At 72.4% G+C, this 54890-nt stretch carries 47 protein-coding genes, 2 pseudogenes and 1 riboswitch; of the genes and pseudogenes, 9 read left to right on the forward strand and 40 right to left on the reverse strand.

The features are described 5' to 3' along the window. Positions 1-1616, reverse strand: a 1616-nt coding sequence (locus ABD329_RS38735) for a PucR family transcriptional regulator ligand-binding domain-containing protein (protein ID WP_344317607.1), incomplete at its 3' end; no start/stop codon positions are given. Between the two features lie 242 nt (positions 1617-1858). Here ABD329_RS38735 and ABD329_RS38740 point away from each other — a divergent pair. The 5 genes from ABD329_RS38740 (at position 1859) to ABD329_RS38760 (ending at position 8426) form a co-directional block, all read left to right on the forward strand. Continuing rightward, a complete protein-coding gene (locus tag ABD329_RS38740) occupies positions 1859-3334 on the forward strand; it encodes a sodium:solute symporter family protein (RefSeq protein WP_198277883.1) in 1476 nt (491 codons plus the stop codon). Between the two features lie 54 nt (positions 3335-3388). Further along, positions 3389-5089: a thiamine pyrophosphate-binding protein gene (locus ABD329_RS38745; protein ID WP_198277884.1), complete on the forward strand. Its 1701-nt coding sequence runs from the start codon at positions 3389-3391 to the stop codon at positions 5087-5089. Positions 5090-5259: 170 nt separating this feature from the next. Continuing rightward, the gene (locus ABD329_RS38750; RefSeq protein WP_198277885.1) at positions 5260-5985 is read left to right on the forward strand and encodes an ABC transporter ATP-binding protein; all 726 of its coding nucleotides are present in this window, start codon (positions 5260-5262) and stop codon (positions 5983-5985) included. Next, complete coding sequence (locus tag ABD329_RS38755) at positions 5967-7223, forward strand: hypothetical protein (protein WP_198277886.1); 1257 nt, start codon at positions 5967-5969, stop codon at positions 7221-7223. Before ABD329_RS38750 ends, ABD329_RS38755 begins: the two co-directional genes overlap by 19 nt. A 105-nt stretch (positions 7224-7328) precedes the next feature. Further along, positions 7329-8426, forward strand: a complete 1098-nt coding sequence (locus ABD329_RS38760; RefSeq protein ID WP_198277887.1) for an LOG family protein — start codon at positions 7329-7331, stop codon at positions 8424-8426. Between the two features lie 69 nt (positions 8427-8495). On the opposite strand, the gene ABD329_RS38765 is transcribed toward ABD329_RS38760, so the two are convergent. From ABD329_RS38765 to rpsB, 9 genes are all read right to left on the reverse strand, one after another. Beyond that, positions 8496-9533, reverse strand: coding sequence for an ABC transporter ATP-binding protein (locus ABD329_RS38765; protein ID WP_198277888.1), 1038 nt, complete (start codon positions 9531-9533; stop codon positions 8496-8498). Then, entirely contained in the window at positions 9534-11147 is a 1614-nt protein-coding gene (locus ABD329_RS38770) for an ABC transporter permease (protein WP_198277889.1), read from the reverse strand. Between the two features lie 95 nt (positions 11148-11242). Beyond that, a complete protein-coding gene (locus tag ABD329_RS38775; RefSeq protein WP_198277890.1) occupies positions 11243-12316 on the reverse strand; it encodes a thiamine ABC transporter substrate-binding protein in 1074 nt (357 codons plus the stop codon). After that, positions 12312-12416, reverse strand: a riboswitch (TPP riboswitch). It overlaps the preceding gene by 5 nt. Before the next feature lie 73 nt (positions 12417-12489). Continuing rightward, a complete protein-coding gene (gene rlmN / locus ABD329_RS38780) occupies positions 12490-13596 on the reverse strand; it encodes a dual-specificity RNA methyltransferase RlmN (protein WP_198277891.1) in 1107 nt (368 codons plus the stop codon). Positions 13597-13668: 72 nt separating this feature from the next. Continuing rightward, a complete protein-coding gene (locus tag ABD329_RS38785) occupies positions 13669-14835 on the reverse strand; it encodes a phosphatidate cytidylyltransferase (protein WP_198277892.1) in 1167 nt (388 codons plus the stop codon). Next, positions 14835-15392 (reverse strand): ribosome recycling factor, encoded by a 558-nt coding sequence (gene frr, locus ABD329_RS38790; RefSeq protein ID WP_044569540.1) that lies wholly within the window; start codon positions 15390-15392, stop codon positions 14835-14837. Before frr ends, ABD329_RS38785 begins: the two co-directional genes overlap by 1 nt. A 104-nt stretch (positions 15393-15496) precedes the next feature. Further along, a complete protein-coding gene (gene pyrH / locus ABD329_RS38795) occupies positions 15497-16279 on the reverse strand; it encodes a UMP kinase (RefSeq protein ID WP_020868133.1) in 783 nt (260 codons plus the stop codon). A 155-nt stretch (positions 16280-16434) separates the two neighbouring features. Then, entirely contained in the window at positions 16435-17271 is an 837-nt protein-coding gene (tsf, locus tag ABD329_RS38800) for a translation elongation factor Ts (RefSeq protein ID WP_138917305.1), read from the reverse strand. Between the two features lie 110 nt (positions 17272-17381). Then, positions 17382-18311, reverse strand: a complete 930-nt coding sequence (gene rpsB, locus ABD329_RS38805) for a 30S ribosomal protein S2 (protein ID WP_198277893.1) — start codon at positions 18309-18311, stop codon at positions 17382-17384. Positions 18312-18693: 382 nt separating this feature from the next. Between rpsB and ABD329_RS38810 the strand changes: the two are divergent. Continuing rightward, positions 18694-19215: pseudogene (locus tag ABD329_RS38810) on the forward strand (murein hydrolase activator EnvC family protein); the annotation flags it as partial. A gap of 383 nt (positions 19216-19598) precedes the next feature. Here ABD329_RS38810 and ABD329_RS38815 read toward each other — a convergent pair. The 18 genes and pseudogenes from ABD329_RS38815 to proS form a co-directional block, all read right to left on the reverse strand. Then, complete coding sequence (locus ABD329_RS38815) at positions 19599-20138, reverse strand: TetR/AcrR family transcriptional regulator (RefSeq protein ID WP_198281856.1); 540 nt, start codon at positions 20136-20138, stop codon at positions 19599-19601. A 93-nt stretch (positions 20139-20231) separates the two neighbouring features. After that, a complete protein-coding gene (gene whiG, locus ABD329_RS38820; RefSeq protein ID WP_020868137.1) occupies positions 20232-21065 on the reverse strand; it encodes an RNA polymerase sigma factor WhiG in 834 nt (277 codons plus the stop codon). 129 nt (positions 21066-21194) lie between these two features. Next, entirely contained in the window at positions 21195-22643 is a 1449-nt protein-coding gene (gene dprA / locus ABD329_RS38825) for a DNA-processing protein DprA (RefSeq protein WP_344317609.1), read from the reverse strand. After that, positions 22643-24265 (reverse strand): YifB family Mg chelatase-like AAA ATPase, encoded by a 1623-nt coding sequence (locus ABD329_RS38830; protein ID WP_198278298.1) that lies wholly within the window; start codon positions 24263-24265, stop codon positions 22643-22645. Before ABD329_RS38830 ends, dprA begins: the two co-directional genes overlap by 1 nt. Beyond that, complete coding sequence (locus ABD329_RS38835; protein ID WP_198278299.1) at positions 24265-24624, reverse strand: YraN family protein; 360 nt, start codon at positions 24622-24624, stop codon at positions 24265-24267. The genes ABD329_RS38830 and ABD329_RS38835 overlap by 1 nt, the downstream gene beginning before the upstream one ends. A gap of 177 nt (positions 24625-24801) precedes the next feature. Further along, complete coding sequence (locus ABD329_RS38840; RefSeq protein WP_004944840.1) at positions 24802-25110, reverse strand: DUF2469 domain-containing protein; 309 nt, start codon at positions 25108-25110, stop codon at positions 24802-24804. Positions 25111-25149: 39 nt separating this feature from the next. After that, a complete protein-coding gene (locus ABD329_RS38845) occupies positions 25150-25680 on the reverse strand; it encodes an NUDIX hydrolase (protein ID WP_198278300.1) in 531 nt (176 codons plus the stop codon). Next, the gene (gene lepB, locus ABD329_RS38850) at positions 25673-26443 is read right to left on the reverse strand and encodes a signal peptidase I (protein WP_198278301.1); all 771 of its coding nucleotides are present in this window, start codon (positions 26441-26443) and stop codon (positions 25673-25675) included. The genes ABD329_RS38845 and lepB (ABD329_RS38850) overlap by 8 nt, the downstream gene beginning before the upstream one ends. Before the next feature lie 96 nt (positions 26444-26539). Next, entirely contained in the window at positions 26540-27625 is a 1086-nt protein-coding gene (gene lepB / locus ABD329_RS38855; protein ID WP_425574433.1) for a signal peptidase I, read from the reverse strand. Next, positions 27573-28616, reverse strand: a pseudogene (lepB, locus tag ABD329_RS38860) (signal peptidase I); the annotation flags it as partial. The pseudogene lepB (ABD329_RS38860) and the gene lepB (ABD329_RS38855), both read right to left, overlap by 53 nt. Continuing rightward, complete coding sequence (gene lepB, locus ABD329_RS38865) at positions 28609-29460, reverse strand: signal peptidase I (RefSeq protein ID WP_198278304.1); 852 nt, start codon at positions 29458-29460, stop codon at positions 28609-28611. The gene lepB (ABD329_RS38865) and the pseudogene lepB (ABD329_RS38860), both read right to left, overlap by 8 nt. 83 nt (positions 29461-29543) lie before the next feature. Then, positions 29544-29894, reverse strand: a complete 351-nt coding sequence (rplS, locus tag ABD329_RS38870; RefSeq protein ID WP_020868146.1) for a 50S ribosomal protein L19 — start codon at positions 29892-29894, stop codon at positions 29544-29546. A gap of 132 nt (positions 29895-30026) precedes the next feature. Next, the gene (trmD, locus tag ABD329_RS38875; protein WP_198278305.1) at positions 30027-30869 is read right to left on the reverse strand and encodes a tRNA (guanosine(37)-N1)-methyltransferase TrmD; all 843 of its coding nucleotides are present in this window, start codon (positions 30867-30869) and stop codon (positions 30027-30029) included. After that, complete coding sequence (rimM, locus tag ABD329_RS38880; protein ID WP_198278306.1) at positions 30866-31435, reverse strand: ribosome maturation factor RimM; 570 nt, start codon at positions 31433-31435, stop codon at positions 30866-30868. The genes trmD and rimM overlap by 4 nt, the downstream gene beginning before the upstream one ends. Before the next feature lie 81 nt (positions 31436-31516). Beyond that, entirely contained in the window at positions 31517-31756 is a 240-nt protein-coding gene (locus ABD329_RS38885) for an RNA-binding protein (protein ID WP_005311361.1), read from the reverse strand. Positions 31757-31758: 2 nt separating this feature from the next. Beyond that, positions 31759-32202: a 30S ribosomal protein S16 gene (rpsP, locus tag ABD329_RS38890; protein ID WP_037948612.1), complete on the reverse strand. Its 444-nt coding sequence runs from the start codon at positions 32200-32202 to the stop codon at positions 31759-31761. A gap of 155 nt (positions 32203-32357) precedes the next feature. Beyond that, positions 32358-32951: a hypothetical protein gene (locus tag ABD329_RS38895; protein WP_030834213.1), complete on the reverse strand. Its 594-nt coding sequence runs from the start codon at positions 32949-32951 to the stop codon at positions 32358-32360. 159 nt (positions 32952-33110) lie between these two features. Continuing rightward, positions 33111-34526, reverse strand: a complete 1416-nt coding sequence (gene proS / locus ABD329_RS38900) for a proline--tRNA ligase (protein ID WP_198278307.1) — start codon at positions 34524-34526, stop codon at positions 33111-33113. Positions 34527-34861: 335 nt separating this feature from the next. Here proS and ABD329_RS38905 point away from each other — a divergent pair, with 335 nt between their 5' ends. Then, entirely contained in the window at positions 34862-35764 is a 903-nt protein-coding gene (locus ABD329_RS38905; RefSeq protein ID WP_198278308.1) for a methyltransferase domain-containing protein, read from the forward strand. Between the two features lie 146 nt (positions 35765-35910). On the opposite strand, the gene ffh is transcribed toward ABD329_RS38905, so the two are convergent. From ffh to nsdA, 5 genes are all read right to left on the reverse strand, one after another. Further along, positions 35911-37458: a signal recognition particle protein gene (gene ffh / locus ABD329_RS38910; RefSeq protein ID WP_198278309.1), complete on the reverse strand. Its 1548-nt coding sequence runs from the start codon at positions 37456-37458 to the stop codon at positions 35911-35913. 189 nt (positions 37459-37647) lie between these two features. Next, a complete protein-coding gene (locus ABD329_RS38915) occupies positions 37648-40293 on the reverse strand; it encodes a [protein-PII] uridylyltransferase (protein ID WP_198280743.1) in 2646 nt (881 codons plus the stop codon). 199 nt (positions 40294-40492) lie between these two features. After that, a complete protein-coding gene (locus tag ABD329_RS38920) occupies positions 40493-40831 on the reverse strand; it encodes a P-II family nitrogen regulator (protein WP_014055184.1) in 339 nt (112 codons plus the stop codon). Then, on the reverse strand, positions 40828-42120 hold the full coding sequence (locus ABD329_RS38925) for an ammonium transporter (protein WP_198280744.1): 1293 nt from the start codon (positions 42118-42120) through the stop codon (positions 40828-40830). The genes ABD329_RS38920 and ABD329_RS38925 overlap by 4 nt, the downstream gene beginning before the upstream one ends. A gap of 207 nt (positions 42121-42327) precedes the next feature. After that, the gene (nsdA, locus tag ABD329_RS38930) at positions 42328-43842 is read right to left on the reverse strand and encodes a transcriptional repressor NsdA (protein WP_198280745.1); all 1515 of its coding nucleotides are present in this window, start codon (positions 43840-43842) and stop codon (positions 42328-42330) included. Between the two features lie 450 nt (positions 43843-44292). Here nsdA and ABD329_RS38935 point away from each other — a divergent pair, with 450 nt between their 5' ends. Beyond that, complete coding sequence (locus tag ABD329_RS38935) at positions 44293-44964, forward strand: bifunctional DNA primase/polymerase (protein WP_344317612.1); 672 nt, start codon at positions 44293-44295, stop codon at positions 44962-44964. 94 nt (positions 44965-45058) lie between these two features. On the opposite strand, the gene ftsY is transcribed toward ABD329_RS38935, so the two are convergent. The 5 genes from ftsY to ABD329_RS38960 all read right to left on the reverse strand — a co-directional run bounded on the left by ftsY (position 45059) and on the right by ABD329_RS38960 (position 49992). After that, complete coding sequence (gene ftsY, locus ABD329_RS38940) at positions 45059-46270, reverse strand: signal recognition particle-docking protein FtsY (protein WP_037948599.1); 1212 nt, start codon at positions 46268-46270, stop codon at positions 45059-45061. A 35-nt stretch (positions 46271-46305) separates the two neighbouring features. Continuing rightward, the gene (locus tag ABD329_RS38945) at positions 46306-46974 is read right to left on the reverse strand and encodes a response regulator (protein ID WP_309142924.1); all 669 of its coding nucleotides are present in this window, start codon (positions 46972-46974) and stop codon (positions 46306-46308) included. After that, positions 46971-49127: a sensor histidine kinase gene (locus ABD329_RS38950; protein WP_214665644.1), complete on the reverse strand. Its 2157-nt coding sequence runs from the start codon at positions 49125-49127 to the stop codon at positions 46971-46973. The genes ABD329_RS38945 and ABD329_RS38950 overlap by 4 nt, the downstream gene beginning before the upstream one ends. A gap of 1 nt (position 49128) precedes the next feature. Then, positions 49129-49440 carry a hypothetical protein gene (locus ABD329_RS38955; protein WP_344317613.1) on the reverse strand — a complete coding sequence of 104 codons (312 nt, stop codon included), beginning with the start codon at positions 49438-49440 and terminating at the stop codon, positions 49129-49131. Between the two features lie 129 nt (positions 49441-49569). Beyond that, entirely contained in the window at positions 49570-49992 is a 423-nt protein-coding gene (locus tag ABD329_RS38960; RefSeq protein WP_198277446.1) for a hypothetical protein, read from the reverse strand. Between the two features lie 205 nt (positions 49993-50197). Here ABD329_RS38960 and ABD329_RS38965 point away from each other — a divergent pair, with 205 nt between their 5' ends. Then, positions 50198-51184, forward strand: a complete 987-nt coding sequence (locus tag ABD329_RS38965) for an LLM class flavin-dependent oxidoreductase (protein WP_198277447.1) — start codon at positions 50198-50200, stop codon at positions 51182-51184. 43 nt (positions 51185-51227) lie between these two features. Here ABD329_RS38965 and ABD329_RS38970 read toward each other — a convergent pair whose 3' ends face one another. After that, entirely contained in the window at positions 51228-52646 is a 1419-nt protein-coding gene (locus ABD329_RS38970; protein ID WP_198277448.1) for a sugar porter family MFS transporter, read from the reverse strand. A 216-nt stretch (positions 52647-52862) separates the two neighbouring features. Beyond that, on the reverse strand, positions 52863-54890 hold a 2028-nt coding region (locus ABD329_RS38975), incomplete at its 5' end, for an AAA family ATPase (RefSeq protein ID WP_344317615.1).

Below are 54890 nucleotides of genomic sequence, written 5' to 3' on the forward strand. Positions count from 1 at the left end.
GGGCCGTCCCGCACCAGCGGCACCCGCTCGGCGACGGCCCGCCGCAGCGCACGGGCGGCGTCGGCGGCGCCGCGGGTCAGGTCGGCGGCCGGTACGGGCGCCCCGACGCCGAGGGTCCAGCCGGGCTGGGCCCGTACCTCCCCCTCGCCCGGAACGAGGGCGCTCAGCGCGTCCCCGTCGAGGTCGACCAGCGGCGTCCCGAGCCCGGCCGCGAGCGCCGCCGTGGCCAGCAGCCCGTCGTCCCGGCCGCGGCCGCGCCGCCGCCCGTGCACCACGGTCCAGAGCCCGCCGTCCTCCGAGGGCTCGGAGGACGTCCCCGGCAGACCGAGCTGCCCGAGTGCCCCCGACTGCCCTGGCTGTTCCGGCGTCCCCGATCGTCCCGGTTGACCCGGCTGGCCCGGGGTCCCCGGTCGTCCCAGCTGTCCCGGCGCCCCTGGCTGTCCCGGCGCCCCTGGCTGTCCCGGCGCCCCTGATTGTCCCGACTGACCCCGCTGACCCTGCTGGCCCGGGGCCCCTGATTGTCCCGACTGACCCCGCTGACCCTGCTGGCCCGGGGCCCCCGGCTGCCCCGGAGCCCCCGATTGCCCCGACTGCCCCGGCGCCCCCGACTGTCCCGACTGCCCCGGCGCCCCCGACTGTCCCGACTGCCCCGGCGCCCCCGACTGTCCCGGCGAGGGACTCAACAGCGCCGCCACCCGCGCCGGTTCGGCGCCGAGCATCAGTCGCACCAGCGCCGATGTGCGCTCGGCCTCGGCCCCGACCACCCGCCGCGCCGTCAGCAGCGACAGCAGCACCACGGCCACCCCCACGATCGCCCCGTCCGCCCCGTCCCGCCGCGGGGGACCGACGCCGAGCGCGAGCCGGACCTCCGGCCCCGCCGGGCCGCCCAGCCCGTACGCGGTCAGCAGCAGCTGCTCACCGTTCGGGCCGCTCGCCCTGCGCGCCGCCGAGGACGGGCCCGAGCGCAGCCGCGCCGCGAGCGCGCCGAGCGCCTTACGGGCCTCGCGGGGCGGCCGCGGCCCGGCGGCCACCAGTTCCGCACCGTCCGGCGCGTCCGGACCGGCCGGGCCGTAGAGCACCGTCCACGCCCCGAGGTGCTGGCTGAGCTGGCGCAGCACGGCCGGTACGGGGTGCGGGCGCGCCGCGGCCGTCGCCAGTGACTGCTGCGCCTCGGTGAGGCTCCGCAGCTCATGGTGGCGGCGCTCGGCCATCGCGTCCCATACGGCGCTCGCCACGGCCGTGAAGGTCGTGTGCCGGTCCACCTCCACCAGCGGCAGCCCGTGCCGGTCGCACGCCTCGGCCAGCGCACGGGGCACCGTGTCGTGCACCGGCGCGATGCCAAAGCCGAGCGCCGCCGCGCCCGCCTGGACCGTACGGGCCACATAGCGGTCCCAGTAGGTGCCCGCGCCCGCCGCCTCCGGGCAGTGCACCCCCGCACTGAGCAGCAGCTCTCCGCCCAGCAGATACGGGACGGGGTCCTCCATCTCGCTGGTGTGGACGAAGTACACGGGCGTGTCCGTCTCGCGCCTGCCCGCCACCTGCCGCAAGCCGAGGGCGGGGTGGCGAAGGAGGGTGGAGAGCGGGACGGGGGCCGTCGGGGGGACGCGGTCGTTCATCACGGCGAGCCTCGCGAGGGGATGGTTCGTACATCCCGGGGATCGGGAGTGGAGGAAACGTACACTTCCCGGACGCTTCGGCGACACCTAGGGTCTCCGTCACTCCCCACTTTCCCCACACTCCCCCCGGGGCTCGATCCCCGCGGATCGCCGGGACCTCCCCGATCCCGTGCGTCCCCGCCCGCCCGACGTCCCGACCTCCCGACCGCCAGCCGACCCCCGCCGGACCGAGGAGCACCGCCATGACCGCTGTCGACTACACCGTGATCGTCGTCTATCTCGCGGGCATGCTCGCGCTCGGCTGGTGGGGGATGCGCCGCACCAGTTCCACCAGCGACTTCCTGGTCGCGGGGCGGCGGCTGGGGCCGCTGATGTACTCCGGGACGATGGCCGCGATCGTGCTCGGCGGCGCGTCCACCATCGGCGGTGTCGGGCTCGGCTATCAGTACGGGCTCTCCGGCGCCTGGATGGTCATCGCCATCGGCCTCGGGCTGCTGGCGCTGTCGGTCTTCTTCTCCGCGCGCATCGCCCGGCTCAAGGTCTACACGGTCAGCCAGATGCTGGACCTGCGCTACGGCGGCTCCTCCGGGCTGATCTCGGGCATCGTGATGTGGGCTTACACCCTGATGCTCGCGGTCACCTCGACCATCGCCTACGCCACCATCTTCGACGTGATCTTCGGACTGGACCGGGTCGTCGCCATCGTGCTCGGCGGGGCGATCGTGGTCTGTTACTCGACGCTCGGCGGCATGTGGTCGATCACCCTCACCGACATGGTGCAGTTCGTGGTCAAGACGGTGGGCGTGCTGCTCCTGCTGCTGCCGATCGCGGTGGTGAAGGCGGGTGGCTTCGACGCGATGAAGGCCGAACTCCCGCACGGCTACTTCTCCCCCATGGGCATCGGCGGCCAGACCGTCTTCACCTATGTGCTGATCTACTCCTTCGGCATGCTGATCGGCCAGGACATCTGGCAGCGGGTCTTCACCGCGCGCGATGACCGGGTCGCCCGCCTCGGCGGCACCGCGGCCGGTACGTACTGCCTGGCCTACGCGGTCGCGGGCGCGGTCATCGGCACGGCGGCCAGGGTGCTGTACCCCAAGCTGGGCGCCCCGGACGACGCGTTCGCGACCATCGTCAAGGACGCGCTCCCGGTGGGCGTGAAGGGGCTGGTGCTGGCCGCCGCGCTGTCCGCGGTGATGTCCACTTCCTCGGGTGCGCTGATCGCCTGCGCCACGGTGGCCAACAACGACATCTGGGCCCGAATGCGCGGCCGTACGCTCCGTACGGCCGGTGCCTCCCATGACGAGATCGGCGGCAACCGCGTCTTCATCCTGATCATGGGCGTCGCCGTGATCGGCATCTCCGTGGTGCTCAACGATGTCGTCGAGGCGCTGACCGTCGCCTACAACATGCTGGTCGGCGGGTTGCTGATGCCGATCCTGGGCGGGCTGCTGTGGAAGCGCGGCACGGGCGCGGGCGCGCTGGCCTCGGTCGGTGTCGGCGGCCTTACGGTCATCGCGCTGATGGGGTGGAAGGGCATCCTGGCCAACGAACCCATCTACTTCGGGCTGCTGGCCTCGCTGGTGGCGTATGTCGCGGTCAGCCTCGCCACCAAGCCGACCGACGCGGCGATCCTGGACGTCTGGCGGCGACGGCTGGCCGGTGAGCCCGCCACACCCACCTCGGAAACCACCAGTCCGGCCACCGCGGGCGCCTGACACCGGCCCACGCTCGCTCTCCTCGATACACCTCGTCAGAAAGGCACCAAACCCATGCCCACCGCACAGCGCGCGCGTCACGGCGGCGATCTCGTCGTGGAGTCCCTCACCGCGCTCGGGGCGAGCACCGTGTTCGGGCTTCCCGGACAGCACGCTCTCGGGGCGTTCGACGCGCTGCGGCGGTCCGGGCTCACCTATGTGGGGCTGCGGGTGGAGAACAACGCCGGGTTCGCCGCCGACGCCTTCGCGCGTGTCACCGGCACGGTCGCGCCGCTGCTGGTGTCCACCGGGCCGGGGGCGCTCATGACGCTCGCCGCGCTCCAGGAGTCGGCGGCGGCCTCCGCGCCGGTCCTCGCCATCGGCAGCCAGGTGCCCACGGCGGGGCTCGGCGGCGGGCGCAAGGGCTACCTCCATGAACTCGTGGACCAGAAGGCGTCGTTCCGCGATGTAGTGAAGTCCGTCCACACGGTCCGTACCGCCTCCCAGATCCCCTCCGCGGTCGCCGCCGCCTGGGCGTCCGCGCTGGAGGCCCCCGCCGGGCCGGTGTGGCTGGAGATTCCGCAGGACGTGCTGCTCGCACCGGTCTCCGTGCCGCCGGTGACCTCCCTGCGGGCCGAGCCCCGGCCGCTGCCGCCCCGGCCCGAGCTGACGGCGGAGGCCGCCAGGCTGCTGAACACCGCCGAGCGTCCGGTGATCCTGGCCGGGGGCGGAGTGGTGCGCGCCGGGGCACGGGAGGAGCTGCGGGCGCTGGCCGAGACGCTGGACGCGCCCGTGGCGACGACCTTCGGCGGCAAGGGCGCGTTTCCGTGGGATCATCCGCTCTCGCTCCAGTCCTGGCTGGAGGACGCGCACACCACCGAGTTCCTGGAGGACGCCGACGTCCTGCTGGTTGTCGGCTCCGGACTCGGTGAACTCTCCTCCAACTACCACACGTTCCGTCCGCGCGGCCGTCTCGTCCAGATCGAGGCCGACCTCGGCAAGCTGGAGTCCAACCACCCGGCGCTCGGCATCCACGCCGACGCCCGCGAGGCGCTGGCCGCCCTCGCCGGGACCGTCACGCCCCGCCCGCCGGGAACGGCGGCCAAGGCCGCGGCCGGGCTGCTCACCCGGGTGCGGGAGCGGATCGACGCACAGGACGTGGAGCTGGAGCGGCGGGTGCTGGGGGCGGTGCGGGACGCGCTGCCCGATGACTCCCCCAGCTTCTGGGACATGACGATCCTCGCCTACTGGGCCTGGTCCGCCTTCGATCCGCGTGCGGGCGCCCTGCACTCGGCCCAGGGCGCGGGCGGCCTCGGCTACGGCTTCCCGGCCGCCCTCGGAGCCGCCGCCGCGGACCGCGACCGGCCGGTGCTGGCCGTGTCGGGCGACGGCGGTGCCATGTACTCGATCGCCGAACTCGCGACCGCCCATCAGTACCAACTCCCCATCACCTGGCTGATCGTGGACGACGGCGGCTACGGCATCCTGCGCGAGTACATGACGGACACGTTCGGCGAGGCGACCGCCACCGAGCTCTCCCGCCCGGACTTCGTCGCGCTGGCCGAGTCATTCGGCGTTCCGGCGGTCCGTACGACACCCGAGCGGCTGCGCGCGGACCTCGCCGACGCCCTCGCGGCCCCCGGGCCGTCGGTCGTGGTACTGCCCGCGCTGCTGCGGATGTTCGCGCCCACCCACCTCGACCGGCTCGCCGACGGCGGCCCCGCTCCCACCGGCGGCTCCGGTCCGGACGGCGGCCCCGGTCCCGATCAGCCCTGATCGGAGCCCGACCCCCGATCAGGGCTGATCGGAGGAAATGGGGGCCACCCGCGCCGAGCCTGGGCGCGGGCCCCCACCCGAGTCCTTACCGTGCCAGTGACCCATTGGCTCCGCGCTCGTTCACCCAACCGGGGGAATGAGACGGTCGCAGGTAAGGCGAGGTGCTCGGGATGGTGGCTCCGCCGGACGACGACATGCTCGCGGCACGCACCGTGTCGTACGCCTACGGCGGCTCGCCCGCCCTCACCGGGGTCTCCCTCGGCGCCCGGAAGGGTGAGATCGTCGCCGTCACCGGTCCGCGCGGCTGTGGCAAGACCACCCTCCTCTCCTGTCTGGCGGGCCAACTCGTGCCGGACAGTGGGGAGGTGTGGTTCAAGGGCGTCCCCGTGCACTCCCTCCCTCCACTCGGCCTCGAACGGCTGCGGCGCGAGCACTTCGGCTGGATCGGCACCGAACCCCAGCTCGTCCCCGAGCTCACCGCCTGGGAGAACGCCGCGCTCGCCCTGATGCTGCGCGGCACCGGGCGGCGCGCCGCGAAGAGCGCCGCATGCGAATGGCTGGACCGGCTCGACGTCGGCGAGTGTGCCCGGGCACGGCCCGCCGCACTGCTCCAGTCGCAGCGCCAGCGAGTCGCGCTCGCCCGCGCGCTGGCCGCCGGGCCCGGCGTGCTCTTCGCCGACGAGCCCACCGCCCCGCTGCACCAGACCGATCGCGCCCAGGTGCTGCGCGCCCTCACCTCGGCGGCCCGCTCCCACGGCATCACCGTGGTCCTCGCGACGCACGACCAGGAGATGGCCACCCTCGCCGACCACACCGTCGCCCTGCTCGACGGGCGCCGGGTGGGCTCGGACCCCTCCGAGGCGGAAGGCAGGGCCGCGTGCTCAGCCTCCGCCTAGCCCGCGGCGCCCGCCCGTCGGTGCTGCTGCGGCGGTCGCTGGTCACCGTCGCGGCGGCGGGCGCGAGCTTTCTGCTGCTGAGCGCCCTCGGGTTCGCCTCGGGCCATCCGGACGACTCACAGGGCGCGGTGGGGCGGCTGCTGTGGTGTCTTGTACCGCTGGCCGCGACCGTCCAGCTGGCCATCGCCGTGGGCCGCGCCGACCCCAGCACCGGACCTGGCCCCGGTTTCGCGGCGGCCGGAGTCGGCCCGGCCCGGGCGGCGCTGCTCGCGGCGGCCTCGATGGCGGCCTCCTCCGCCCTCGGCGGGGTGCTGGCGCTGCTGGTCTTCCTGCTTCTGCGCGGCGATCTCGGGGCCTCCTGGCTGGACTGGGCCGGAAGCGGAGCGGCCGGCCGGCAGCTCGGCGGCGGTCGTCCGCTGCCCTTGGCCGGTACGGTCACGCTGCTCGCCGTCGTCCCCCTGGTGGTGGGCGCCGCGTGTGCGGCCGGGCTGTGGCCCCGGCAGCCGAGGGCGGTCCACCAGCCGGTCCGCGGACCACGCGGCACCCGCCGCCCCGCTGCCCCGGCCCGACCCACCGTCGTGACGGGGCCGATCGCACCCCGGCCGCACCAGGCCACCTCAGGACTTCCCTGGGGCATCGCCCTGACCGCGGCCGGACTCGCCCTACAGGCGTACGCGAGCGGTAACGCGCCCCCGCTCCCCGACGCCCTGCTCGCCGTGCCTGGCCGGCTCGGCGGCAACCCGCCCGGTGTGGTGGGCGGCTGGGCTCTGGCGGCGCTCGGGCTGGTGCTGGCCGGGCCCGGCCTCACCCATCTGTGCGGCAGGCTGCTGGCCGTCGGGCGGCCTGGCGTGCTGCGGCTGCTGGCCGGGCGGATGCTCCAGCAGGAGGCCGGGCTGATCGGACGCCCGGTCGGCGCGCTCTGTGCCCTGGTCGCCGCCGGATTCACCGTCCTCGAACTGTACGGAAGGGCCTCCGGGCCGTCCGGCGCCCATGCCTTCGGCCCGCTCACGGGTCTGGGCGCGGCCCTGGTCACGCTGTGCGCGGCGGCCACGACCCTGACCGCGGTCGTGGAAGCGAGGAGCGCGCGCGAGCGCACGACGGCCGCTCTGGTCCGCCTCGGCGCCCCGGCCCGGCTGCTCCGCGGGGCGGCCGCGCTGCGCGCGGCGGCCCTGCTGGCGCTCCTGGTGCCGCTGGTGTGGGTGGTGGCGCATCTCACGGCGATGCCGTTCCACCGCTGAAAATCCCGGGTGTCGGTGTTCATGCCTGGATTGTGCGGCCAGGCGGCCCGGTCACGATTGCCACAATCCACAGCCCCCTACCTCCGGTGTGATTAGCATGTCGGCGTGCAGGAACCAGACCGGGAAATAGAGTCCATCGAGGAGTTCGACCAGGTCGTCGCCCGCGGCACCCTGGCCGGGTTCCGGGTCCAGTCCGTGGACCTGACAGGCCGTACGGCCGCGCTCCTCTCCACCGACACCAGCGAGTCAGTCTTCCTCGGCTGCCCGATGGAGACCGAGGCCGCGGCGAAGGTCCGGGCCGGGGGCGCGCTGGTGTTCCCGCCGGTGCCGGACCTGCCGTTCGATCCGTACCGCGGCACCCTCTACTCCCCCGCGGAGCTCTTCGAAGGCCTCACCGAACACGGTTACGTGCGGACGCCGGACGCGCTCGCCTACGCCTGGTTCCAGCGGACCAAGACCGACGGCGACATCTTCGCCTCGATGCTGCGCTCCATCCACGACGACGCGGTCTCCGACGCGCTCGACGAATTCCTCGTCGGGACGCGGGTGGTGGGCGTCATGGGTGGCCACGCGCTGGAACGCGGCTCCGACGGATTCGCGGGGGCCGCACGGCTCGGCCGGGCCCTGGCGCGGACCGGTCTCACGGTCGCGACGGGCGGTGGGCCGGGCGCGATGGAGGCCGCGAACCTCGGCGCCTACGCGGCCCCGCACGACGACGCGGTGCTGGACGAGGCGCTCGAACTGCTCGGCAAGACGCCCTCCTTCCGGCCGTCCATCGGGGCCTGGGCAGAGGCCGCCTTCGCGGTGCGCGAGCGCTGGCCGGACGGCGGGGCGTCGGTCGGCATCCCCACCTGGTTCTACGGGCATGAGCCGCCGAACGCGTTCGCCTCGCACATCGCCAAGTACTTCGCCAACGCCACTCGCGAGGACGGGCTGCTGGCGCGCTCGACCGCGGGTGTGGTCTTCCTGCCCGGCGCCGCCGGGACCGTCCAGGAGATCTTCGACAACGCGACGCCGAACTACTACGAGTCGCGCGGTGAGCCGACCCCGATGGTGCTGGTGGACCGCGACCACTGGACCCGGCGGCTGCCGACCTGGCCGCTGCTCGAAGCGCTCGCGGAGGGACGGTCCATGAAGGCCCGTATCGCCCTGGTGGACTCGGTGGACGAGGCGCCCGAGGCGCTGCTGTCGATGCTGGGCTGAGCCGACGTCAAGGGAGCGCCGCGCTCCAGGGCAGGCGCCGAATACCAGGGGAGGCGAGGGGCCCCGGCGTCAGGGCTCGGGGTCCAGGAGCACCACGTCCGCCGGGTCGATGGCCGCGCCGACCCTGGCCCCCGCCTCCGGTGCGTCCCGCAGGGCGCAGGACGCCTCCAGATGCGGCGCGGCCGGGTCCGACAGCCGCAGGATGAGCGCCACATGGTCGCCGCGGAAAGTGCGTGCCGCCACAGTGCACGCCAGCCCCTCCTCGGGGTCCGTCAGCCGTACCCCGGCCGGGCGGACCAGCAGCCTGCCGGCGCCCGGCCGGGAGCCGGGCGGCACGGGCAGCTTGCCCCATACGGTGTCGGCGACATCGCCGTGCACAATCGCCCCGACCACATTGTCGAACCCGAGGAAGCGGGCGACGAACTCGGTGGCGGGCCGCTGCCACACCTCCAGCGGGGTGCCGGTCTGGGCGATCCGGCCGTTCTCCATCACCACCACCCGGTCCGCGAGCGCGAACGCCTCCCCCTGGTCGTGGGTGACCGCGAGGACGGTGGTCCCCAGCCGTTCGAAGAGCTCGCGCAACTCCACCACCAGCCGCTCCCGCAGCCCCCGGTCGAGCTGGCCCAGCGGCTCGTCCAGCATCAGCAGCTTGGGCCGCGGGGCCAGCGCGCGGGCGAGTGCCACCCGCTGCTGCTCACCCCCGGAGAGCGAGTCGACGGAGCGGCGCTGGGCGCCCGGCAGCCCCACCAGCTCCAGCAGTTCGGCGACCCGGCGGTCCGCCTCCGCGCGGCCCACCTTGCGCATCCGCAGCCCGAAGGCGACATTGCCGCCCACGTCCCGCTGCGGGAACAGCTGGTGGTCCTGGAACATCAGCCCCACCCCGCGCCGGTGTGTGGGCACCCCGCTCTGGTCGCGTCCGGCGAGCGACACCCGGCCGGTGTCGGGGCGCTGTAGCCCGGCCACCACGCGCAGCATGGTGGACTTACCGCTTCCGCTCGGGCCCAGCACACAGACCGTCTCGTGCTCGGCGACCTCCAGGTCCACGGCGTCCAGCGCGTCGCGCCGGCCGAACCTTACGGTCACCTCGTCCAGTCGCAGCAGCGTCATTCAGAACTCTCCGGAACGGTCGGTGCGGATGCGCTCGAGCGCCAGCAGCGATCCGGCGCAGACCAGCATCAGGATCGTGCTCAGGGCCATCGCCTGCCCGTAGGTGAGCTGTCCGGCCCGGCCCAGGAAGCGGGCGATGGCCACCGGGAGGGTCGGGTGGTCGGGACGCGCGATGAAGACCGTCGCCCCGAACTCACCCAGGGACACGGCGAACGCGAAGCCCGCCGCGACCGCCACGGCCCGTCCGACCAGCGGCAGGTCCACCTCCCGCCATACCCGCCACGGTGACGCCCCGAGCACGGCCGCCGCCTCCCGGAGCCGGTGGTCCACCGCCCGCAGCACCGGCAGCATGGTCCGTACGACGAAGGGCACGCCCACCAGGGCCTGGGCGAGCGGCACCAGGACCCAGGAGGCGCGCAGATCCAGCGGGGGCTCGTCCAGGGCGATCAGGAAGCCGAATCCCACGGTGACGGCCGAGGTGCCCAGCGGCAGCATCAGCAGCGCGTCGAAGCCCCGCACCAGCCTGCCCGCCCTACGGGTGAGCGCGGCGGCGGCGAGACCGCCCACGACGAGGGCGAAGACGGTGGCGACCGCCGCGTACCGCAGGGAGTTCCCGACGGCCTCCATGGGCGCCACGAAGAAGGTGCCCCCGCTGTCGGCGGAGGACCGCAGCGCCTCGTAGTAGGTGAAGCCGTAGCCGTCCGGTCCGTTCAGCGAACGCTCCGCCAGCACCGCGAGCGGGGTCACGATCAGCAGCGCTACCACCGCCAGCACGCCCCACAGCAGCGCCCACTGGGCCGGGCCCTTCGGGCGGCGCGCGGTGCGGCCCGGGTCGACGAGCCGCAGGGCGCTCTCGCGTCGCCTTACGGTCCACGCGTGCAGCGCCAACACGGCCGCGACAGCGGCGAACTGGACGAGGGTCAGCACCGCGGCCGTGGGGAGGTCGAGCAGTTGCGCGGTCTCCCGGTAGATCGCCACCTCCAGGGTGGCGTAGCGGGGGCCGCCCAGGATCTGGATCACGCCGAAGGAGGTGAAGGTGAACAGGAACACCATCAGCGCGGCGGCGGCCACGGCGGGGGCCAGCGCGGGCAGCGTCACCCGGCGCCAGGCCGAGAGCCGGCTCGCGCCGAGCACCCGCGCGGCCTCCTCCTGGCGCGGGTCGAGCTGGGCCCACAGCCCGCCCACGGTCCGGACGACGACCGCGTAGTTGAAGAAGACATGGGCCAGGAGGATCGCCCATACGGAGGTGTCGAGCCGCACCCCCCACAGCTCGTCCAGCAGCCCGCCCCGGCCGAGCAGGGCCAGGAAGGCCGATCCGGCGACGACGGTCGGCAGGACGAACGGCACGGTCACCACGGCCCGCAGCAGCCCCTTGCCGGGGAAGTCGAAGCGGGCGAAGACATAGGCGCCGGGCAGCGCCACCGCGAGCGTGAGGGCGGTCGACGCGACCGCCTGCCAGCAGGTGAACCACAGGACGTCCAGCGTCGCCGGATCGGTCAACACCTCGGCGATCCGGCCGAACCTCCACCGCCCGTCGACACGCAGCCCCCGGGTGATGATGGCGGCCACGGGATAGGCGAAGAAGACCGCGAAGAAGGCGAGCGGCACCGCCATCAGAGCGAGCCGGAGGGTGGTCGCGCGACGCCCTCCCCGGTCCGCCCTGTCGGCCTTACGGTGGCCGTCGGCCGTCTTACGGTTCTCGCGGGGCTCTACAGGACCAGCGAGGACCATGTCTTGACCCACGACTCGCGGTTCTTGGCGATCTTCTGCGGCGCCAGGGTGGCCGAGTCGCCGATCCTGACCCCGTATCGGGTGAACAGCTCCGGCAGCTTGGCGTCCTCGCGGGCCGGGTTGACGTACATGTTCAGCGGGACGTCCTCCTGGAACCGCTTGCTCAGCAGGAAGTCCAGCAGCGCCTTGCCGCCCTTGGTGTTGCCCGCGCCGTTCAGCAGCCCGGCGAACTCCACCTGCCGGAAGCAGGTGCCCGTCGCCACCCCGGTGGGGGCCTTCGCGGGCTTGCTCTTGGTGTCGGCCACCTCGGCGGGCGGGCTGGACGCGTAGGAGACGACGAGCGGCCGGTCGCCCTTGCCGCCGCCTGCCGAGCCGGAGAACCGGTCGTCATACGCCTGCTCCCAGCCGTCGACGACCTCGACGCCGTTGGCCCGCAGCTTCTTCCAGTAGCCCTTCCAGCCGTCGTCGCCGTACTTCGCGGCCGTGGCGAGGAGAAAGCCGAGACCGGGGGACGAGGTGGCCGCGTTCTCGGTGACCAGGAGGTTCTTGTAGGCGGGCCTGGTCAGATCGTCCAGCGTCCGGGGCGGCGCCAGCTTCTTGTCGGCGAAGTACTTCCGGTCGTAGTTGACGCAGATGTCGCCGAAGTCGACGGGGGTGACGCGGTGCTCGGACCGGTCGAGCTGAAGGTCCGCCGGGACCTTGTCGAGGCCCTTCGCCGTGTAGGGGGTGAACAGGTCGTTGTCGAGCGCGCGGGAGAGGAGCGTGTTGTCGACGCCGAAGAACACATCGCCCTGGGGGTGGCCCTTGGACAGGATCGCCTGATTGACGGCGGCTCCGGCGTCGCCCCCGGCCTGCACGCGCACCTTGTAGCCGGTCTCCTTGGTGAACTCCTTGAGGACCGCCTTGGATGCCGCGAACGAGTCATGCGTGACCAGGGTGACCGTCTTGGAGTCCGAGCCGCTCTTGGCGTCCTCGCCGCAGCCGACGAGCACGCTCAGGGCCAGTGAGCCGAGGAGGGCGGCCGAGATGGCACGCCGAAGCTGGCTGTTCATGGTGATGTTGACTCCCTACGCCGGTATGACCCGGATCAGGTCCGAGGGTCTGCGGCCGTGCCGCACTCTCAGCGCTCTGAGCGCTCCCCTGTCGGAATGTTCACTTGTACGGATGTTCACTTCTATGACGATCGCATCATGCGACGATGCCCAGGCACCGTATCAGCCGGTGCTCAGCGCTCCGAAGCCGCCAGCTGCCCGCAGGCCCCGTCGATCTCCTGGCCCCGGGTGTCCCGGACGGTCACCGGCACCCCATGGGCCTCCAGGGCCGCCACGAACGCCTTCTCGTCCTCGGGCCGGGACGCCGTCCACTTGGAGCCGGGCGTCGGGTTGAGCGGGATGAGGTTCACATGCACCCGGTGGCCCTTGAGCAGCCGGCCGAGCAGATCGGCGCGCCACGCCTGGTCGTTGATGTCCTTGATCAGCGCGTACTCGATGGAGATCCGGCGGCCGGACTTCTCCGCGTACTCCCACGCGGCGTCCAGGACCTCGCGCACCTTCCAGCGGGTGTTGACCGGCACGAGGGTGTCGCGCAGTTCGTCGTCGGGCGCGTGCAGCGACACCGCGAGCCGGCACTTGAACCCCTCGTCCGCGAACCGCAGCATCGCCGGGACGAGGCCGACGGTGGAGACGGTGATCCCGCGCTGCGACAGGCCGAGGCCGTCGGGCTCGGGGTCGGTGAGCCGGCGGATGGCGCCGACGACGCGGTTGTAGTTGGCCAGCGGCTCGCCCATGCCCATGAAGACGATGTTGGACAGCCGGGCCGGGCCACCGGGGATCTCCCCGTCCCGGAGGGCCCGCATCCCGTCCACGATCTGGTGCACGATCTCGGCGGTGGACAGATTGCGGTCCAGCCCCGCCTGCCCGGTCGCGCAGAACGGGCAGTTCATCCCGCAGCCCGCCTGTGAGCTGATGCACATGGTGACCCGGTCCGGGTAGCGCATCAGAACGGACTCCACGAGCGTGCCGTCGAACAGCCGCCACAGCGTCTTGCGCGTGGTGTCGTCATCACAGCTGATGTGCCGCACCACGCTCATCAGATCCGGCAGCAGCCCGGCGGCCAGCTTCTCGCGTGCGGCGGCGGGGATGTCGGTCCACTGAGCGGGGTCGTGGGCATAGCGCGCGAAGTAGTGACGCGACACCTGACCTGCCCGGAAGGGCTTCTCCCCGAGGGCGGCGACGGCTTCGCGGCGCTCGGTGGGCGTGAGGTCGGCAAGATGCCGCGGGGGCTTCTTGGCCCCACGCGGCGCGGCGAAGGTGAGTTCTCCGGGCTTAGGCATGGTTCACCCAGTGTCGCAGACGTACGAAGGGCCCCGCGCCGGGAGTGGCGCGGGGCCCGTGGGCGGGCGTGGTCAGCCGCCGCCCACGAAGATCACCAGCAGCAGCCACACCACCGGGGCGGTGGGCAGCAGCGAGTCGAGCCGGTCCATGATCCCGCCGTGGCCGGGCAGCAGCTTGCCCATGTCCTTGATGCCGAGGTCGCGCTTGATCATGGATTCGCCGAGGTCGCCGAGGGTCGCGCTGACCGCGGCGGCGAGGCCGAGCAGCAGGCCCTGCCACCAGATGCCGTCGTCGATGAGGTACTGCATGCACAGCGCGCCCGCGACCATCGCGAAGGTCACCGCGCCCAGCAGCCCCTCGCGGGTCTTGCCGGGGCTGATGCGCGGGGCCAGCGGATGCTTGCCGAAGCGCCAGCCCACCGCGTACGCACCCGTGTCGCTGACCACGGTCAGCAGCAGGAAGGTCAGGACCCGCCACGGGCCGTCGTCGGTGTCGAGCATCAGCGCGACGAAAGTGGCCAGAAACGGCACGTAGAAGGCGGCGAAGACGCCCGCCGTGACATCCCTGAGGTAGTTGTCGGGCGGCTCGGTCATCCGCCAGACCAGCACCGCGAGCGCCGTGAGGGCGACCGCCACCACCGCGCCCTGGGCGCCGCGCACATAGCCGGCGACGACCATGGCGACCCCGCCGACGGCGAGCGGCACCAGGGGGACCCGGATGTCCTTGCGCTCGGTCAGCCGCGAGGTCAGCTCCCAGAGCCCGACCACCACCGCGACCGCCACCACGCCGACGAACACGGGCTTGTAGATGAAGAGCGAGGCCAAGATGATCACACCGAGGCCGATGCCCACCCCTATCGCGGCCCGCAGATTCCGGCCCGCGCTCTTCTTGCCCTGCCCGGCGCCCGCGCCGTCGGCGGAGGCCGGGTCGGGCGCGGGGTCGGGGGGCGTCGGCCGGCGCCCGGCGGGCTGCCGGGGGCCGGGCTGCGGCTCCCGCTCGTCGCGGAAGAGGGGGCCGCTCAGCCGAGCGGCCCCCTGGTCACGGTCGGCGGCCTCGCCGGAGTCGCCGCCTGCGTGGGGCACGGTGGGCATGGGGCGAGTCTGCGCCGCCTCACCCACCTCGTGCGCGGGACCCGCCGAAGAAGTGGGCACCTCCCAGCCATAGCCGGGGGAGGTGCCCTGACCGCCCGGTCCCCGGAGTCCGGCGCTTGGTGGGGCCCCCCAGGAAGAGTCGTTCATCAGACCTCGAGCAGCTCGGCTTCCTTGTGCTTGAGCAGCTCATCCACCTGCGCGACATACTTCGCCGTGGTGTCGTCGAGCTCCTTCTCCGCGCGGCGCCCCTCGTCCTCGCCGACCTCGCCGTCCTTGATCAGCTTGTCGATGGACTCCTTGGCCTTGCGGCGGACGCTGCGGATCGAGATCTTCGCGTCCTCGCCCTTGCCCTTGGCTACCTTGATGAACTCCTTACGGCGCTGCTCGGTGAGCTCGGGGAACACCACACGGATGATGTTGCCGTCATTGCTCGGGTTGACGCCCAGATCGGAGTCCCGGATCGCCTGCTCGATGTTGCGGAGCGCGGTCTTGTCGAACGGCGTGACCACGGCCATCCGCGGCTCCGGCACCGAGAACGACGCCAGCTGGTTGATCGGCGTCAGCGCACCGTAGTAGTCCGCCACGATCTTGTTGAACATCGCCGGGTGCGCACGCCCGGTGCGGATCGCGGCGAAGTCCTCCTTGGCGACCACAACGGCTTTCTCCATCTTCTCCTCGGCCTCGAGGAGGGTCTCTTCGATCACCACTTGCTCCTGGTGTTATCAGTAAGCAGAGCCTCGCCCCTGCGTGCGTCTTCTCCTGCACGGTGTCCGACCGGCAGGCCGTTGTCCATCCCCCGTTCGAGCCGTCAGGCCCGGGAGCCCTGGTCGCTCACCAGCGTGCCGATCTTCTCACCCTTCACCGCACGCGCGATGTTTCCTTCGGCAAGGAGCTCGAAGACGAGGATGGGCAGCTTGTTGTCCCGGCACAGGGTGATCGCGGTGGCGTCGGCGACCTTGAGGTCCCGGGTGATCACCTCGCCGTACTCCAGGGCGTCGAACTTCACCGCATCGGGGTTGCGGGCGGGGTCGGAGTCATAGACCCCGTCCACGCCGTTCTTGCCCATGAGCAGGGCCTGCGCGTCGATCTCCAGCGCTCGCTGGGCCGCGGTGGTGTCCGTGGAGAAGTACGGCATACCCATACCCGCGCCGAAGATGACCACACGCCCCTTTTCCAGATGGCGCACCGCACGCAGCGGAATGTACGGCTCCGCGACCTGGCCCATGGTGATGGCGGTCTGGACGCGGGAGTCGATGCCCTCCTTTTCCAGGAAGTCCTGGAGGGCGAGACAGTTCATGACGGTTCCGAGCATGCCCATGTAGTCCGAGCGGGCCCGGTCCATACCGCGCTGCTGTAGCTCCGCACCGCGGAAGAAGTTACCGCCGCCGATGACGATGGCGATTTCGGCACCGTCCCTGACCACGGCGGCGACCTCGCGGGCGATGGCGTGCACGACATCGGGGTCGACACCGAGTCCCCCGCCTCCGGCGAACGCCTCGCCGGACAGCTTCAGCAGGAAGCGACCGTGTGGGGCCGCGCCGTGCGCCTTCTTGTCATCGGCGGCCTGTTTGGCGTCCGCGCCGTGATTCATTGGAGATCTCCTCGTGCACATACGAAGAAGGCCACTGCCGGACGGGTCCTGTTACGACCTCTGCGGCAATGGCCTCCTCGTCACATCTGCGGCCGACCGGTCGACGGTTGGCTGCCTACGACCCTATCGGGGTCGCCGGTCATTCGCTGCTCGGCTCAGACGCCGACGCGGAAACGGGCGAAGCGCTTGAGCGAGACACCGGCCTCGTCCAGGATCTTCTGGACGGACTTCTTGTTGTCCTTGGCGAACGGCTGGTCCACCAGCACGTTCTCCTTGAAGAAGCCGGTGACACGACCCTCGATGATCTTCGGCAGGGCGCCCTCGGGCTTGCCCTCCTCGCGGGCGGTGGCCTCGGCGACCCGGCGCTCGTTCTCGACCGTCTCGGCCGGGATCTCGTCGCGGGTGAGGAACTTCGGGGCGAAGGCGGCGATGTGCTGCGCGACGTCCTTGGCGACCGTGGCGTCTTCCTTGTCCAGCTCGACCAGGACGCCGACCTGCGGCGGCAGGTCCGGGCTGGTGCGGTGCATGTACGCCGCGACGAAGCCGCCGGAGAACTGCGCGAAGCGGTCCAGGACGATCTTCTCGCCGAGGGTCGCGTTGGCCTCGTCGACGAACGCCTGGACGGTCTTGCCCGCCTCGATCTCGGAGGCCAGCAGGGCCTCCAGGTCGGCCGGGGAGGTCTTGGCGACGTGGGCGGCGATGGCGTCGGCGACGGCCACGAACTTGTCGCCCTTGGCCACGAAGTCGGTCTCGCACTTCAGCTCGACCAGCACGCCGGAGGACTTGTCGTCCGCGATGAGGGAGACGACGGCACCGTTCTCGGCGCTGCGGCCCTCACGCTTGGCCACGCCCTTCTGGCCCTTGACGCGCAGGATCTCGACGGCCTTGTCGACGACGCCCTCGGCCTCGTCCAGCGCCTTCTTGCAGTCCATCATGCCGGCGCCGGTCAGCTCACGGAGCTTCTTGACGTCAGCGGCGGTGAAGTTCGCCATGATCTGTGAATCTCTTCTCGAAAGTCGAAAGCTCTACGGGTGAACGGCGGGGGCGGCGCCACAGGCACCGTCCCCCGCCGTCATACACCGTCTGAGTGACGTCTGAGTGGTCAGCCCTGCTCGGTGCCCGCGGCGGGGGCCTCGGCAGGCTCGGCGTCCTCAGCGGGCTTGGCGGCGTCCTCGGCGGGCTTGTCCGCGGCGGCCTCGGCGGGCTTGGCGGCGTCCTCGGCCGGCTTGGCCTCGGCCTCGGCCTCATCGGCCTTCTTCTCGCCCTCGAGCAGGTCGCGCTCCCACTCGGCGAGCGGCTCGCCCGCGGCCTTGTCGGCCTTCTCGTCACCGGTGGCGACACCGGAACGGGCGATGAGGCCCTCGGCGACGGCGTCGGCGATCACCCGGGTGAGCAGGGTGACGGAGCGGATCGCGTCGTCGTTGCCCGGGATCTTGTAGTCGACCTCGTCCGGGTCGCAGTTGGTGTCGAGGATCGCGACGACCGGGATCCGGAGCTTGCGCGCCTCACCGACGGCGATGTGCTCCTTCTTGGTGTCCACGATCCAGACGGCGCTGGGCACCTTCTGCATCTCGCGGATACCGCCGAGGGTCTTCTCCAGCTTGGCCTTCTCACGCGAGAGGACCAGGAGCTCCTTCTTGGTGAGGCCGGAGGCGGCCACATCCTCGAAGTCGATCTGCTCGAGCTCCTTCAGGCGCTGAAGGCGCTTGTAGACGGTCGAGAAGTTGGTGAGCATGCCACCCAGCCAGCGCTGGTTGACGTACGGCATGCCGACGCGGGTCGCCTGCTCGGCGATGGCCTCCTGCGCCTGCTTCTTGGTGCCGACGAACATGATGGAGCCGCCGTGGGCGACGGTCTCCTTGACGAACTCGTAGGCGCGGTCGATGTACGACAGCGACTGGAGCAGGTCGATGATGTAGATGCCGTTGCGCTCGGTGAAGATGAAGCGCTTCATCTTCGGGTTCCAGCGGCGGGTCTGGTGCCCGAAGTGGACGCCGCTCTCCAGCAGCTCCCGCATCGTGACGACGGCCATGGCCGTACTCCTTGAGGTACTCGGTTCCACGGCGGCCGGGCGGCCGCCGCTCCTGACGTCCCGGCGCGCCTGCCACGGACGGGGCCCTTTCGGGGGTCGTCCGAGGACCGAGGGGCGCGGCCACCGAGCTGACCGATGCGCGATCGGAGCACCGGTGGCGGGGCGTGCGAAGTCGATCCGGTGACCCGGATCGCCATAAGAAGTGTACGGGACCGGTACGGTGCCGGGTGACGGCGTTATCCACAACCCGTGAGTAGTCCCCCGATTCCGTCCATGATCCACCCGTTTCGGGCCGCCCGGCCATCGTGGGGGCATGCGAAGGCTTGTGGTGGGGTGGGCTCTTGCCCTGGTGACTCTTGCGCTGTCGGTGCCGCCGGTGCCGATGGCCCTTCTTCTGGTGCCACCTCTTCCGGCGGCACGGGCCGCGGCGGTGGATCCGCGTGCGGCCCCTACTCCGCGCGCCACCCCTACTCCGCGCGCGGCGCCGGATCCGGAGCCGGGGACGAGGCCCGGCGGGGGACGGTCAAGACCGGACGGGGGACGGTCAAGGCCGGACGGGGGACGGTCGGGGCCGCGTGGGGAGCGGTCGTGGCCGGTGGACGGTGTGCCGGGCGCGGTGCGGCCTGCCGTGCTGAGGGGGTGGCGGCCGCCTCCGGCGCCCTGGGCGGCGGGGCACCGCGGGGTCGACCTCGCGGCGCGCCCGGGCGAGCGGGTCCGGGCGGCGGGCCCGGGGCGGGTGAGCTTCGTGGGCCCGGTCGCGGGCCGTGGTGTGCTGGTGATCGAGGTGTCCGGGACCGGCTCCCCTCCCCTGCGCACCACCTACGAACCGGTGCGCGCCGCGGTGGCCAAGGGAGAGCGGGTGACCGCAGGGCAAGTGGTCGGCGTGGTGGCGCCGGGCCCCTTCCACTGCCGGTCGGGCTGTCTGCACTGGGGGCTGCGGCGCGCGGACCGCTATCTCGATCCGCTGTCACTGCTGCCGCCGTCGATGCTGCGGGGCGGGCCGTCCCGGCTGCTCCCGGTGTTCGGGGTGCGCGACGCGCCCACGCTCTCCGCGCTCGCCTCCCCCGCCGGGGACACCCGGCTGCCGACGGCCGCGGCGCTGGTGGCGGCATCCCTCTGGGCCCGGATCCGGCTGGGTCGCCCGGGTCGGTCCGGATCGCCCTGGGTCGCCCGGTCGTCCGGGCCGCGCCTCCGCGCGCCCGCTGGGGCAGGCCGTCCAGCCGTCCGGGTCGGGCCTCGCACACGCCCGATCACGCGCCCGGTGGGGTCGGCTGAAGGGCCGGGCGGTCAGCCCCGGACGCCGCGCAGGGCCATGGCGACAGCCGCCTCGGTGATCCGCTCGGGGTCTTCGGCCGCGCCGAGCTCGATGCGGCGGACCGCGGCGTCCACGACGCCCTGGAGCAGCACGGCCGAGAGCCGGGGCTGCTCATGCCCGAGGGTCGCGAGGGCCGCGACCACCATGGCGATCAGCCCGCCGTGGGCCGCCCGGATCTTCTCCCGCGCGCCCGCGTCCAGCTCACCGGCGGAGATCGCCACCACCGCACGGTGCCGGCGGTCGCCGACGAGCGCGAGCTGCCGGCGGACATACGCCTCGATCTTCGCCTCGGACCCGTCGGCCCGCTCCATGGCGGCCTCGACCTCGGCGGCCCAGACCGGGAAGTCCACGGCGCACAGCTCCTCGACCACGGCGGCGCGGGAGCGGAAGTACTCATAGACGGAGGACCGTGCGAGTCCCGTGCGCTCGGCGAGGGCGGGGAAGGTCAGCGCCTCCGTGCCACCCTCGGAGAGCAGGGTGCGGGCGGCCTCCAGCAGGGCCGCGCGCTGCATCGTCCGGTGCTCGGCCACTGAGGCCGCTCGAATCCTGGGCACCCGACCACTCTACGGAAGAGGCCGCCCCGAGGGCGATGCCGGAGGGACGATTCAGCGCCCGACGTCGGCGAGTTTCGCCCGCAGCTGGAGCACCGATTTGGTGTGGATCTGGCTGACCCGGCTCTCGGTGACGCCGAGCACCTGGCCGATCTCGGCGAGCGTGAGCCCCTCGTAGTAGTAGAGCGTGACCACGGTCTTCTCCCGCTCCGGGAGGGTGTTGATCGCCCGGGCGAGCAGCCGCCGCAGCTCCCGGTCCTCGGCCACCTCGACCGGGTTGTCCGCCGCGGTGTCCTCGAGGGTGTCCATGAGGCTGAGCCGGTCGCCGCCCTCGCCTCCGACGTGCAGCAGCTCCTCCAGGGCGACCACATTGGCGAGCGACAACTGGCTGAAGACGCCGTGCAGTTCCTCGAGGCTGATGCTCATCTCGGTGGCCACCTCGGCCTCCGAGGGGGTACGGCGCAGCTGCGCCTCGAGCGTGGCGTACGCCCGCTCCACGGCCCGGGCCTTCTGGCGGACCGACCGCGGGATCCAGTCCAGGGCCCGCAACTCGTCGATCATCGCGCCGCGGATCCGGGTGATCGCGTAGGTCTCGAACTTGATGGCGCGCTCGGGGTCGAACTTCTCGATGGCGTCGATGAGTCCGAAGACCCCGGACGAGACGAAGTCCGCCTGCTCGACATTGGAGGGCAGCCCGACACTGACCCGGCCGGCCACATACTTCACCAGCGGTGAGTAGTGCAGGATCAGCTGCTCCCGCAGCCGGCCGTCGCCCGTGGTCTTGTACGACCGCCACAGCTCGTCGAGCGATGAGGGCGCGGCAGGGTGCACCGCGCCGCGGGCCGCGGGCGGCGCCGCGCTGTCAGACCCGGAGATGTGCTGGGGCATTCGTCGCCTTGAGCCGTTCTGCCATGACATGGGTGAGGACGTACGCTTCCGCCGGAAACCTTGTGAGCGTAGCGTGACTAAGGCGTCGCGGTATGCGAAGGGCGTCGGCTCGGCGGTGTGCGGATACGGTCATCGCCTCAACCCTTTCACCCGATTGCCCCGATTCGGGGGATCGCCTCGCCGTGCGCTGTCGCTCCGGCGCACGGGCGGGACCAACTCCCATCGATCGCCATGACGTTCGACAAAGCCCAGGGCGAGCAGTTCATGAAGCCGGCCCAGGGCCTCGTCGCAGCCGGTCCCGGATTCCCGGGCCACATCCCGCAGGTGGTTGCCGCCCCGTGCCGACAACGCTTCCAGCACCCGTGCCGTCACGGGATCGAGCAGGTCCCGCTCGACCAGCGGCCCCCGCCGCTCCGGGGCGAGGTCTCCGATGCCGCCGATGAGCTCGGCCACTTCGGCCGCGTCGGTGACCAGGACGGCCTCGCCGCGCAGGAGTTCATGCACCCCGGCCGAGAGCCCGCTGGTCACCGGTCCGGGCACCCCCATGGTGGACCGCCCGAGCTGTTGTGCCCGGCGCGCGGTGACCAGCGATCCGCTGCGGTACTGGGCCTCTACCACGACCGTGCCGCGGGTGAGGGCGGCGATGACCCGGTTGCGGAGCACGAATCTGGGGCGCGTCGGATGCGCTCCGGGCGGCAACTCGGCCAGCACCAGGCCTTGTTCCGCCATGCGCTCGATCAACTCGGCGTGCGCTCGCGGATAGGGGACGTCCACACCGGAGGCCAGCACCGCGATGGTGGCCCCGCCCGCGGCGAGCGCCCCTCGGTGAGCCGCGCCGTCCACGCCGTGGGCCGCCCCGGAGACGACCACCCAGCCGCGCTCGGCGAGCCCGGCGCCGAGGGACGCCGCGACATGCGCGCCGTAGTCGCTGCAAGCCCGCGCGCCGACCACGGCGACCGAGCGCAGCGCCCACATCCGCAGGTCGGCCGCGCCGCGCACCCATAGCCCGACCGGGCGAGCGTCACCGAGATCATCGAGCTGACCGGGCCAGTCCAGGTCCCCGGGGCAGATGAACCGTCCGCCGCACCCGGCGATCAGCGCGAGGTCGGTGACCGGATCCACCCCGGCCGCCCGGAGGGCGCATCCGGCCAGCCGCTCCCCGGTGGCCCCGGGCGGGGGCTTGCCCTTCCCGGTGAGCGCCCGCCACAGCGCGACCGGCCCCATACGGCGCAGCCAGCGCCCCACGGCCTCGTCCCCGGGCTCCACGAGCCGGGTGAGCGCCGCCCGCGCCAGCCGCTCCTCGTCCGGAGCGCCCCGCCGCTCGGTCAGTCCCCGTCCTTCGTCCAGTGCGCCCTGCTCTTCGAGGCGCTCCTGCCCCTCGTCCGGGGTGGCCCGCCGCTCGGGCGGCCCCTGCCCCTCGTCCGGGGTGGCCCGACCCGCGGAGAGCCCCTGCCCCGCGTCCGGGACGCCCCGCCCCTCCGGGAGCGCCTGTCCCTCGTCCCAGCCGCCCTGCCCCTGCCCAGGCCCGGAGAACGGGGCGGGGACGGCGCCGAGGCCGTCCGCCGAAGGAGCCGGCATCAGCACTCCCCCGCCGGGACCGGCACCCCGCGGCTGACCCCGGTGCGCAGCTGGAGCGCCTGGGCGATGTCCGGCGCCATGGGCCGGTCGTGCCCGGCCAGGTCGGCGACGGTCCAGGCGACCCTCAGCACCCGGTCGAGCCCCCGGGCGGTGAGCAGCCCGCGCTCCATGTCGCGCTCGGCCTCGCGCAGCGCACCGGGGGACGGCTGCCAGCGGGTGCGCAGCTCATGGCCCGGCACCTCGCTGTTCAGCCGCCAGGGGGTGCCCTGGAGGCGGGCGGCGGACCGCTCCCGGGCCTCCCGGACGCGTGCCGCGACGGACGCGCTGCTCTCCGCCCCGGCCAGCGCCCCGGTGAGCTCGTTCCGGCTCACCGCCTCGACGCGGACCCGCAGGTCCACCCGGTCCAGCAGCGGTCCGGACAGCCGTGCCTGATAGCGGCGGACCGTGGCGGGCAAGCATTCGCAGACGTCGCCCATCAGACCATGGCGCCCACAGGGACAGGGGTTGGCCGCGAGCATCAGCAGGAAGCGCGCCGGCATCCGCATCATCCCGGCGGACCGGGCGACCACCACATGCCCCGATTCCAGGGGCTGCCGGAGGGCGTCCAGCGCCTTCCCGCTGAACTCGGGAGCCTCGTCCAGGAAGAGCACTCCACGGTGGGCGAGCGAGACCGCGCCGGGCCTGGGCAGGCCATTGCCCCCGCCGACGAGCGCGGCCATGGTCGCCGAGTGGTGCGGGGCGCAGTACGGCGGGGTCTCCACCAGGGGCTGGCCCGGCGGGAGGACCCCGGCGACCGAATGGACCGCGGTGACCTCCAGGGCCTCCTGCTGGGTGAGCGGCGGCAGCAGCCCGGGCAGCCGCTCGGCCAGCATGGTCTTCCCGGCGCCCGGAGGCCCGTTCAGGAAGAGGTGGTGCCCGCCCGCGGCCGCGACCTCCAGGGCGGTGCGCGCGGCGCGCTGCCCGGCGACCTCGGCCAGATCGGGCCGCCCCGCCCCGACCCCGGGCACAGCGGCCACACCGGTGCCCATACCGGCGCCGGGCACGGTGAGCCCCGCCAGCATCGGATCGGGGCGGCCCAGTTCCTGGGGCTCCTCCTCCTCGGGCACCGGCTCGTCCGTCAACACCGCGATCAGCTGGCGCAGGCTCCGTACACCCAGCACCGAGACGCCCGGCACCAGGGCCGCCTCCGCCGCCGTCTGCTCGGGGACCACGACCTGGCGGTAGCCCGCCTCGGAGGCGGCGAGCACGGCGGGCAGCACCCCGCGGACCGGCCGCACCCGGCCGTCAAGCCCCAGCTCCCCGATCATCATCAGATCGGCGATCTCCCGAGGGTCCACGCGCTCGGCCGCGCCGAGCACCGCACAGGCCACGGCCAGGTCGAAGCCGCTGCCGCCCTTGGGGACGGATGCCGGGCTGAGCCCGACCGTGAGCTTCTTCTGCGGCCATTCGCCGCCGGAATTGACCACGGCCGCGCGGACCCGGTCCCGGCTCTCCACCAGGCTCTTGTCGGGCAGCCCGACCAGGGTGAACGCGGCCACTCCCGGCTCCAGATCGGCCTGGACCTCCACCACCACGCCCTCGACCCCGACCAGCGCCACCGAGCAGGTGCGGGCGAACCCCATCAGGCCACCCCTCGCACATGCTCGACCACGGGCGCGCCCCGGCGGGGTAACACCACCCCCACCACATCGATCCGCACCCCGCCGGGCGGCGGCCCGCCGTGCCGCTCCAGCCAGCGCTCCGCCAGCCACCGCAGCCGCTCGGTCTTGTCCGGTCCGACGGCCGCCATCGGATGCTCGTAACCACCCTCACGGCGCGTCTTGACCTCGCACACCACCAGCGCCCCCGCGTCGAGCGCGAGGATGTCGATCTCGCCGTCCCGGCATCGCCAATTGCGCTCCAGGACGGTCATCCCGGCTTCCGCCAATGTGCGGACCGCCACATCCTCGCCGTAGCGGCCCAGCGCTCCTCGGGCGTTCATTCGGCACCACCTCCGGCACCGACTGTGACGCCCCCGCGCCCCGCTCAGGGATCTTGGAGCATTCCTGTGGACGGCCGTCCGGCTGTGGAAAACTCGGCCACCCGGAAGGTTGAGCCAGCCACCCGGAAGGTGGAGTCACCCGCCGGAAAGTCCGGGTCAGCCACCCGGGAGGCGGGATCAGCCGCTCGGAAGATCGAGGTCGCTCTTGTTCAGCTCCTCGATGTTCACGTCCTTGAACGTGAGAACCCGTACCTGCTTCACGAAACGAGCCGGGCGGTACATGTCCCAGACCCAGGCGTCGGCCATCGACACCTCGAAGAAGACCTCACCCTGGACCGAGTGCACCTGCATCTCGTAGTCGTTGGTGAGATAGAAGCGGCGCTCGGTCTCGATCACATATTTGAACAGACCGACGACATCGCGGTACTCCCGGTAGAGCTTCAGCTCCATCTCGGTCTCGTACTTCTCGAGGTCCTCGGCGCTCATGGCATGTTCCCCTTCAGCCGTGCGTCCCCCCATTGTGCGTCAGACGCGCTCAGTCTCCAGGATCACCGGTGCACTCGGGGGTCCCTCGACGAGCAGCGTACGCAACAGCTCCGCCAGCCGTGTCGGGTACACCGGCTCGGTGGCCGTGGCCAGCTCATCCGCGGTCCACCAGCGCAGACCCGCTACGCTCCGCCGCTCCAGCTCGGTCAGCCCGCCGCCGGCGCGTGCCGGGGTCTGTTGGGTACGACACAGGTAGTACCACTCGTCCTGGTCCCAGCGCCGCCCGGCGAACGGAAAGGAGCAGATCCGCCGCCACAGCAGCGGGCCGAGCCGCACATCGGTGATCCCGGTCTCCTCCGCGAGCTCCCGGAGCGCGGCCTCCTCACGGCTCTCCTCGCCCTCCAGGCCGCCTCCCGGGGTGAACCACCAGGTGGACGAGGGATCGTCCGGTTCGAAGCCGTGCAGCAGCAGGATGCGGTCCTGCGGGTCCAGCAGCACCACCCGGGCGACCTTCCGCAGCCGCCGCTCGTCCGTGCCGGTCCGCTCGGCTCCGCCGGGCCCCTCAGCCACTCGCGGCCACCTTCCCCTTCGCCGCTTGATCCCGCCGTGCGCCGCCGCCTGACCTGCGCCGGGCGATCGGCCCATGGGCCGCGCCCGCCAGGATCAGCACCGCGCCCACGATGACCGCGATCATGATCGGCCCCAGCGGCCCCGGCTGCGAGATCCCGCCCGGCAGCGCCTTGAAGACATCGGGCCGCCCCACGGTCCCCCAGGACCCCAGCGGCCAGGCGGTGGCGTCCACCCGGGCGTCCACCGCGCCGCGCTCCACGGCGCCGCCCGCCTCGTCGGTGAGGTGCACCCGCGAGTCCAGGGAGTCGCTGCGATGGTCGCCCATCAGGAACAGCCGGTTCTTGGGCACGGTGGTGGAGAAGACCGAGGAGGACGCCTGCTCCCCCGAGCGCAGATACGGTTCCTCGAGGACCTTGCCGTTCACCCGCAGCCGGCCCTGCTTGTCACAGCACTCGACCCGGTCGCCGCCGACCCCGATGACCCGCTTCACCATGGGCAGGTCGCCCCACACCTGGTCGCGGAAGACCACCACATCGCCGCGGCGCACATCGCCGCCGTCGACCCGCTCCGCCAGCACCCGGGCACCCTTGCCGATCGTCGGCGCCATGGAGTCGGTGGGGACCGTGTACGGCTTGTAGAGCACCGCGCCCCAGACGAAGCCGCCGAGGAACAGCACACAGCCGACGGCCACCGCCAGCCCGGACAGCACGCTGCCGGGCGTGCGCCGCGGCTTGCCGCCCCCCACCCCTTGGGCTCCGCTCATTCCAGTGCTCCCGCCGTACGCAACAGACGTAGAAGATCAGGTTCCGTGTGCCCCGGGGCACACGGAACCGCACCTTACCCGGCGGTACGGGCCCCGTCAGCAGTCGGTGGTCAACCGCTCCGGCCGGCTCTCGGCCTCCGTACGGACCTTGGCGATCAGCCGGCGGCGGCGCCACAGCACGATCGGCAGCGCGCCCGCGAACCCAAGGGCCGAGGGGGCCATCGCGGCGGCCGCGCCCAGACCCGGCTGGTCGAAGGTGCTCGGCACCGGCAGGGTGGTCCAGCGGTTGATCGGCCAGGCGATGACGATCGCGCGCCCGACGACATCGTCCACCGAGACCGTGCCGTTGTTCAGGTTCTGGTGGTAGCGGGAGTCCAGCGAGTCCTGCCGGTGGTCGCCCATCACCCAGATCCGACCCTCGGGCACCTTGATCGGGCCGAACGGCTTCTCGTCACAGGGGGTGTTCCCGGGGAAGATGTACGGCTCGTCCAGCGGCTTGCCGTTGACCATGACCTTGCCGCCGCGCTTGCAGGAGACCGTGTCCCCGCCGACCGCGATGACCCGCTTGATCAGGTCCTTCTCCTCCGCCGACGGCATCAGCCCGATGAAGCTGAGCGCCTTCTGGATGCCCTCGGCGACCGGGCCGGAGCTCTTGGTCTGGGACTCGCCGAGCCAGCCGCCCGGGTCGTGGAAGACGACCACCTCGCCGCGCTCCGGCTCGGAGCCGAACCACGGGGTGAGCTTGTCCACCAGCACCCGGTCGCCCCGCTGGAGGGTGTCCTGCATCGAGTCGGACGGGATCGAGAACGCCTGCACCAGGAAGGTCTTGATCAGCAGCGCCAGGGCCAGCGCGATGACGACCAGGATCGGCAGCTCCTTCCAGAAGGAGCGCACCTTCTTGGGCTTGCCGAGCTTCCCGGGCCCGCCGGGCTTCCCGGAGCCCGGCTTCGACGCCCCGTCCCCGGGCCCGGGCGGATCAGCCGCGCCGGGACCGTCCTGGGGATCGGAGGGTTCCGGCCCGCCATCGGCTCCGGGTGGGTCCGACGCCCTGGGCGCGGCAGCCGACCCGTTCGTGGGTGCACCGGCTTCGGGCGCCTCGTCCGCCCCGTTCGTGGGGTGCTCCGCCCCCGTCCCGGGCTGCCTCTCGGGCTCTTCGTGACCGGATCGTGCGCCGACCGCCAAATCCCCCACATCCACTCCTCACGCCTGACTGCCGCCTGCCCCACGAACGGCGCAGGATCACCACTCCCATAACGAGCGGGAGTTCCGCAGGGGTCGGGAGCTGGACCATTCCTTGCTGATCCATGGGGGACAGCCTATGTGCCGAGCCCTCGGCCTGTGTCGCCCCACTCGGCGCGTCCTTCACCGAGGCGTAGGTGCCCGGTTCCTCGAGGCGCCGCATGTGCCCGAACGGCCACGCGATCACCACGGCGCGGCCGACCACCATGTTGTCCGGCACCGTGCCCTGGTACGGCTCATCCAGATGGACCCGGGAGTCCGCCGAGTTGGACCGGTGATCCCCCATCACGAACATCCGTCCCTGAGGGACCGTCACCTTGAACTGCTTCTGCGACGGCGGGTTGCCCGGGTGCAGATACGGTTCGTTCAGCGGCGTCCCGTTGACGGTGACCTTACCGTTCGTATCGCAGCACTCCACCGTGTCGCCGCCCACCGCGACCACCCGCTTGATCAGGTCCTGCTCGTCGGAGGACGGCAGCAGCCCGATGAAGGTCAGGAACTCCTTGCCCTGCTTGATGACCGGCGGGTCGTCCTTGGGTGGCTTCCGCTCGTCGTCCAGCCACCCGCCGGGGTCCTTGAACACCACCACGTCGCCGCGCTCCGGCTTCGAGCCGAACCACGGGGTGAACTTGTCCACCAGCACCCGGTCGCCGATCCGGATGGTCTGCTCCATCGAGCCGGACGGAATGACGAACGCCTGCACCAGGAAGGTCTTCAGGACGAGCGCGATCACCAGCGCCACGCCCACCAGGATCGGTATCTCCTTGACGGCCGAACGGCGCCGCCTGCGCTTGATACGCCGCTGGATCTTGCGCCGCTCCGCGCGTCCGCCCACCCGGCGCTCGCCCGGCGGGCGGGGAGTGCCCAGGTCGGCTCCGGCGGGCGGAGCGGCGGCCTGGCGCGCCCCGGCACGAGGACGCCCACGCTTACCCATGGGCACCACCGGAGGCGGCGGACGGTATGCGGCCGGGCGCCGCGGGCACGCTCGTGAAGGCGTCCGTCCGGGGTACGCCGGACCAGCGGCCGAACGGCCAGCCGATCCATTCGGCGCGGCCGATCACCTTGTCGACGGGGACCGTGCCCCCGCCCGGAGCGCCCAGATAGTCGCGCGAGTCCCGGGAGGCGTCGCGGTGGTCGCCCATCACCCACAGCCGTCCTTCGGGCACGACGATGTCGAAACGCACCCGCGAGGGGCTGTCCCCGGGGTGCAGATAGTGCTCGTCCACCGGCTGACCGTTCACCTCGATCCTCCCCCGCTCGTCGCAGCAGGTGACCCGGTCACCACCGATGCCCACCACGCGCTTGACGTAGTCGGACTCGGCCGGTTCGGCCAGTCCGACCGCCGCGGCCGCCTTGCGCAGCAGACCCGTCACCGGATTCCCGGACGGCTCCTCCTCGCCGAAGGAACCGGCTCCGTCGAACACGACAACGTCGCCGCGGCGCGGATCGTCCCCGAAACGGTAGGCGAGCTTGTTCACAAGCACTCTGTCCCCGGGGCGGAGGGTGCCCTCCATCGAACCGCTCGGGATCAGGAACGGCTGGAGCACAAAGCCGCTCACCAGCAGCACGAACGCGGCGCACGCGGTCGCGAGCAACGCCGCCCGCCGCCAGCGCCCGCCGCCGGTCAGCCAGCCCCCGCGCAGCCATTCCGGCAGCCGTCCCGCGGACCGGGGCTCCCCGGTCCGCGCGGAGGCACGCGAAGAGCGCGACCGCGCCTCGTGCTCCTTCTCGGAGCCCGGGGAGCGGTCGCGCTCCGCGAGCTGTCCTTCGGTGTTCATCGGGCCAGAGCCTATCCGGCCCGGCCGGATGATCCGGCGGTAGCTCAGTAGTCGCGCAAAATCGCCGCGATCCAGCCGCGAGCTCAGCTCTCGCGCTTCTCCTTGATCTTGGCGGCCTTGCCGCGGAGGTCGCGCAGGTAGTACAGCTTCGCCCGGCGCACATCACCGCGGGTGACGACCTCGATCTTCTCGACGATCGGGGTGTGCACCGGGAAGGTGCGCTCCACGCCGACGCTGAAGCTCACCTTGCGGACGGTGAAGGTCTCGCGGACACCGGAGCCCTGGCGGCGGATGACGACGCCCTTGAACTGCTGGACACGGGAGCGGTTGCCCTCGATGACGCGGACGTGGACGTTGACCGTGTCGCCGGGGCGGAAGGTCGGGATGTCGCTGCGCAGCGACGCGGAGTCGACGGTGTCGAGCAGGTGAGACATGATCGTCTGCTTTCCTCGCTGATGCCACAGGTCATCAGCGGAATATCGGATGATGATTCGGAGTGCCGCCCTCATCGGGTGGGCGTCGGTCCCCCTGTGGCAGGGGCGCACACCCGGACGTACGGCAGCGGCCTATTCTTCCACGGCCTGGTCCGGCCGCCCAAATCGGGCCCCACCGGCCGTCCCGCCGGTCCCGGGCAGCTCCTCCCAGCCCAGCTCGGCCAGGAGCGCGCGGTCGTGCTTGTCGAGCGTCGCCGGGTCGCAGCGCTCGATCAGATCGGGGCGATTCTCGCTGGTACGGCGGAACGCCTCGTCCCGGCGCCAGCGGGCGACCCTGCCGTGGTGGCCGCTGATCAGCACCTCCGGGATGGAGCGGCCGCGCCACTCGGGGGGCTTGGTGTAGACGGGCCCCTCCAGGAGGTCGGCCATCGTGCCGGGGGCGAAGGAGTCGTCACGGTGCGACTCGGCGTTCCCCAGCACGCCCGGCAGCAGCCGGGCCACCGACTCGGTGATCACCAGCACCGCGGCCTCGCCGCCGGCCAGGACGTAGTCGCCGATCGAGACCTCGTGGACCTCCAGCCGCTCGCCGTACTCATCGATCACCCGGCGGTCGATGCCCTCGTAGCGGGCGGGCGCGAAGACCAGCCAGGGGCGCTCGGCGAGCTCGACGGCGAGGGCCTGGGTGAACGGACGGCCGCTCGGGGTCGGCACGATCAGGGTGGGCTTGACCAGCCCCTCGGCCTCGCCCGACGCCATGATCGAGTCAAGCGCCTCGCCCCAGGGCTCGGGCTTCATCACCATGCCGGGGCCGCCGCCGTACGGGGTGTCGTCGACCGTGTTGTGCCGGTCGTGCGTCCAGGCGCGCAGATCGTGGACGCGCACGTCGAGCTGACCGCGGGCACGGGCCTTGCCGACCAGCGAGACGTTCAGCGGCTCCAGGTACTCGGGGAAGATCGTGACGACGTCGAGCCTCATGACGACCCAACCTCACGGCCGCCCTCGTCCTTACGGCTGCCCGCGATCTCCGCCTCGGCCTCGTCGAGCAGGCCCGGCGGCGGGTCGATCACGGCGCGCTGCTCCTCCAGATCGATCTCCGGCACGACCTCGGAGACGAACGGGATCAGCACCTCACCCCCGTCGGGGCGCTTCACGACCAGCAGGTCCTGGTACGGCAGATGGGAGATCTCGGAGATCCGCCCGACCTCCGTGCCGTCCACGGTGACCACATCGAGGTCGATCAGCTGATGGTCGTAGAACTCCTCGGGATCCTCGGGGAGTTCCTCCGGGTCGACCTCGGCGATCAGCAGGATGTTGCGCAGCGCCTCCGCGGCGTTGCGGTCGCGTACGCCCTCGAAGCGCAGCAGCAGCCGGCCGCTGTGCACCCGGCCGGACTCGATGGTCAGCGGCCCTGCCGAGGCGGGCTCGGTGGCCAGCACGGCGCCCGGGCCGAGCCGCAGCTCCGGCTCGTCCGTCCGCACCTCGACGGTGACCTCGCCCTTGATGCCATGGGCACGGCCGATCCGCGCGACAACCAACTGCACGATGCGATGTCCCTTCACACACACGGGCCGGGGACGGCCCAAAGCCCTCCCCGGCCCGTGCCGGTGCTCTTCTTGATCGCCTCAGCGAACCTGATCGACGTCGACGAGGTCGACGCGGATCCCGCGGCCGCCGATGGCGCCCACGACGGTGCGCAGGGCGCGTGCGGTGCGGCCGTTGCGGCCGATCACCTTGCCGAGGTCATCGGGGTGCACCCGGACCTCCAGCACCCGCCCACGCCGCAGGTTGCGCGAGGCCACCTGCACGTCGTCGGGGTTGTCGACGATGCCCTTCACCAGGTGCTCGAGGGCCTCCTCGAGCATCCTCAGGCCTCAGTCGACGCGGTGGACTCAGCGGACTCGGCCGCCTCGTCCGACTTCTTGTCGGCCTTCTTCGCCTTCGGGGTGATCGCCTCACCCTTCGGCTCGTCACCGGCGTCCTTGGCGGCCGCCTCGAACAGCGCGCGCTTGTCGGCCTTCGGCTCGGCGACCTTCATCGGAGCCGGGGCGGGCAGACCCTTGAACTTCTGCCAGTCGCCGGTGACCTTCAGAATGGCCAGCACCGGCTCGGTCGGCTGCGCGCCGACCTTCAGCCAGTGCTGCACGCGCTCCGAGTCCACCTCGATGCGCGACGGGTTCTGCACCGGGTGGTACAGACCGATCTCCTCGATCGCCCGGCCGTCACGGCGGGTACGGGAGTCGGCGACGACGATGCGGTAGTGAGGCGACCGGATCTTGCCCAGACGCTTCAGCTTGATCTTGACTGCCACGGGAGTGGTGTCTCCTGGTCTTGACGTGGTTGAGCACTGCGACGTGCCGCGTGGGGTTGCGGTACCCGAGTGCCCGATGGACGCGTCAGCCGTAGGAGAGAGGGGTCCTGGTCGACTGTCGAGTACAGCAGACCATTGTGCCACACCGTGACAGGTCAGCCGACCGCGGCCACCGGCTCCGGAATGCGGAACGGCTTCCCGCATCCACCGCACATGATCGGCGCCTGGGCCAGCACCGACGGGACGACGCGGACATTGCGCCCGCAGTCGCACACCGCCTTGACCCGGACCCCGCCACCGGACGAGCCGTGGCGCGCGGCGGGCCCGCGGAAGGTGCGGGAGGTCTCGGCGGTGGTCGCCACGGTGTGCGCCTTGAGCGCGCGCTGGAGGCGGTCGATCGTCGTCCGGTACCGCTTTCTCGCCTCGGGGCTGAGGGTGACCAGCGAGAAGCCGCTGCTGGGATGCGGCTCCTCGGGGTGGTCAAGACCCAGCTCCTCGGCGATCGCCAGGAACCGGCGGTTGTGGTAGCGGCCGGCGCGTGAGGTGTCACGGACACCGCGGGCAGCGGCGATCCCATGCACTGCCTCATGCAGCAGCCGTTCGAAGGAGAGCTCGGCGCCACATGCGGACGACGATTCTCCGATCAGCGATTCGGGCGCGGCGAGATCCGGCAGCTCGGGGTGGTGCCGTTGAATATCGGCCCACGCCTGCGCCAGCTCTGCGGCGAGAACAGGTGGTGTCGTGCTCACGTCGTGCTAACGAGCGGGACCGGTCCGGTGTTCCGATTCCGGGGCATCCCAAATAATTTGCACGTACCAGTCAGTTCACGCTGATGTACGGCGACGAGGGGCGGGTGCGTAAATGTATGGATGAGCCACGCACCGCGCACCAAGCCGGTACGTACCGGTTCAGTAGGCCCTCGCGACGTACGCGACGTTACCGGGAGCGTCGTCGGCGTCCGGCACCGCCCCGTCCTCGGTCACCAGACACCGCACGGACACCGACCGCTCGGCGAGCGCAGCCTCGCCCTCCGGCCCCAGATCCGCCCAGCGGATGCGGGCCCAGCCGCCCGCGGCCGCGGCCTCGGCGGCCTCCTCCATGGTCGTCACGTCCGTGGTGCGCGCCTTACGGCGCTCACGGGCCTGCCGCAACAGCAGCGCCTGGTCCTCCTCCAGGACCTTGGGCAGCAGTTCCGGCAGCAGCTCGGTGCGCACCGGCTCCTTGCCGCCCGGGATCCGCCTGGCCACCATCGCGGTGCCGCCCTCCAGGTCGCGCGGGCCGACCTCGACCCGGACCGGCACACCCTTGAGCTCCCAGTCGACCGCGCGCCGGCCGAAGGGGGTGTCCGTACGGTCGTCGACGTGGACCCGCACGCCCGCCGCGGTGAGCAGCTCGCCGATCTCGCGGACCTTGGCGAGCACCGCGTCATCGCCCTTGATCGCCAGCACCACGACCTGGATCGGGGCCAGCCGCGGCGGGATCCGCAGGCCGTTGTCGTCGCCGTGCATCATCACCAGTGCGCCGACCATCCGGGTCGTGCTGCCCCAGGAGGTCTGCCAGACCAGCTCCTGCTCGCCGTCCTTGGACAGATAGCTGGTGTGGAAGGCGCGGGCGAAGTTCTGGCCGAGCTCATGGCTGGTGCCCAGCTGGAGCGCCTTGCCGTCGCCCATCATCCCTTCGAGGGTGAGGGTGTTGAGGGCGCCGGCGAACCGCTCCCGGGCGGTCTTGCGCCCCAGGACCACGTCCATCGCCAGGACGTCCGCCATGAACCGGGCGTAGACCTCACGGTGGATCCGGGCGGCGAAGTCCCGGGCGTCCTCGTACGAGGCGTGTGCGGTGTGGCCCTCCTGCCACAGGAACTCGGTCGTCCGCAGGAACAGCCGCGGCCGCAGCTCCCAACGCACCACATTGGCCCACTGGTTGATCAGCAGCGGCAGATCGCGGTAGCTCTGCACCCACTTGGAGAAGTACTCGTTGACGATCGTCTCGGAGGTGGGCCGGACGACCACCGGCTCCTCGAGCTCCTTACCGCCGCCATGGGTGACGACCGCGAGCTCCGGTGCGAACCCCTCGACGTGATCGGCCTCCCTGGCCAGATACGACTGCGGGATGAAGAGCGGGAAGTACGCGTTCTGGACGCCGACCGCCTTGATGCGGGCGTCCATGTCCTGCTGCATCCGCTCCCAGAGCCCGTACCCGTACGGTCGGATCACCATGGTGCCGCGCACCGGGCCGTTGTCGGCCAGTTCGGCCTTGTTGATCACGTCCTGGTACCAGCGGGGGAAGTCCTCCGCCTGGGGGGTGAGCACGGGAGTCTTGGCCATGGCGCCGATCGTACGGCCCGGGGGTACCGAACCGTGAATCAAACCAAAACGAGCCGATCAGCACCGGCCACCGCCCGCGCCACGCCCACGGCCGTCCGGTGGCCCGGCGGAGGTCAGGGGGCGGTTCGGGAGGCGAAGCGTACGCACAGGTGTGCGGGGGCGCACAAAGGGGGCACGCAAGCACGGCCGTGAAACCTCTGGACGCGGGGACGGATGCGGAGTTCCCTGGCATTTGGGGGTGGGACGTCACAACGCACCGCGGGGGAAGCGCACCACGGGGGATGTGACACCGAATCTGACGACGGCACAGCTCTTCGCTGATTGGGGCCCTTTCGATGACATCTACGCTCGTACGGCGGCACCGCCCGCGCCCCTCCTCGTCGTGGACGACGGACGCGCACGCCCGCACCCGCGACTGGGCGGAGATCCAGGAGCGGATGCTGGTCCCGCTGTACGAGGCCGTGTACGAACGGCTGGACGTCGGCGCCGGAACGCGTCTGCTGGGCCTGGGCTGCGGTTCCGGGCTCGCCCTCCTCATCGCGGCCGCGCGCGGCGCCGCGGTGTGCGGAGTGGACACGGACGAGCGGCGCCTGGACCTCGCGCGGGAGCGGCTGACCGCCGCGGACACACCGGACGACCCGGCGCGGCCCGCCCGGCTGGTCCTCGGCGGCCCGGAGAGCCCCTGTGTGCGGGAGGCCGCGACGGACGCGGCCTTCACGGTGGTGACCGCCTTCGAGCCGCTGTCCGCCCTGGGCGCGGGGAGCCCCGGTGCGATGGTGTCCGACGCGGCGTCCGCGCTCGCGGCCGCCGCGGCCGGAACCGAGCGCGGCGGGGCCGTGGTGCTCGCCGGATGGGGACCGCCGGAGCGCTGCGCCACCTCCGGGGTGCTGCGGGTGGGCGCCCGGCTCGCGGACCCCGTGTGCGCCCCCGACCACCGCCGGGAGGTGCCCCCTGCCGCAGGCTGGCGGCTGTGCGGCCGGGACGACCTGGAGGAACTGGCCGCGCGGGCGGGTCTGCGGCCCGACGGCTCGGGCCGGGTGGCCTGCCCGTTCGGGTACGCCGACATGGACAGCGCGGTGCGCGGGCTGCTGTCGACGGGGCTGTTCGACGCGGCGGAGCGGGCCACGGATCCGATCCAGGTCCGTAAGGAGATCACCGAGGCGCTGCATCCGCATCAGCGGGCGGACGGCACGGTGTGGATGCCGAACGTCTTCCGCTATCTGATCTGCCGGGCCTGAACGGGCCCATCGCGTAAGGCCCCTGGCGGGGTGCGCAGGGGCCTTACGGTTCGCTCGTACGAGTGCGGCTCGGGAGCCGGGGTGGCAGCCGGCTCGGGAGCCGGGGTGGCAGCCGGCTCGGGAGCCGGGGTGGCAGCCGGGGTGGCTCAGCCCATGAACTTCTTGAACTCGTCGGGGAGTTCGAAGTCCTGGCCGCCCTGGTCGCCGTTGGGCAGCCCGAACGCGCCGCCCTGCTCGCGGCGCGCCGCGGCGGCCTGCTCCTCGGCCTTGCGCTTCATGGGGTTGCCCGAGCGCTGCTTGCCCTTGGCCTTCTTCTGCTGCTTGCCCTTGCGCTTGTTGCCGCCGCCCATGCCAGGCATGCCCGGCATCCCGGGCATCCCCGGCATGCCGCCCTGGGCCATCTTCGACATCATCTTGCGTGCGTCGAAGAACCGCTCCACCAGGTTCTTGACCGCGCTCACCTCGACGCCGGAACCGCGGGCGATACGGGCGCGGCGCGAGCCGTTGATGATCGTGGGGTCCTGGCGCTCACCGGGGGTCATCGACTTGATGATGGCCGCGGTGCGGTCCACATCCCGCTCGTCCAGGTTGTTGATCTGGTCCTTCATCTGGCCCATGCCCGGCAGCATGCCGAGCAGCTTGGAGATGGAGCCCATCTTGCGGACCTGCTCCATCTGAGCCAGGAAGTCGTCGAGCGTGAACTCCTTGGGGCCCTTCGCCAGCTTGGCCGCCATCTTCTCGGCCTCTTGCTGGCTGAAGGTCTGCTCGGCCTTCTCGATCAGGCTGAGCATGTCGCCCATGCCGAGGATGCGGGACGCCATGCGGTCCGGGTGGAACGCGTCGAAGTCGTCCAGCTTCTCGCCGTTGGAGGCGAACATGATCTGGCGGCCGGTGACATGCGCGATGGACAGCGCGGCACCGCCGCGCGCGTCGCCGTCCAGCTTGGAGAGCACCACACCGTCGAAGCCGACGCCGTCGCGGAACGCCTCCGCGGTGTTCACCGCGTCCTGGCCGATCATCGCGTCGACGACGAAGAGGACCTCGTCCGGGCTGACCGCGTCGCGGATGTCGGCGGCCTGCCGCATCAGCTCCTCGTCGATGCCGAGGCGGCCCGCGGTGTCGACGATCACGACGTCGTGCTGCTTGGTGCGGGCGAACTCGATCGAGTCCTGCGCCACCTTCACCGGGTCGCCGACGCCGTTGCCCGGCTCGGGGGCGAAGACGGCGACACCGGCCCGCTCCGCGACCACCGAGAGCTGGTTGACGGCGTTGGGGCGCTGGAGGTCACAGGCGACGAGCAGCGGGGTGTGGCCCTGGCCCTTCAGCCAGCGGCCGAGCTTTCCGGCGAGCGTGGTCTTACCGGCGCCCTGTAGGCCCGCGAGCATGATCACGGTCGGCGGCTGCTTGGCGAAGCGGAGGCGCCGGGCGTCGCCGCCGAGGATGCCGATGAGCTCCTCGTTGACGATCTTGATGACCTGCTGGGCGGGGTTGAGCGCCTGGGAGACCTCCGCGCCGAGGCTGCGCTCCTTGACCTGCTTGATGAACGCCCGGACGACGGGCAGCGCCACGTCGGCTTCGAGCAGGGCGATCCGGATCTCGCGTGCCGTGGCGTCGATGTCCGCCTCGCTGAGGCGTCCCTTGCCCCGGAGGTTCTTGAAAGTCGCTGCGAGGCGATCGGAGAGGGTATCGAACACGGTGGTCGCGAATCCTTCGGTCGGATGTCGGGTCGGTGGTCGGCCTCCAAGGGTATCCGCCCGTCGTGCGAACGGTCTGCCCCCGGGTTTGCGACGCGACCCTCGTTCCGGGGGCTCCGCCCCCGTGCCCCCGCCGGGGCTCCGCCCCGGACCCCGCTCCTCAATCGCCGGAGAGGCTGAATTGTGCCCTCAGGCCTCGGGCGGGCTCGTCAGTGCCCGCTCGACTTCCTGGGCCACCTCCGCCGCGCGCATGGGCTTCAGGGGGGCGCCGGTGTCGTCTGTGACATAGAACGCGTCCACCGCGTTGGCGCCGAGGGTGGAGACGTGGGCGCTGCGGACCGCGACGCCGGTGTGTTCCAGGGCGCGGCCGATGCGGTGCAGCAGGCCGGGGGCGTCCTGGGCGCGGACCTCGATCACGGTGGCCAGCTGGGAGCTGCCGGGGGCGACCGTGACCCGGGGTGGTGGGGCGTGCACCCCGCGGCGGCGGGGGTACTTGCGGTAGGCGGCCTCGCGCTCGGCGAGGCGGGCGACGATGTCGAGCGAGCCGTCCAGGGCGCGGAGCAGGTCGTTCCGGAGCCGGGCGGCCTGTGGCAGCGAGCCGTATTCGGCCGCCACCCGCCAGCTCAGCAGCAGTACCCCGCCCGCCGCGCCTGACGCGCCCGCCGCGCCTGACGCGCCCGCCGCGCCTGACGCGTCCGCCGCGTCCGCCGCGTCCAGCTCCGACGGCAGCTCGACGGCGCGCAGGTCCGCCGCGCGCACCGTAAGGCGGTGCAGGGCGAGGACACCAGCAGCCGTGGCGAGGACGCCGGGCTGGTCGGGGACGGCGATGAGGAGTTCCACACCGATCGGTTCGGGGCCGGTGGGCCCCTCCTCCGGCGGCCCTTCGGTGACATCCGTTCCGGTGACGTCCGTAAGGAGGCCGGTTTCGCCCGGCGGCAGTGCCTCGGAGCGGGCGTGCAGGGCCAGCACCGGGCCGCCGGTGCGCCATGCCTCGACCGCGAGGCGTTCCTGCTCGGCCGTGGTCTGCTGCGGGGTGGACCAGTCGGCCGCGGGTTCGCCCGCGAGGACCGCCGAGACCCGCTTGACCAGGTCGGTGACGAGGGAGTCGCGCCAGGCGCTCCAGGCCGCGGGACCGGTGGCGAGGGCGTCGGCCTCGGTGAGGGCGTGCAGCAGTTCCAGGGTGGTGGCGCTGCCGACGGCCTCGGCGACCGACCGCACCGTGGCCGGATCGTCCAGGTCGCGCCGGGTGGCGGTCTCGACCAGCAGCAGATGGTGGCGTACGAGGGTGGCGAGGACCGCGACGTCCGCGCGGTCGAAGCCGATACGGGCGGCGACGTCGCGGGCGATGGTCTCCCCGGCCACCGAGTGGTCGCCGGGCCAGCCCTTGCCGATGTCGTGCAGCAGCGCGGCGACCAGCAGCAGATCGGGGCGGCCGACCCGGCGGCTGAGGGCGCTGGCCCGGACCGCGGTCTCGACCAGGTGCCGGTCCACGGTCCAGCGGTGTACCGGGTTGCGCTGCGGACGGCAGCGCACCCGCTCCCAGTCCGGCAGCAGCCGGGTGATCAGCCCCTCGGCCTCCAGGGCCTCCCACACTCCGACGGTGGACTCGCCCGCGCCCAGCAGTGTGATCAGCTGCTCCTTGGCCTCGGGCGGCCACGGCACGGGCAGCGGACGGGCGGCGGCGGTCAGCCGCCTCACAGCGTGCAGGGAGAGCGGAAGTCCGGCCTGGGCGGCGGCCGCGGCGGCCCGCAGGGGGAGCACGGGGTCGCGGTCGGGGCGTGCGGCGCGGGCCAGCACCACCTCGCCGTCCTGTTCCACCACGCCCTCGGCGAGCGGGCTGCGCTCCCCCGCGTCCGCGGTGCCCCCTCGTCCGCCCGAGCGCCCGCCGCGGCCGCCGAGCAGTCCGCGCAGCCGGGGCCGGGCCGCCGAGCGGGCGCGCAGCACCCGTTCGACCTCGCGCCAGGTGACGTCGGAGGCGTACGAGATGGTCCGGGCGGATTCGTAGATCTGGCGCAGCAGGGCGTCGGCGTCCAGCAGTCCGAGGGCGCCCGCGACCTGGTCCTGTTCCTGGAGGGCGAGGCGGTCGGTGGCGCGCCCGGTGGACAGGTGGAGCGCGTCGCGGGCGTCCAGCAGCCGCCGCCGCGCGTCGTCGAGGCCCTCGCGGGGGGCGTCGGCGAGCCAGGAGGCGGCGATGGCGCGCAGCGCGGTGGCGTCGCGGAGCCCGCCGCGGGCCTCCTTCAGATCGGGCTCTAGCAGGAACTGGAGCTCTCCGTGGCGCTCGGCGCGCTCCTGGCACAGCGTGTGGAGCTCGGGCAGCCGCCGCGGGGCCTGGGCGCGCCAGTCGGCGAGGACGGTGGTGCGCAGATCGGCGGTGAGCGCGGCGTCGCCCGCGATATGGCGGGCGTCGAGCAGGCCGAGCTGGACCTTCAGATCCTCGGCGGCGGTCCCGCGGGCCTCGTCGGGGGTGCGCACGGAGTGGTCGAGGGCGAGGCCCATGTCCCAGACGGGGTACCAGATGTGGTCGGCGAGCGCGGCGAGGGCCGAACGGTCGGCGGAGCCGTCGTGCAGCAGCAGCACATCGAGGTCGCTGCGCGGGGAGAGTTCGCCGCGTCCGTAGCCGCCGACGGCCACCAGGGCGGCGCCCCGTGCGATCCCGGCGGTCTCCGCGCCGCCGGTGAGCAGGGCGGCCAGCCACCGGTCGGTGAGGTCGGCCAGGGCGGTGCGGCGCGGGGGCCCGGACCGCGACTCCTCCTGGAGGAGTCGCAGCCGCGCCGCCGCGTAGCCGCCGGGCCCCGAGTCGGTGGTGTCGGTCGTGGTCTCGAGGCTTTCCGTCAACTCGGCTCCCTGTCCGCGTGCGACTGGTTGTCCGGCTCGTGCCGGGCCCTCGGAGGGCGCCCGGGCCGCGGACCCCAACGGGTGTCCCGGCACCGGCCCTCAGAAGGCGCCCGGGCCGCAGACCCCAACGGCTGTCCCGGCCCCGACCCTCAGAAGGCGCCCGGGCCGCAGACCCCAACGGCTGTCCCGGCACCGGCCCTCAGAGGGCGTCCGGGCCGCGCTCCCCGGTGCGGACGCGGACCGCGGTCTCGACGGGGACGCTCCAGACCTTGCCGTCCCCGATCTTTCCGGTGCGCGCGGCCTTGACCACGACATCGACGAGGTCATCGGCGTCCTCGTCCTCGACCAGCACCTCTATGCGCACCTTGGGCACCAGGTCGACGGTGTACTCCGCGCCCCGGTAGACCTCGGTGTGGCCGCGCTGACGGCCGTAGCCGCTGGCCTCGGTGACGGTCAGGCCCTGTACGCCGAACGCTTGCAGCGCTTCCTTGATCTCGTCGAGCCGGTGCGGCTTCACTACTGCGGTGATGAGCTTCACGCGTCCACCTTCTTGTTGTGCGGCTTCTGCGGCGCGGACGCGCCGGCCTGGCCAGCGGCGGGCACCGTACTACGCGGGGACCCGCCGACCGCGCTGAAGTCATAGGCGGTCTCGGCGTGGAACGCCTGGTCGACGCCGCCGAGCTCATCGTCCTCACTGGCCCGGAAGCCGATGGTGACGTGGATGAGCTTGGCCAGGATCCAGGAGACGGCGAAGGAGTAGAGCAGCACCGTGAAGGCGCCGAGCGCCTGCTTGCCCAGCTGGGTCATGCCGCCGACGCCGTCGGTGGCGAGGACGCCGACCAGGAGGGTGCCGATGAGGCCTCCGACCAGGTGCACTCCGACCACGTCGAGCGAGTCGTCGTAGCCCAGCTTGTACTTGAGGCTGACGGCCCAGGAGCAGACGGCTCCGGCCACCAGGCCGATCACGACGGCGCCCCAGGCGTTGACCGCCGCGCCCGAGGGGGTGATGGCGACCAGGCCCGCGACCGCGCCGGAGGCGGCGCCCAGGGTGGTGAACGCGCCGTGCCGGATGCGCTCGTAGGCGAGCCAGCCGAGCATCGCGACGCCGGTGGCGATCTGGGTGTTGAAGGCCATGTTGGCGGCGGTCCCGTTGGCGGCGAGGGCGGAGCCGGCGTTGAAGCCGAACCAGCCGAACCACAGCAGACCGGAGCCGAGCATCACCAGCGGCAGGTTGTGCGGGCGCATCGGGTCCTTCTTGAAGCCGATGCGCTTGCCGAGCACCAGGGCCACGGCGAGGCCCGCGGCGCCCGCGTTGATGTGGACCGCCGTACCGCCCGCGAAGTCGATGACCTCCTTCTTGAACAGCCAGCCGTCCGCCTGCCAGACCCAGTGCGCCACCGGGAAGTAGACGACCGTGGACCACAGGGTGATGAAGAGCGTCCAGGCGCCGAACTTGACGCGGTCGGCGACGGCTCCGCTGATCAGCGCGGGGGTGATCACCGCGAACATCAGCTGGAAGAGCGCGAAGGCCAGGACCGGGATCGCGTCCGGCTTGTCGCCCCATAGCGAGGTCGGGTCGATGCCCTTGAATCCGATGTGGTCGAGATTGCCCAGCAGCCCGCCGCCGACGTCATCGCCGAAGGTGAGCGAGTAGCCGAACAGCACCCACAGCAGCGAGACGACGCCGAGCGAGATGAAGGACATCATCAGCATGTTCAGGGCGCTCTTCACCCGCACCATGCCGCCGTAGAAGAAGGCCAGGCCGGGGGTCATCAGCATCACGAGCGCGGCGCTGATCAAGACGAACGCTGTATTTGCGCCATTCAATGTGGACGTCTCCTCGAAGCGACGGCCCGTGCGGGCAGGACATCGGTGGGCCGGTATTCGCCTCGAGGTTGGCGCAGCGCCGTTTCAGCCGATGCCGCCCGATGTTTCACCGGAGTGACGAAGGACGCGGGAGTGTTACGCGGCGGTGAACCGCGGTGGTCGGGCCGAAGCCCTCCGTTACGGTGTCGCGATCATCGCCGGGGCCGGTCAGACGGCCTGGCCGGGACCCGTCTTCTCGGGGTTGTCGGGCATCAGGGTGGCCAGCCGCTCACTGAGATCGGTGATCTCCGGTACGTCGCCGAACTGGCGCACTGCCGTGTCCACCGTCTTGCGCAGCCGGTTGTTGACCCGCTCCGAGCGCACCCGCTTGGCGAGCGGCAGCGCCTCGCGGGCGACCGCGGCGGCCTGCTCGGGCTCCTTCTGGAGGAGGTGGACGGTGGCCATGCCGATCAGGTTGAGCGCATACGAACGCTGGGGGCCGGATTCGTTCTCGGTCTCCTGGCCGAAGAGGCGCACGGCCTTGCGCATCACCGGGTCGGCCATCTTGGCGTAGGTGGGGCTGCGGCCGGCCACATAGGCGAGATCGCGGTAGGAGTGGGCGTTCTCCGCGTTGAGCTCGGCCTCGGAGAAGAAGCGGATCCAGTCCGGGTCGCCGTCGCCCCCGGCGCAGTCGGCGAAGGTGTCCTCGGCCATCTTCACCGCGCGGTGGCACTTGCTGGGCTGGCCCATATTGGCGTAGGCCCGGGCCTCCATCGCATACAGCATGGCCTGGGTGCGCGGTGTGGCGTTCTCCCGGCTGCCGTACTGCGCGAGGTGGATCAGCTCCAGCGCGTCGTCGGGCCGCCCGACGTGGATCATCTGGCGGCTCATGCTGGAGAGGACGTACGAGCCGAGGGGGCGGTCGCCGGACTCCTTGGCGGCGTGGAGGGCGAGCACGAAGTACTTCTGCGCGGTGGGCTGGAGCCCGATGTCATAGCTCATCCACCCGGCCAGCTGGGCGAGCTCGCCCGCGACCTTGAAGAGCCGCCGGGAGACCGCGTCCGGATGCGGCTCCTGGAGCAGGTCGGTGACCTCGTGCAGCTGGCCGACCACCGCCTTGCGGCGCAGCCCGCCCCCGCACTGGGCGTCCCAGGCGCGGAACATCACGATGGTGGACTCCAGCAGCTCCAGCTCTGGCTCGGAGAGCCGGGAGACCCGGCGCGCGCGCCCGCCGTCGGCCGCCCGGGCGCCGCCGGGCTGTCCGCTCGTGGAGGGCACCAGCCAGCGCTGCATGGGCTCGATGAGGGCGGGGCCCGCGGACAGCGAGAGCGAGGCGCCGAGGAAGCCGCGGCGGGCCAGCATCAGATCGCTGCGGGAGAACTCACCGATCAGCGCGACCGTCTCGGGCCCGGCCCAAGGAAGGTCCACTCCGGACACGGACGGTGACCGGTGGACGGCGCGCAGCCCGAGGTCCTCGATGCCGACCACACAGCCGAAGCGCTCGGAGAAAAGCTCGGAGAGGATCTGCGGAATCGGCTCGCGGGGCTGCTCGCCGTCCAGCCAGCGGCGCACCCGCGAGGTGTCCGTGCTGATGTGGTGGGCACCTAACTGCCGCGCTCTGCGGTTGACTTGGCGCGCCAGCTCCCCCTTCGACCAGCCGCTGCGCACGAACCACGACCCCAATTGCGCATTGGGGCGCTTCCCAGCACCGCCGCCGCCGTCGCCCACCCGGAACGCCCCCATCCCACGAATCTTCCCGAACCGCCACCAGAATGCCTTCTGTCACGGTCAGTTGTCCCCGCGATGCGGCGCATCAACCGTCCGGACGGGGAACCGCCTCATGCCAGTGGCATGTACCGATCCGTACTCCGCCCGTCGTCAGCTCGCATTCGAGCGAGCGCCGCTTCCAGGGACTGTGCACTGAAAGTAATCCTACGATCACGCCTCCGGCGAGGCGGTTCCCGAAAACGCCACCATTCGCCACCCCTTCGAATGAACCCGGTTGCGGTTTCCCACGATTCACTTGACACCGAGGCGACGGGAACAGGTGAAGGGGTGCACGTGGGGGCGCGCGAGTCGCGCCTCACCACCTCCGTCACATCGGAGCGCACACCTCCGCACCTCATCGGCGACGGAGCGTCATCGTGACGTTCCGGCTCGTAACCATCGAGAGCGGGACCCGTTGGAGGGGGCATGGGCTTCACGATCGGCGGCATCCGGGACATGCGGTCCGGCTCGCGGCGCCGCGGCCGTACGTCCGAGTCCACGACGGTGGCGGAGTACACCGGGCTGTGGGGCTGGGACGTGGTGCCGGGCGCGCGGGCGGCACGGGGCTCGGGGGGTGGCAGAAACGAATGTTCATGCGGTGACCGGGACTGTCGCTCCCCCGGAGCGCATCCGCTCGGCTTCGCCCCCGGCGTCCCGGCGGGCGCCACGTTGGACGCCGCCGCGGCCGCGTGGGAGCGGGTCCCTGGAGCGGCCGTGCTGCTGCCCGTGGGCCGCTCGTTCGACATCCTCGAGGTCTCGGAGTACGCGGGCGGACACGCGCTGGTCCGGCTGGAGCGGATGGGGCTGCCCCTCGGCCCGGTGGCCGCCACCCCGCACGGGCGCGCCCAGTTCTTCGTCGCCCCCGGCGCCGCCGCCGAACTGCCCGAGCTGCTGTACCGCATGGGGTGGGACGACGCCGACCTCGACCTGCGCTGCCTGGGCCCGGGCGACCACATCACCGCCCCGCCCTCGGACCTCGGCGGCCTCGGACCGGTGCGCTGGCTGCGCCCGCCGACCCTCGACACCGCGGGCCGCCCGCCGCACGCCCGGCTGGTGCTGGGGACCCTGGCCTATGTGAGTCATCGGGCCGGGGGCTGACGGCGGCCCGCCCCTCGCGTGCGAACGCCGGACGGGCCGGGAGTTCGACCCCGGCCCGTCCGGCGCGATACGGGTGATCCCCCCACCACCGGCCTCAGCCGCCGATCAGCGCGTCGACGAACGCCTCCGGCTCGAACGGCGCGAGGTCGTCCGCGCCCTCGCCCAGGCCCACCAGCTTGACCGGGACGTTCAGCTCGCGCTGGACCGCCACCACGATGCCGCCCTTGGCGGTGCCGTCCAGCTTGGTCAGCACGATGCCGGTGATGTCCACCACCTCGGCGAACACCCGCGCCTGCACCAGGCCGTTCTGCCCGGTCGTGGCGTCCAGGACCAGCAGCACCTCGTCCACCGCGCCGTGCTTCTCCACGACCCGCTTGACCTTGCCCAGCTCGTCCATGAGGCCGGTCTTGGTGTGCAGCCGCCCGGCGGTGTCGATAAGGACGACATCCGCGCTCTCGGCGATGCCCTCCTTCACCGCGTCGAAGGCGACCGAAGCCGGATCGCCGGCCTCCGGCCCCCGGACCGTACGGGCGCCGACCCGCTCGCCCCAGGTCTGGAGCTGATCGGCGGCGGCGGCACGGAAGGTGTCGGCCGCGCCGAGCACCACCGACTTGCCGTCGGCGACCAGCACCCGGGCCAGCTTGCCGGTCGTGGTCGTCTTACCGGTGCCATTGACGCCGACGACCATGACGACGCCCGGCTTCTCCTCACCGTTCGCGCCCACACCGCTCTCGGTGTGCACCGAACGGTCGGCCTCGGTGCCGATGAGGTGCAGCAGCTCCTCGCGCAGCAGACCGCGCAGCTCGTCGGGCGTACGGGTGCCGAGCACCTTCACGCGCTCCCGCAGCCGCTCGACCAGCTCCTGGGTCGGCGCCACCCCGACGTCCGCGGTCAGCAGCGTGTCCTCGACCTCCTCCCAGGTCTCGTCGTCGAGGTGCTCCCGGGACAGCAGCGTCAGCAGCCCCTTGCCCAGAGTGTTCTGGGAGCGGGACAGCCGGGCGCGCAGCCGGACCAGCCGGCCGGCGGTCGGCTCCGGGACCTCGATCGGCGGGGCCTCGGGCGCGGGTGCCTCCGCGGTCGCGGCCCCGGCGCCCGGAAGATCCACCTCCTCGATGGTTCTGCGTGGTTCCTCACGCGGGGTTTCGGCCTCCTCGCCGACGTGCGGTTCGGCGGGCGGCGCGGTGACGGTGGGGCTGCTCGGCGGGGGCGGGGGCAGCCGCTTCTTCTTGCGGCCGCTGATCACGAGCCCGCTGATCGCGGCGACCGCGACCACAGCGATGACTACGGCAAGGATGAGGTATTCCATAACGCCCCCCAGTATCAGCCACGAGGGGGAGCGAGTCATTCGCCTCCCAGCCCGGCCTGCCGGGCGCGCACGATCGCCTGGGCGCGGTCGCGCACCTGGAGCTTGGCGAAGATCGATCCGACGTGGTTGCGCACCGTCTTGTCCGTCACCACCAGCCGCTGGGCGATCTGGCGATAGCCGAGCCCGGCCGCGAGCAGGTCCAGCACCTCCAGCTCCCGGGCGGTCAGCGTCGGGAACGCCTCCTTCGCGGACGCCGAGCCCGACGCGCCGACCAGCGCCCCGAGCCGCTCGGCCATCCGCGGGCTGAAGACCGCGCCACCGCGCGCCACGGTGTGCAGCGCCCGCAGGATCTCGTCCCGGCCCGCGCCCTTGAGGAGATAGCCGCGGGCCCCGGCGCGCACGGCGGCCAGCAGACTGTCGTCGTCCTCGGACATCGTCATGACCAGCACCCGGATATCGGGGTGATCGCACAGGATCCGCCGGGTCGCCTCGAGACCGGACCGGCCCGGCAGCGCGAGATCCATCATCACCAGGTCCGGACCGGTGCGCACGGCCTCTGCCATCGCCCCGTCCGCGCAGGCCGCCTGGCCGACGACGGTGAACGCGTCATCGAGATTGACGGCGGCGGCCAGGCCCTCCCGGAAGAGGGGATGATCGTCCACCAGCAGTACCCGCCACTGCGGAGTTTCCACGACCGCTGTCACCGCGCCGTCCTCTCCCTGGGTTTCGCCGCCGTGTGCTCGGACGTCCTCGACGCGATGAGGGCCCGGCAGGCCTCGTGGCCCGTGGGTTTCCGGTGTTCCTCCGGGTTGCCGTGTTCGCCCGGTCCGGCGAGGGGCAGCACCGCGTGGACCACCGTGCCGGTCGCCGATCCGGTCACCGAGCAGGAGCCGCCGATCTCCTCGGCCCGTTCGGTGACCGAGGCGAGGCCGACGCCGGGCACCGCGGTCTCGCGCAGGCCGCTGCCGTCGTCGGTGACCTTGACCTCGAGGGTGTCCGGGCCCGTGGTCAGCTCGACGCTCACCTGACGTGCCCGGGCGTGCCGCACGGCGTTGGTCAGCGACTCCGCCGCGATCCGGTACGCGGCCGTCTCCACGCCGGGCGACAGCGGGGGCAGGGCGGCGGGGCGGCTGGCCACGCTGACGCGCAGGCCGTCGACGCCCAGCCGGTGCGCCAGGTCGCGGACCGCGCCGGCCAGTCCGCGCTCGGCCAGCGCGGCCGGGGCCAGGCCCGCGGTGATCCGCCGCACCTCGACCAGGGCCTCGGCGAGCGTCTCGGCGGCCTCGCACAGTTGCGGGGTGGCGGGGTGGCCGGGCGGGCAGGAGGTCTGCGCGATGTCCAGACGCAGCCTTACGGCGGCCAGTTGGGGGCCGAGTCCGTCGTGGATCTCCCGGCGCAGCCGGCGGCGCTCCTGTTCGCGGGCGAGCACCAGGCGCTCGCGGGCGGCCTGGGCCTCCTCGGCCAGACGCAGCGCGGCGAGCGCGGGTGCGGCCTGGTCGGCGAGGAGGGAGAGCAGTCCGCTGTCGCGTTCGGCCGGGGTGCCGGAGCCGTCGCGGGAGACCTCCAACCGGCCGACGGTGCGGCCGTGGTGGCGCAGCAGAAACGTCTGGACCGGGCCGGTCAGCGGGGCCCCCGCGGCGGCCAGCCGCCGGGGCCCGGCGCGGGTGTCGACGCTGACGGCCGCGCCCGAGACGCCGAGGTCCTCCACGGCGCTGCGGCAGATCTGCTGGGGCACCTCGCCCGGGTGCGGGGCCTGTTGCAGCCGTACGGCGAGGGCGCTCACGGCTTCGTGCGGGCGGGCCCGGGGCCCGTAGAAGGCGCGCTCGACGCAGAGGGTGAGCTTGCGGGCGCTGGGCCGCAGCCCCCAGCCCAGCACCAGGGCGGATCCGGCGGTGACGGTCGTGGCCCCGCTGCGCACGGAGGGGAGTCCGGCCTGGACGGCGACGACCGCGCAGACCACCACGGCGGCCAGCGAGGTGAGCACGAAGGCGCGGGCGAGGCGGTGGCTGGTGGAGCGGTCCAGCCGCCATATGCCGGTGCGGGCGACGCCGAGACAGATCGCGGCGGCCCATACGGCGCTGCCCACCGTACGGGCCACGATCGTGGGTACGCCCTCGCCCCACTGGGACAGCAGGAGCGAGACACAGGCGGGGTAGGCGGCGGCCAGCAGCGCCCAGTCGCGCCGCTCGGCGCCGCGCGAGCGGGCGGTGCGGCAGCACAGGGCGGCGGTCACGGCCGCGGCGACGCTGCGCAGCACCCAGGGTTCGGCCTCGGCGTAGGCGTCGAGGTGGTCGAAGGCCCACTGGCCGCTGGCGGTGGCGAACGCCGGATTGGCGACGGAGCCCACCCGGGGCTCGCTGATCAGCCACAGCCCCGCGTACCCCAGCCAGTAGCCGGACGCGCCCAGGCTGATCACCCACCACTGCCACCGCCGGCGCCCGCCCCGGGGGAACAGCCACAGCGGCAGCAGCAGTACGGTCAGCGGGCGGCAGGCCATCTTGGCGGCGGCGAGCAGCAGGGACAGCACGGCGCCCGTGGTGCCCAGGTCGGCGAGGCCCAGCAGCCCGGCGGCGGCCGAGGGCAGCAGCCACAGGCCGCCGGCCACCAGCAGGACGCCGCCGTAGCGCCGGGCCGAGCGCTCGGCGAGCAGCAGCACGCCGACGCCCAGGACCGGGACGCCGACGGCGACCCTGGTCAGCACGGTGGCGCCCCGGGGATGGGGATAGGCGAGCGCGAGCCACTCGTCGTTGACCCGCAGCAGCCCGGCCACCCATCCGGCCAGGACCACCACGATCAGCGCCGATACCCCGCCCGCGGCGCGCACGGCGCGGTCCTTCGGCAGTGCGGCCTGTCGCATCTCAACCGGCGGCGGGCCAGGCGGTCAGGGCGCGCGCCGCGCCGGGGCCGCCGCCTCTGACCCACAGCGTGACGTAGTTGTCGTTACGGCCGGGGCGGCATTTGTACTCGGCCCACTTGTGCCGTTCGACTCCGGTCTTGCCGGCGCGCTTGCAGGCCGCGGTGGTGTCGTAGTGGCCCGCCTCCCGCCAGTCGGTGTCGGCGGAGGTGGCGGGGTGGGAGGAGGCGGTGGCGGGGGAGGCGGCCGCGGTCCACACGACGGCCCCGGCGCTCAGGCCGAGGGCGATCGCCGTGCGGATTCGGGTAGGGCGCATGGTCGTTCTCCTTGTGTCTCGCCCCGAGCACTACCCGCCGCCGCGGCCGTGAAGTGCGCGGATGCCCCGGCCCACCCGAACCGGTGACCCCCTAGCACCCCCGTTTCCATCGGCGGCGGGATCGGGCGCTCACCCCACGAGCAGCAGTACGGCGACCGCGATCGTCTCCGCCTCGCCGTAAGGCAGTCCGATGCGCATCAGGGCGAGCACGATGGGCTGCGCCGCCCAGACCTCCAGCGTGTCGAGGAAGTTCGCGAGCCGGTGGGCGTAGCGGCGCACCATCGCGGTCTCGCGGGGGCTGAGCCGGCTGAGCAGCTTGGCCAGCAGCGCGCCCCCGTGGCGGAGGGCGGTCACCAGCAGTCGCTGCCGGATGAGCCGCGCCGCCTCGGGGTCGGGGCCGGTACCGGCGCCGGGGCCGTCGCCCTCACCGGAGAAGAGCGTGGCCTTGGCGGATTCCAGGGGCCCGGGGTCGCCGGCGGTCCGCCGGACCCGGGTGATGAGGTCGTCGATGTCGGCCGCGGTGATGAGCGATTCCCCCGTGCTGATCGTCACGCGCCCCTCCAGAGTTGGCGTATGCGGGCTGCGGCCCATGGGGCGGGCCGACCCTCACCATCGGCCGCCCCGCGTCCCAGGCACATGAGTCATCCGCCCCGGCCGTGCCCGTGCGGTGGGCCGAACGGGCCATGGAGGTGGCTATTTGACGGTCCGTCAGCTACGGTCCGGCTGCCGCGTCCCATGACGAAGGAGGACATCCGCCATGCCCGTCACGGTCGTACGCCTCAACCTCGTCGATCCCGACGCGACCCCGCGCGGCCTGTCCGAGCGGTACCGCGCCGCGCTGGAGATGGCGGCCTTCGCCGATGAGCGGGGCGTCTCCACCCTCCAGACCGAGGAGCACCACGGCTCCACCGACAACTGGCTGCCCGCCCCGCTGGCCTTCGCGGGCACGCTGCTGGGCGCCACCCGCCGGATCACCGTCACCGTCTCGGCGCTGATCGCGCCGCTGTACGACCCGCTGCGGCTCGCCGAGGACCTCGCCGTGCTGGATCTGGCCAGCGGCGGACGGCTGATCACGGTGGCCGGGATCGGCTACCGGCCGGAGGAGTACGCGGCCCTGGGCACGGACTGGAAGCGGCGCGGCGCGCTCCAGGACGAGGCCCTGGAGACGCTGCTCGCGGCCTGGACGGGCGAGCCCTTCGCATACCGGGGCCGCACCGTCCGGATCACCCCGCGCCCGTACACCCGCCCGCATCCGCCGCTGCTGATCGGCGGCAGTTCCCAGGCGGCGGCCCGCCGCGCGGCCCGCCTGGGCCTGCCGTTCTTCCCGAGCGCGCATCTGCCGGAGCTGGAGGCGTACTACCACGCGCGGCGGGAGGAGTACGGCACCGAGGGCTGGTGCCTGATGCCCCCGGCGGCCACCCCGCTGCTGCATCTGTCCGAGGACCCGGACCGGGCCTGGGAGGAGTACGGCACCCATCTGCTGTACGAGGCGCGCAGGTACGCCTCCTGGCAGCAGGGCACGGTGCGCTCGGCGGTGCGTTCACGAGCCGAGGACGTGGCGGCGCTGCGCCGGGAGGGCGTCTACCGCGTCATCACCCCGGAGGAGTGCGTGGCGCTGGCGGAGGAGGGCGGCGAGCTGGCGAGCCTGGTGCTCCATCCGCTGTGCGGCGGGATGCCGGTCGAGGAGGGCTGGCGGTCCCTGCGGCTGTTCGCGGAACGAGTGCTGCCCCGCCTCAAGGACTGAGGCGGGGCAGTTCTCCTGTGCGAGGAGTGGGCGGCGGGGGGATTTAGCCCATCTCCTCCAACGCCTTGCCCTTGGTCTCCGGCACCCACTTGAGGATGAACGGGATCGAGAGCAGGGCGAAGGCCGTGTACATGATGTACGTACCCGACAGGTTCCAGTCCGAAAGGCTCGGGAAGCTCGCGGTGATGGCCCAGTTGGCGATCCACTGAGCCGAGGCGGCGACACCGAGGGCGGCGGCGCGGATCTTGTTCGGGAACATCTCGCCGAGCAGGACCCAGACCACCACGCCCCACGAGAGGGCGAAGAAGAGCACGAAGGAGTGGGCCGCGATCAGCGCCAGGACACCCTCCGTGTGCGGCAGCTTGCCGTCCACCAGATGCGCCGAGAACGCCCAGGCCACCAGGGCGAGGGAGATGGCCATGCCCACGGAGCCGATGAGCGCGAGCGGCTTGCGGCCGATCCGGTCGACGAAGATCATCGCGATCACGGTGCCGAGGATGTTGATGATCGACGTGGTGAAGGAGTAGAAGAACGAGCTGCTCGGGTCGACGCCGACGGACTGCCACAGCGTCGAGGAGTAGTAGAACGCCACGTTGATGCCGACGAGCTGCTGGAAGACCGAGAGCCCGACGCCGATCCAGACGATGGGCAGCAGGCCGAACCGGCCGCCGAGGAGGTCCTTGAAGGTCGACTTCTCCTCACTGCGCATGGCCCGGTCGATCTCGGTGACCCGCACATCGAGGTCCACGGTCTTGCCCTCGACCTCCTCCAGCACCTGCTTGGCCTGGGCGGTGCGGCCGACGGAGATCAGGAAGCGGGGCGACTCGGGGATGGCGAAGGACAGCAGCCCGTAGAGGACGGCGGGGATGACCATGACGCCGAGCATCCACTGCCAGGCCTCCAGGCCGGCGATCTGTCCGCGCTGGTCGCCGTCGGCGAGGTTGAGGATGCCCCAGTTGACGAGCTGGGAGATGGCGATGCCGACGACGATCGCGGCCTGCTGGAACGAGGCGAGCCGGCCGCGGTAGGCGGGCGGGGCGACCTCGGCGATGTAGGCCGGGCCGATCACCGAGGCCATGCCGATGCCGACGCCGCCGAGCACCCGCCAGAAGGCCAGGTCCCACAGCGAGAAGGGCAGCGCCGAGCCGACCGCGCTGATCGTGAAGAGACCGGCGGCGATCTGCATGACGCGGATCCGGCCGATGCGGTCGGCTATCCGCCCCGCGGTGGCGGCGCCGATGGCCGAGCCGATCAGGGCGATGGCCACGACCTGGGCGAGGGCCGCGGAGCCGATGTCGTACTTGCCGCGGATGGCTTCGACCGCTCCGTTGATCACCGAGCTGTCGTAGCCGAAGAGAAAGCCGCCCATCGCGGCGGCTGCGGTGATGAAGATGACGTGGCCGAGGTGGTCCGGCTGGGCCTTGCGGCCCTCGGCTCCCTGTGCCTGCACGGTGGTGGACAACGTGAACTCCTGACGCCCGCCCGGCAACGGCGCCGGACGTGGGGGGACGGCTGACCCTTCCAGCGGTCGCTGCTGAGGCGTCGACCACCACTTGAAGGTAAAAGCAACGTTGCAGAGACTATTCCTTCAAGTTTCGAAGTCAATAGGGTGTGACGAAGAAATCGCTCCAGCATGCCGACACGCGGGAGCAAGTCTTGACTTCAAGTATTGAATCGGTCACCGCAAGCGCTGGCTGATGACCTTCGAGACGCCGTCACCCTGCATGGAGACGCCGTACAGCGCGTCGGCGACCTCCATCGTCCGCTTCTGGTGGGTGATCACGATCAGCTGGGAAGCCTCCTGGAGCTCCTGCATGATCCGGATCAGCCGCTGGAGATTGGTGTCGTCGAGCGCCGCCTCGACCTCGTCCATCACATAGAACGGGCTCGGCCGCGCCTTGAAGATCGACACCAGCAGGGCCACGGCGGTCAGCGAGCGCTCACCGCCCGAGAGCAGCGACAGCCGCTTGACCTTCTTGCCCGGCGGCCGGGCCTCCACGTCCACGCCCGTGGTCAGCATGTTCTCGGGGTCGGTCAGCACCAGCCGGCCCTCCCCGCCGGGGAACAGCCGCGAGAAGACGCCCTCGAACTCGCGTGCGGTGTCCCGGTACGCCTTCGTGAAGACCTGCTCGACCCGCTCGTCGACCTCCTTGACCACCTGGAGGAGATCGGCCCGGGTCTTCTTGAGGTCCTCCAGCTGCTCGCTCAGGAACTGATGCCGCTCCTCCAGCGCCGCGAACTCCTCGAGCGCCAGCGGATTGACCTTGCCGAGCTGCTGGTACGCGCGCTCCGCGGCCTTCAGCCGCTTCTCCTGCTGCGCCCTCACGTACCGCACCGGCTGGTTGCGCGGATGCTCGGGATCCTCCGGCAGCACCTCGCCCTCGGCGGGCGGGGACGGCGGGACGAGCTGGTCGGGGCCGTATTCGGCGATCAGCCCGGCCGGTTCGACGCCCAGCTCCTCCAGCGCCTTGGTCTCCAGCTGCTCGATCCGCATCCGCTTCTCGGCGCCCAGCACCTCGCCCCGGTGCACCGAGTCGGTCAGCTTGTCCAGCTCGCCCTTGAGGTCACGCCCCTGGCCGCGAGCGGCGTCAAGCTCCCGCTCGCGCTCGGCCTTGGCCCGCTCCGCCGCGTCCCGCTCCCGCTCGGCCCGCACCAGCGACACCTCGACATGCGCCAGCAGTTGGCGGGCGCCGGCGGCCACGGCCGAGGCCACCTCGGCCTCATGGCGCAGCCGGGCGCGCCGCTGCTCGGCGCGCGCCCGGGCCTCGCGCTCGGCGCGCGCGCCCCGGTCGAGCGCGTCGGCCCGCCCCGCGAGCCCCTTGACGCGCTCCTCATGCGTACGGACCTGGAGCCGCGCCTCCATCTCGGTCTGCCGGGCGTTCGCGCCGTCGGCCGCCAGTCGGTCGCGTACAGAGGTGTCGGGCTCCTCCTCGCCCGGCTCCTCCTCCGCCACGGCCAGCCGCTCGGCGAGCTCCTCGGCCTCCTCGGTCGCCCGCTCCAGCGCCTCCTCGGCCCTGGCGACGGCCGCGGTGCTCCGCTCGGCCTCCCCGGCGGCCCCGCGCGCCTGCCCGGCCAGTCGGCCCAGCGACTGCGCGACCCGCGACTTCTCCCGGTCCGCCGCGCTCCGGCGGCCCGCGAACTCCTCGACGAGCGCCAGGCACTCGGCCCGCCGCTCCTGCGCCGCGCGCTGCGCTCCGGCCAGCTCCTCGCACCGTACGGCCAGCCGCTCGAGCTCCGCCGCGGCCTCGTCGACGGACGCCTGCACCTCCAGCAGCGTGGGCGCCCCGGCGGACCCGCCCTGCGCGAAGTGCGCTCCGAGCAGATCGCCCTCGGCGGTCACGGCCGTCAACTCCGGCCGCCGCGCGAGCAGTTCCTCGGCCTCCTCCAGGGTCCCGACCACCACCATGCCGTCGAGCAAACGCCTTACGGCGGGCAGCAGCGCGGCGGGCCCGGCCACCAAGTCCGCCACCCGCGGCAATGCTTCGACGGCAGCGTCCGTCCCGCCCGGCTCGCTGCCGGACGCCGCCCCTGCTACGGCTGCCTCTCCCCCGGCGGGCTGCGGCACCCGCGCGGAGACGGCCGACGCGGACGCCCCACCGGCGGCGGCGACCACGGGCTCGGGCGCGGCCGGGGCGCCGTCGGACGCCATACGGGCGTCGCCTCCGCCGCCCCCGGCGGCCGTCGGCCGCGCACCCGGCACCACGGG

It is taken from the genome of Streptomyces javensis (assembly GCF_039525925.1).
In the GTDB taxonomy this organism is placed as follows: domain Bacteria; phylum Actinomycetota; class Actinomycetes; order Streptomycetales; family Streptomycetaceae; genus Streptomyces; species Streptomyces asiaticus.

What these genes read in the sequence shown, in the direction of transcription:
- ABD329_RS38740 (WP_198277883.1), top strand. Translation starts at nt 1,859, where the DNA reads ATGACCGCTGTCGACTACACCGTGATCGTCGTCTATCTCGCGGGCATG.
- ABD329_RS38905 (WP_198278308.1), top strand. Translation starts at nt 34,862, where the DNA reads ATGACATCTACGCTCGTACGGCGGCACCGCCCGCGCCCCTCCTCGTCG.
- lepB (WP_198278301.1), bottom strand. Translation starts at nt 26,443, where the DNA reads ATGAGCGGAGCCCAAGGGGTGGGGGGCGGCAAGCCGCGGCGCACGCCC.
- ABD329_RS38750 (WP_198277885.1), top strand. Translation starts at nt 5,260, where the DNA reads ATGGTGGCTCCGCCGGACGACGACATGCTCGCGGCACGCACCGTGTCG.
- whiG (WP_020868137.1), bottom strand. Translation starts at nt 21,065, where the DNA reads ATGCCCCAGCACATCTCCGGGTCTGACAGCGCGGCGCCGCCCGCGGCC.
- ABD329_RS38835 (WP_198278299.1), bottom strand. Translation starts at nt 24,624, where the DNA reads ATGAACGCCCGAGGAGCGCTGGGCCGCTACGGCGAGGATGTGGCGGTC.
- trmD (WP_198278305.1), bottom strand. Translation starts at nt 30,869, where the DNA reads ATGAGGCTCGACGTCGTCACGATCTTCCCCGAGTACCTGGAGCCGCTG.
- proS (WP_198278307.1), bottom strand. Translation starts at nt 34,526, where the DNA reads ATGGCCAAGACTCCCGTGCTCACCCCCCAGGCGGAGGACTTCCCCCGC.
- ABD329_RS38745 (WP_198277884.1), top strand. Translation starts at nt 3,389, where the DNA reads ATGCCCACCGCACAGCGCGCGCGTCACGGCGGCGATCTCGTCGTGGAG.
- nsdA (WP_198280745.1), bottom strand. Translation starts at nt 43,842, where the DNA reads ATGGGGGCGTTCCGGGTGGGCGACGGCGGCGGCGGTGCTGGGAAGCGC.
- ABD329_RS38815 (WP_198281856.1), bottom strand. Translation starts at nt 20,138, where the DNA reads ATGCAGCGCGCGGCCCTGCTGGAGGCCGCCCGCACCCTGCTCTCCGAG.
- ABD329_RS38950 (WP_214665644.1), bottom strand. Translation starts at nt 49,127, where the DNA reads ATGCGACAGGCCGCACTGCCGAAGGACCGCGCCGTGCGCGCCGCGGGC.
- ABD329_RS38785 (WP_198277892.1), bottom strand. Translation starts at nt 14,835, where the DNA reads ATGAACGACTCTTCCTGGGGGGCCCCACCAAGCGCCGGACTCCGGGGA.
- rlmN (WP_198277891.1), bottom strand. Translation starts at nt 13,596, where the DNA reads ATGCCTAAGCCCGGAGAACTCACCTTCGCCGCGCCGCGTGGGGCCAAG.
- dprA (WP_344317609.1), bottom strand. Translation starts at nt 22,643, where the DNA reads ATGCCGGCTCCTTCGGCGGACGGCCTCGGCGCCGTCCCCGCCCCGTTC.
- ABD329_RS38885 (WP_005311361.1), bottom strand. Translation starts at nt 31,756, where the DNA reads ATGCTCGAGGAGGCCCTCGAGCACCTGGTGAAGGGCATCGTCGACAAC.
- ABD329_RS38775 (WP_198277890.1), bottom strand. Translation starts at nt 12,316, where the DNA reads ATGAACAGCCAGCTTCGGCGTGCCATCTCGGCCGCCCTCCTCGGCTCA.
- ABD329_RS38770 (WP_198277889.1), bottom strand. Translation starts at nt 11,147, where the DNA reads ATGGCGGTGCCGCTCGCCTTCTTCGCGGTCTTCTTCGCCTATCCCGTG.
- ABD329_RS38965 (WP_198277447.1), top strand. Translation starts at nt 50,198, where the DNA reads ATGCCCGTCACGGTCGTACGCCTCAACCTCGTCGATCCCGACGCGACC.
- ABD329_RS38765 (WP_198277888.1), bottom strand. Translation starts at nt 9,533, where the DNA reads ATGACGCTGCTGCGACTGGACGAGGTGACCGTAAGGTTCGGCCGGCGC.
- ftsY (WP_037948599.1), bottom strand. Translation starts at nt 46,270, where the DNA reads ATGGAATACCTCATCCTTGCCGTAGTCATCGCTGTGGTCGCGGTCGCC.
- ABD329_RS38830 (WP_198278298.1), bottom strand. Translation starts at nt 24,265, where the DNA reads ATGGGGTTCGCCCGCACCTGCTCGGTGGCGCTGGTCGGGGTCGAGGGC.
- ABD329_RS38935 (WP_344317612.1), top strand. Translation starts at nt 44,293, where the DNA reads ATGGGCTTCACGATCGGCGGCATCCGGGACATGCGGTCCGGCTCGCGG.
- rpsB (WP_198277893.1), bottom strand. Translation starts at nt 18,311, where the DNA reads ATGGCCGTCGTCACGATGCGGGAGCTGCTGGAGAGCGGCGTCCACTTC.
- tsf (WP_138917305.1), bottom strand. Translation starts at nt 17,271, where the DNA reads ATGGCGAACTTCACCGCCGCTGACGTCAAGAAGCTCCGTGAGCTGACC.
- ABD329_RS38840 (WP_004944840.1), bottom strand. Translation starts at nt 25,110, where the DNA reads ATGAGCGCCGAGGACCTCGAGAAGTACGAGACCGAGATGGAGCTGAAG.
- ABD329_RS38955 (WP_344317613.1), bottom strand. Translation starts at nt 49,440, where the DNA reads ATGCGCCCTACCCGAATCCGCACGGCGATCGCCCTCGGCCTGAGCGCC.
- pyrH (WP_020868133.1), bottom strand. Translation starts at nt 16,279, where the DNA reads ATGAATCACGGCGCGGACGCCAAACAGGCCGCCGATGACAAGAAGGCG.
- rplS (WP_020868146.1), bottom strand. Translation starts at nt 29,894, where the DNA reads ATGTCTCACCTGCTCGACACCGTCGACTCCGCGTCGCTGCGCAGCGAC.
- lepB (WP_198278304.1), bottom strand. Translation starts at nt 29,460, where the DNA reads ATGAACACCGAAGGACAGCTCGCGGAGCGCGACCGCTCCCCGGGCTCC.